Annotated in this window: 47 protein-coding genes and 1 pseudogene (2 of these 48 running past the window's edge); 28 read left to right on the forward strand and 20 right to left on the reverse strand. The window is 68.6% G+C overall.

All coding sequences use genetic code 11. The features are described 5' to 3' along the window. A protein-coding gene (locus tag K307_RS21565; protein WP_042882645.1) for an endo alpha-1,4 polygalactosaminidase crosses the window boundary here: on the forward strand, window positions 1-764 show its 3' portion. The gene continues 121 nt to the left of window position 1, outside the view; only the last 764 of its 885 coding nucleotides appear in the window; its start codon lies beyond the left edge, outside the window; its stop codon occupies window positions 762-764. Here K307_RS21565 and K307_RS21570 read toward each other — a convergent pair. Both K307_RS21570 and K307_RS21575 read right to left on the reverse strand, forming a co-directional pair. Next, entirely contained in the window at window positions 749-1,264 is a 516-nt protein-coding gene (locus K307_RS21570) for a M48 family metallopeptidase (protein WP_042882775.1), read from the reverse strand. The two genes, K307_RS21565 and K307_RS21570, sit on opposite strands and share 16 nt — an antisense overlap. 49 nt (window positions 1,265-1,313) lie before the next feature. Continuing rightward, on the reverse strand, window positions 1,314-1,538 hold the full coding sequence (locus K307_RS21575) for a hypothetical protein (RefSeq protein ID WP_010812270.1): 225 nt from the start codon (window positions 1,536-1,538) through the stop codon (window positions 1,314-1,316). A 139-nt stretch (window positions 1,539-1,677) separates the two neighbouring features. Here K307_RS21575 and ettA point away from each other — a divergent pair, with 139 nt between their 5' ends. Continuing rightward, on the forward strand, window positions 1,678-3,345 hold the full coding sequence (gene ettA / locus K307_RS21580) for an energy-dependent translational throttle protein EttA (RefSeq protein ID WP_042882646.1): 1,668 nt from the start codon (window positions 1,678-1,680) through the stop codon (window positions 3,343-3,345). A gap of 47 nt (window positions 3,346-3,392) precedes the next feature. Here the strand turns inward: ettA and K307_RS21585 are convergent, their stop codons facing one another. After that, window positions 3,393-4,547 carry a metallophosphoesterase gene (locus tag K307_RS21585; RefSeq protein ID WP_042882648.1) on the reverse strand — a complete coding sequence of 385 codons (1,155 nt, stop codon included), beginning with the start codon at window positions 4,545-4,547 and terminating at the stop codon, window positions 3,393-3,395. A 419-nt stretch (window positions 4,548-4,966) separates the two neighbouring features. On the opposite strand from K307_RS21585, the pseudogene K307_RS21590 reads away from it, so the two are divergent. From K307_RS21590 to K307_RS21605, 4 genes and pseudogenes are all read left to right on the forward strand, one after another. After that, window positions 4,967-7,362: pseudogene (locus K307_RS21590) on the forward strand (carbohydrate-binding family V/XII). Between the two features lie 210 nt (window positions 7,363-7,572). Beyond that, on the forward strand, window positions 7,573-8,808 hold the full coding sequence (locus K307_RS21595; RefSeq protein WP_042882649.1) for an efflux RND transporter periplasmic adaptor subunit: 1,236 nt from the start codon (window positions 7,573-7,575) through the stop codon (window positions 8,806-8,808). Next, complete coding sequence (locus K307_RS21600; RefSeq protein ID WP_042882650.1) at window positions 8,805-11,963, forward strand: efflux RND transporter permease subunit; 3,159 nt, start codon at window positions 8,805-8,807, stop codon at window positions 11,961-11,963. The genes K307_RS21595 and K307_RS21600 overlap by 4 nt, the downstream gene beginning before the upstream one ends. Then, window positions 11,960-13,408 carry an efflux transporter outer membrane subunit gene (locus tag K307_RS21605; protein ID WP_042882652.1) on the forward strand — a complete coding sequence of 483 codons (1,449 nt, stop codon included), beginning with the start codon at window positions 11,960-11,962 and terminating at the stop codon, window positions 13,406-13,408. The genes K307_RS21600 and K307_RS21605 overlap by 4 nt, the downstream gene beginning before the upstream one ends. Window positions 13,409-13,451: 43 nt before the next feature. Here K307_RS21605 and K307_RS21610 read toward each other — a convergent pair whose 3' ends face one another. From K307_RS21610 to K307_RS21620, 3 genes are all read right to left on the reverse strand, one after another. Beyond that, window positions 13,452-14,807 carry an MATE family efflux transporter gene (locus K307_RS21610; RefSeq protein ID WP_042882654.1) on the reverse strand — a complete coding sequence of 452 codons (1,356 nt, stop codon included), beginning with the start codon at window positions 14,805-14,807 and terminating at the stop codon, window positions 13,452-13,454. Then, entirely contained in the window at window positions 14,800-15,315 is a 516-nt protein-coding gene (locus tag K307_RS21615; RefSeq protein WP_042882655.1) for a winged helix-turn-helix transcriptional regulator, read from the reverse strand. Before K307_RS21615 ends, K307_RS21610 begins: the two co-directional genes overlap by 8 nt. 132 nt (window positions 15,316-15,447) lie before the next feature. Then, window positions 15,448-16,362, reverse strand: a complete 915-nt coding sequence (locus K307_RS21620; protein ID WP_042882657.1) for a LysR family transcriptional regulator — start codon at window positions 16,360-16,362, stop codon at window positions 15,448-15,450. A 65-nt stretch (window positions 16,363-16,427) separates the two neighbouring features. Between K307_RS21620 and K307_RS21625 the strand changes: the two genes are divergently transcribed. From K307_RS21625 to K307_RS21645, 5 genes are all read left to right on the forward strand, one after another. Next, complete coding sequence (locus K307_RS21625; RefSeq protein WP_329955920.1) at window positions 16,428-18,014, forward strand: acyl-CoA synthetase; 1,587 nt, start codon at window positions 16,428-16,430, stop codon at window positions 18,012-18,014. Window positions 18,015-18,065: 51 nt separating this feature from the next. After that, the gene (locus K307_RS21630) at window positions 18,066-19,061 is read left to right on the forward strand and encodes a Bug family tripartite tricarboxylate transporter substrate binding protein (RefSeq protein ID WP_042882662.1); all 996 of its coding nucleotides are present in this window, start codon (window positions 18,066-18,068) and stop codon (window positions 19,059-19,061) included. Window positions 19,062-19,316: 255 nt separating this feature from the next. Beyond that, window positions 19,317-20,816, forward strand: a complete 1,500-nt coding sequence (locus tag K307_RS21635) for a chloride channel protein (protein WP_042882664.1) — start codon at window positions 19,317-19,319, stop codon at window positions 20,814-20,816. 190 nt (window positions 20,817-21,006) lie between these two features. Then, window positions 21,007-21,264, forward strand: a complete 258-nt coding sequence (locus K307_RS21640) for a hypothetical protein (protein WP_051975087.1) — start codon at window positions 21,007-21,009, stop codon at window positions 21,262-21,264. A gap of 207 nt (window positions 21,265-21,471) precedes the next feature. Further along, window positions 21,472-22,203 (forward strand): hypothetical protein, encoded by a 732-nt coding sequence (locus tag K307_RS21645; protein WP_042882666.1) that lies wholly within the window; start codon window positions 21,472-21,474, stop codon window positions 22,201-22,203. A gap of 45 nt (window positions 22,204-22,248) precedes the next feature. Here the strand turns inward: K307_RS21645 and dapB are convergent, their stop codons facing one another. Next, a complete protein-coding gene (dapB, locus tag K307_RS21650) occupies window positions 22,249-23,058 on the reverse strand; it encodes a 4-hydroxy-tetrahydrodipicolinate reductase (RefSeq protein WP_042882667.1) in 810 nt (269 codons plus the stop codon). Window positions 23,059-23,104: 46 nt separating this feature from the next. Next, window positions 23,105-23,554 (reverse strand): Lrp/AsnC family transcriptional regulator, encoded by a 450-nt coding sequence (locus K307_RS21655; protein ID WP_042882668.1) that lies wholly within the window; start codon window positions 23,552-23,554, stop codon window positions 23,105-23,107. A gap of 129 nt (window positions 23,555-23,683) precedes the next feature. On the opposite strand from K307_RS21655, the gene K307_RS21660 reads away from it, so the two are divergent. The 3 genes from K307_RS21660 (at window position 23,684) to K307_RS21670 (ending at window position 26,719) form a co-directional block, all read left to right on the forward strand. Next, window positions 23,684-24,865, forward strand: coding sequence for a saccharopine dehydrogenase C-terminal domain-containing protein (locus K307_RS21660; protein ID WP_042882670.1), 1,182 nt, complete (start codon window positions 23,684-23,686; stop codon window positions 24,863-24,865). Continuing rightward, the gene (locus K307_RS21665; protein ID WP_042882671.1) at window positions 24,862-26,379 is read left to right on the forward strand and encodes an aldehyde dehydrogenase family protein; all 1,518 of its coding nucleotides are present in this window, start codon (window positions 24,862-24,864) and stop codon (window positions 26,377-26,379) included. Before K307_RS21660 ends, K307_RS21665 begins: the two co-directional genes overlap by 4 nt. 145 nt (window positions 26,380-26,524) lie before the next feature. Next, window positions 26,525-26,719: a hypothetical protein gene (locus tag K307_RS21670; protein ID WP_013958138.1), complete on the forward strand. Its 195-nt coding sequence runs from the start codon at window positions 26,525-26,527 to the stop codon at window positions 26,717-26,719. Between the two features lie 84 nt (window positions 26,720-26,803). On the opposite strand, the gene K307_RS21675 is transcribed toward K307_RS21670, so the two are convergent. The 6 genes from K307_RS21675 to hemA form a co-directional block, all read right to left on the reverse strand. Beyond that, a complete protein-coding gene (locus tag K307_RS21675; RefSeq protein ID WP_042882673.1) occupies window positions 26,804-27,430 on the reverse strand; it encodes a UbiX family flavin prenyltransferase in 627 nt (208 codons plus the stop codon). An 8-nt stretch (window positions 27,431-27,438) separates the two neighbouring features. Then, window positions 27,439-27,750 (reverse strand): Grx4 family monothiol glutaredoxin, encoded by a 312-nt coding sequence (gene grxD, locus K307_RS21680; protein ID WP_010809878.1) that lies wholly within the window; start codon window positions 27,748-27,750, stop codon window positions 27,439-27,441. A gap of 125 nt (window positions 27,751-27,875) precedes the next feature. Then, complete coding sequence (prmC, locus tag K307_RS21685; protein ID WP_042882678.1) at window positions 27,876-28,769, reverse strand: peptide chain release factor N(5)-glutamine methyltransferase; 894 nt, start codon at window positions 28,767-28,769, stop codon at window positions 27,876-27,878. Window positions 28,770-28,914: 145 nt separating this feature from the next. Then, window positions 28,915-29,241 (reverse strand): hypothetical protein, encoded by a 327-nt coding sequence (locus K307_RS21690; RefSeq protein ID WP_042882680.1) that lies wholly within the window; start codon window positions 29,239-29,241, stop codon window positions 28,915-28,917. A 182-nt stretch (window positions 29,242-29,423) separates the two neighbouring features. Next, a complete protein-coding gene (prfA, locus tag K307_RS21695) occupies window positions 29,424-30,506 on the reverse strand; it encodes a peptide chain release factor 1 (protein ID WP_042882682.1) in 1,083 nt (360 codons plus the stop codon). 99 nt (window positions 30,507-30,605) lie between these two features. Beyond that, window positions 30,606-31,910, reverse strand: coding sequence for a glutamyl-tRNA reductase (gene hemA / locus K307_RS21700; RefSeq protein WP_042882685.1), 1,305 nt, complete (start codon window positions 31,908-31,910; stop codon window positions 30,606-30,608). 168 nt (window positions 31,911-32,078) lie between these two features. Between hemA and K307_RS21705 the strand changes: the two genes are divergently transcribed. Next, window positions 32,079-32,324, forward strand: a complete 246-nt coding sequence (locus K307_RS21705; RefSeq protein ID WP_042882687.1) for a hypothetical protein — start codon at window positions 32,079-32,081, stop codon at window positions 32,322-32,324. A 49-nt stretch (window positions 32,325-32,373) separates the two neighbouring features. Here the strand turns inward: K307_RS21705 and K307_RS21710 are convergent, their stop codons facing one another. After that, a complete protein-coding gene (locus tag K307_RS21710) occupies window positions 32,374-33,165 on the reverse strand; it encodes a 5'-methylthioadenosine/adenosylhomocysteine nucleosidase (protein ID WP_042882689.1) in 792 nt (263 codons plus the stop codon). Between the two features lie 173 nt (window positions 33,166-33,338). Here K307_RS21710 and K307_RS21715 point away from each other — a divergent pair, with 173 nt between their 5' ends. After that, complete coding sequence (locus K307_RS21715) at window positions 33,339-33,788, forward strand: GDP-mannose mannosyl hydrolase (RefSeq protein ID WP_042882691.1); 450 nt, start codon at window positions 33,339-33,341, stop codon at window positions 33,786-33,788. Between the two features lie 103 nt (window positions 33,789-33,891). Here the strand turns inward: K307_RS21715 and galU are convergent, their stop codons facing one another. Beyond that, window positions 33,892-34,899, reverse strand: coding sequence for a UTP--glucose-1-phosphate uridylyltransferase GalU (gene galU, locus K307_RS21720; protein WP_080745151.1), 1,008 nt, complete (start codon window positions 34,897-34,899; stop codon window positions 33,892-33,894). Between the two features lie 488 nt (window positions 34,900-35,387). Between galU and K307_RS21725 the strand changes: the two genes are divergently transcribed. Beyond that, a complete protein-coding gene (locus K307_RS21725; RefSeq protein ID WP_042882692.1) occupies window positions 35,388-37,814 on the forward strand; it encodes a hypothetical protein in 2,427 nt (808 codons plus the stop codon). 13 nt (window positions 37,815-37,827) lie between these two features. Here K307_RS21725 and K307_RS21730 read toward each other — a convergent pair whose 3' ends face one another. The 4 genes from K307_RS21730 to K307_RS21745 all read right to left on the reverse strand — a co-directional run bounded on the left by K307_RS21730 (window position 37,828) and on the right by K307_RS21745 (window position 42,232). Continuing rightward, window positions 37,828-39,000 (reverse strand): acyltransferase family protein, encoded by a 1,173-nt coding sequence (locus K307_RS21730; RefSeq protein ID WP_042882693.1) that lies wholly within the window; start codon window positions 38,998-39,000, stop codon window positions 37,828-37,830. A gap of 10 nt (window positions 39,001-39,010) precedes the next feature. Continuing rightward, window positions 39,011-39,658, reverse strand: coding sequence for a colanic acid biosynthesis acetyltransferase (locus tag K307_RS21735; protein ID WP_042882695.1), 648 nt, complete (start codon window positions 39,656-39,658; stop codon window positions 39,011-39,013). Between the two features lie 206 nt (window positions 39,659-39,864). Beyond that, a complete protein-coding gene (locus K307_RS21740; RefSeq protein WP_042882697.1) occupies window positions 39,865-41,013 on the reverse strand; it encodes an acyltransferase family protein in 1,149 nt (382 codons plus the stop codon). 37 nt (window positions 41,014-41,050) lie between these two features. Continuing rightward, a complete protein-coding gene (locus tag K307_RS21745; protein WP_051975091.1) occupies window positions 41,051-42,232 on the reverse strand; it encodes a group 1 glycosyl transferase in 1,182 nt (393 codons plus the stop codon). 263 nt (window positions 42,233-42,495) lie between these two features. Between K307_RS21745 and K307_RS21750 the strand changes: the two genes are divergently transcribed. The 11 genes from K307_RS21750 to K307_RS21800 form a co-directional block, all read left to right on the forward strand. Beyond that, window positions 42,496-43,746: an oligosaccharide flippase family protein gene (locus tag K307_RS21750; RefSeq protein WP_051975092.1), complete on the forward strand. Its 1,251-nt coding sequence runs from the start codon at window positions 42,496-42,498 to the stop codon at window positions 43,744-43,746. 13 nt (window positions 43,747-43,759) lie between these two features. Further along, window positions 43,760-44,821: a glycosyltransferase family 4 protein gene (locus K307_RS21755; RefSeq protein WP_042882699.1), complete on the forward strand. Its 1,062-nt coding sequence runs from the start codon at window positions 43,760-43,762 to the stop codon at window positions 44,819-44,821. 503 nt (window positions 44,822-45,324) lie between these two features. Next, complete coding sequence (locus tag K307_RS21760; protein ID WP_042882701.1) at window positions 45,325-46,335, forward strand: GlxA family transcriptional regulator; 1,011 nt, start codon at window positions 45,325-45,327, stop codon at window positions 46,333-46,335. A 126-nt stretch (window positions 46,336-46,461) separates the two neighbouring features. Continuing rightward, window positions 46,462-48,027, forward strand: coding sequence for a mannose-1-phosphate guanylyltransferase/mannose-6-phosphate isomerase (locus K307_RS21765; protein WP_080745152.1), 1,566 nt, complete (start codon window positions 46,462-46,464; stop codon window positions 48,025-48,027). Between the two features lie 71 nt (window positions 48,028-48,098). Then, on the forward strand, window positions 48,099-49,478 hold the full coding sequence (locus K307_RS21770; RefSeq protein ID WP_042882703.1) for an undecaprenyl-phosphate glucose phosphotransferase: 1,380 nt from the start codon (window positions 48,099-48,101) through the stop codon (window positions 49,476-49,478). Window positions 49,479-49,525: 47 nt separating this feature from the next. After that, the gene (locus K307_RS21775) at window positions 49,526-51,760 is read left to right on the forward strand and encodes a polysaccharide biosynthesis tyrosine autokinase (RefSeq protein WP_042882705.1); all 2,235 of its coding nucleotides are present in this window, start codon (window positions 49,526-49,528) and stop codon (window positions 51,758-51,760) included. Window positions 51,761-51,834: 74 nt separating this feature from the next. Further along, complete coding sequence (gmd, locus tag K307_RS21780) at window positions 51,835-52,953, forward strand: GDP-mannose 4,6-dehydratase (protein WP_042882706.1); 1,119 nt, start codon at window positions 51,835-51,837, stop codon at window positions 52,951-52,953. Between the two features lie 15 nt (window positions 52,954-52,968). Further along, window positions 52,969-53,919, forward strand: coding sequence for a GDP-L-fucose synthase family protein (locus K307_RS21785; protein WP_042882707.1), 951 nt, complete (start codon window positions 52,969-52,971; stop codon window positions 53,917-53,919). Window positions 53,920-54,009: 90 nt separating this feature from the next. Beyond that, a complete protein-coding gene (locus tag K307_RS21790; RefSeq protein WP_042882708.1) occupies window positions 54,010-55,209 on the forward strand; it encodes a glycosyltransferase in 1,200 nt (399 codons plus the stop codon). Beyond that, complete coding sequence (locus tag K307_RS21795) at window positions 55,206-56,504, forward strand: glycosyltransferase WbuB (protein WP_042882709.1); 1,299 nt, start codon at window positions 55,206-55,208, stop codon at window positions 56,502-56,504. The genes K307_RS21790 and K307_RS21795 overlap by 4 nt, the downstream gene beginning before the upstream one ends. Window positions 56,505-56,641: 137 nt before the next feature. After that, on the forward strand, window positions 56,642-57,100 hold the 5' portion of the coding sequence (locus K307_RS21800; RefSeq protein ID WP_051975088.1) for an acyltransferase family protein. It continues 741 nt past the right edge of the window; only the first 459 of its 1,200 coding nucleotides appear in the window; its start codon is at window positions 56,642-56,644; its stop codon lies beyond the right edge, outside the window.

A 57,100-nucleotide genomic window follows, 5' to 3' on the forward strand; every position in this document is an offset into this window, starting at 1 on the left:
CACCAAAGTACGCCGTCACGGCAACCACCACCAGCGCCACCACGCGCTGGGCGCCAGCTATCACCGACACCTGGCAGATCCAGCTCACCGGCAGGCTCAATACCAGCTACGCGGTGGTCGCCTACGACATTGACCTGTTCGACACGCCGACGGCCACCATCGCCACGCTCAAGGCACAGGGCCGGCGCGTAATCTGCTACTTCTCCGCCGGCAGCGCCGAAGACTGGCGCCCGGACTACAGCCAGTTCACCGCCGCCGACATGGGCGCACCGCTGTCCGGCTGGGCGGGAGAGCGCTGGCTCGATACGCGCTCGGCCAACGTGCGCCAGATCATGCAGGCACGTATGGATCTGGCGGTAAGCAAAGGCTGCGATGCGGTCGATCCGGACAACGTCGACGCCTACACCAACAGCCCCGGCCTGCCGCTGACGGCCGAGACCCAGCTCGACTACAACCGCTTCCTGGCGACCGAGGCGCATGCGCGCGGGCTGGCGGTGGGGTTGAAGAACGATGTCGGACAGGTGCCGGTGCTGGCGGCGGAATTCGATTTCGCCATCAATGAGTCGTGCCACCAGTACCAGGAGTGCGATACCTATTCGGCCTTCACTGGCCAGGGCAAGGCGGTGTTCAACATCGAATACCGGTCCAAGTACAAGACCGTGGCCCAGCGCAATGCGCTGTGTACGGGGGCGAAGGCAGCGAACCTGCGCACTCTGGTCATGCCGGCATACCTGGATGGCAGCTATCGCTACGCCTGCGACTGAGGGTCATCGCGGGACGGCTTTTCCAGCTCGCGCCACGCCAGCCACAAGCGCGTGTCGAACTCCAGCTGGTGGTAGCGCGGCTCCATGTGTTCGCAGAGCCGGTAGAAGGCCTTGTCGTGCTCACTCTCCTTCAGGTGGGCGAGCTCGTGCACGACGATCATGCGCAGGAATTCCGGCGGCGCTTCCTTGAACAGCGAGGCCACGCGGATTTCCTTCTTGGCCTTGAGCTTGCCACCCTGCACGCGCGAGATCGCGGTATGCAGGCCCAGCGCGCGCTGGGCGGAATCGAGCCGTGGGTCGAAGCCGACCTTGTGCAGCGGCGGCGCGCTGCGCAGATATTCCTGCTTGATGTCGGTGGTGTACTCGTACAGTGCGCGGTCGGTCTGCACGGTGTGGCGGCCGGGGTAGCGGCGCGCAATATGGTCGCCCAGACGGCCGGCGGCGATCAGCTCGCGTACCTGGTCGAGCACGCCGGGCGGGTAGCCGCCCAGGAAGCGCATCGGGTCCTTGCCGGCGGGGCGCCAGGTTTCAGTCACTGCAGCGGCCTGCTCAGTGGTGGTGGTGATGGTGGTGCATCCAGCTGTTGTCCAGCGAGTTGACGAAGGACTCGACCGCGTCCTTGTCGCCGGTGGCGTGGCGCATCATCTCGCCGCACTTGCAGAAGCCCTGGTACGGCGTGATGTGCGAGCACGCGGACGTCTTCTGCAGGTACAGCGTGACTGGTTTGGTGCACTTCTTGCACTTGAACTTCAGGGTCAGGGCGGGTTTGCTCATGGCGATGGCTTGAAAAATCGGCGGAAAGTCGAACCTGCCATTGTACCGGCGGGGGCGGAATCCGGCCGGGCGCGGGTGAGCGTGCCATGTCCGCCTGCTACACTCCCGCCATTCCCGAACAACCTTCCAACACGCACCCATGGCACAGTACGTTTTCACCATGAACCGCGTGGGCAAGATCGTCCCGCCCAAGCGTCACATCCTGAAAGACATCTCGCTGTCGTTCTTCCCCGGCGCCAAGATCGGCGTGCTGGGCCTGAACGGCTCGGGCAAGTCCACGCTGCTCAAGATCATGGCCGGCCTCGACAAGGAAATCGAGGGCGAAGCCACGCCGATGCCGAACCTGAACATCGGCTACCTGCCGCAGGAACCGCATCTCAATCCCGAGCAGACCGTGCGCGAGTCGGTGGAAGAGGCGCTCGGCGGCGTGTTCGAGGCGCGCAAGAAGCTCGACGAGATCTATGCGGCCTATGCCGAGCCGGACGCGGACTTCGACGCGCTGGCCGCCGACCAGGCCAAGTACGAGGCGATCCTGGCTGCCAGCGACGGCAACAATGTCGAGCTGCAGCTGGAGATCGCCGCCGACGCGCTGCGCCTGCCGCCATGGGACGCAACGATCGCCAACCTGTCCGGCGGCGAAAAGCGCCGCGTGGCGCTGTGCCGCCTGCTGCTGTCGCGCCCCGACATGCTGCTGCTCGACGAACCGACCAACCACCTGGACGCCGAGTCGGTGGACTGGCTGGAGCAGTTCCTGACGCGCTTCCCCGGCACCGTGGTCGCCGTGACCCACGACCGCTACTTCCTCGACAACGCCGCCGAGTGGATCCTGGAGCTGGACCGCGGCCAGGGCATCCCCTGGAAGGGCAACTACAGCTCGTGGCTGGACCAGAAGGAGGCGCGCCTGAAGCAGGAAGAGGCCAGCGAATCGGCCCGCCAGAAGGCGCTGCACAAGGAACTGGAGTGGGTGCGCCAGAACCCCAAGGGTCGCCAGGCCAAGTCCAAGGCGCGCCTGGCGCGCTTTGACGAGCTGAACAGCCAGGAATACCAGAAGCGCAACGAAACCCAGGAAATCTTCATCCCGGTGGGTGAGCGCCTGGGCAATGAAGTGATCGAGTTCGACGGCGTGAGCAAGGGCTACGGCGACCGCCTGCTGATCGACAACCTCAGCTTCAAGGTGCCGCCTGGCGCCATCGTCGGCATCATCGGCCCGAACGGCGCCGGCAAGTCGACCTTCTTCCGCATGCTGACCGGCAAGGAACAGCCGGACAGCGGCGAGATCAAGATCGGGCCGACCGTGAAGATGGCGTTCGTCGACCAGAGCCGCGACGCGCTGGACGGCACCAAGACCGTGTTCGAGGAAATCTCGGGCGGCGCCGACATCCTGACGGTGGGCAGGTACGAGACCCCGTCGCGCGCCTACATCGGCCGCTTCAACTTCAAGGGCGGCGACCAGCAGAAGCAGGTCGGCACGCTTTCGGGCGGTGAACGCGGCCGCCTGCACATGGCCAAGACGCTGATTGCCGGCGGCAACGTGTTGCTGCTGGATGAGCCGTCGAACGACCTCGACGTGGAAACGCTGCGGGCGCTGGAAGATGCGCTGCTGGAGTTTGCCGGCTGCGTGATGGTGATCTCGCACGATCGCTGGTTCCTGGACCGGATCGCGACGCATATCCTGGCGTTCGAGGGGGACTCGCATGTTGAGTTCTTCCCGGGGAACTACCAGGAGTACGAAGCCGACAAGAAGCGCCGGCTGGGTGAGGAAGGGGCCAAGCCTAAGCGGATTCGGTATAAGCCGATTGCACGGTGATCGGTTACTGATCGCGAAAGAGAACCAGGCCTGCGGGCCTGGTTTTTTTATTCTTGAGGCGCCCGCACCAACCTCACCCGCGTAATCTCCGACGGCGCCCCAAATCGCTTCGGCGGCCCCCAATACCCCGTACCCCGGCTCACATAGATCCACAGAGACCCATGCCGCACCAGCCCCGCCGTGTACGGCTGCTGCATCGGCACAAACAAATTCCACGGCCAGAACTGGCCGCCGTGGGTATGGCCCGAGAGTTGCAAGTCGAAGCCCGCTTCTTCCGCCGCCGGCGCCGTGCGCGGCTGGTGCGCCAGCAGCACCCGCACCGCGGCCTGTGCCGGCGCTCCCGCGATGGCGCGGTGCGGGTCGCTGCGATGGCTTTCATGGAATCGCCCCGCTGAGTAGTCGGTCACGCCGGCCAGCACCAGAGGATAGCCATCGTGCTGCAGCACCACGTGCTCGTTCATCAGCACGCGCAGCCCCAGCCGGCGCAACTCTTCGATCCACGGGCCGGCGCCCGCGTAGTACTCATGGTTGCCGGTGACGAAATAGGCGCCGTGGCGCGCCTTTAGTCGTGCCAGCGGCGCGGTGTGCGCCGACAGTTCGCGCACGGTGCCGTCGACCAGGTCGCCGGTGATGGCCACCGCGTCGGCCTGCAGGCTGTTGACGCGGTCAACGATGCGGTCCAGGTACGGCCGCTTGATGGTGGGGCCAACGTGGATATCACTGATCTGCGCGATGGTGAAGCCGTGCAGCGCCTCGGGCAGGCCGGCCACTGGGACGTCGACCTCGACCACGCGCGCCAGCCGGCGCGCATTGATATAGCCCGCCAGCGTGACCAGCAGCGCCAGCAACGGCACCGCCACGGCGCTGCCCGCGGCCAGGCCGGGTGCCTGCCAGTTGAGCAGCTTGCCCGCCACCCACGCGGCGGCCAGCGCCACGTCGCGTGCCAGCGTCAGCACCAGCAGGGACGAGAAAAATCCCATTGCCAGCATGCCGATCCAGGAAATCCGGTCCGACCACGGCTGGCTGAAGCGCCGCGCCAGCAAGCCGGCCGGCAGCAGTGCGCAGGAGATTGCCAGCCACACCGCGGCCAGCGCCTTGGCAACAACCGGCACCGGCATCGCCGGCAGCAGCCGCAGGCCAATATAGGCGTGCAGCAGGGCCGTCACTAAGGCGGCGGTCAGGATCGTGGTGCGAGGGGGCATGAGGGAGGGGGCGGAACTGGAGTGGGTGAAAGATGAGGCCGCGGCAGGGCGCCTTCAAGGGCGAACGCGCGGCGTCGCACCGCCAGGAGAAGCAAGATGCACACCCGCCGCATCTGCACGGCGCGCAATGGCGCATTGTGGCTTGATGCGGCCGGCTTGCGGCGCGATTCTCTTTTTATCCGCAGCGCCTCATCCGGCAGCCATGGCGGGCTCCTGGCGAACGCACGGCGGAGCCGCAGCCCGCAGTGTGATCTGTCTTTCTTTGGACCGATCCTGAATCTTTTCAAATCCGATTGTTCGCCTGTCCAGCCTAATTTAGATTCGCACCATGGGCCGGGTGTTGTGCAGCATCGTGCCCGTGCAGGGCCTCGCCGCGGCTGGCGCTGCCGGCGCGGGGCCGCTTCTTCCCGGAGAAACCCATGTCCTTCCGCCTGAAGCAGACCGGCGCCCTGATCGCAGCGGCCTGGCTTGCGCTCTCACCCCTCGGCACGCAGGCCGCCACGCCGCCACAACCGGCCGCAGCGGCGCTCGCCTGGCCGCGCAACTTCGATGCCGCCAGCGAACACGTGGAGTTGTACCAGCCGCAGATCGAGACCTGGGAGGGCAACCAGATGTCGGGCCGCGCCGCGGTGGCGGTGGGGGCGAAGGACGGCTCGCCCACCTATGGCGTGGTGCATTTCACGGCCATGGCCGATATCGACAAGCCGTCGGGGCTGGTGCAGCTGACCAGGCTCACGATCGAAAGCGTGGAGGTGCCGACCCGGCCCGACGCCGCCGACCGCGTGCGCCAGGCGCTGGTGTCGCGCCTGCCCGCCAACGGGCTGACCGTGCCGCTGGACCAGCTGCAGGCCAGCTACGCGGTGTCGCGGCAACTGGCCAAGGCGGACCGGGTGGCGGTCAGGAACGATGCGCCGCAGATCCTCTTTGCCACCACGCCCACGCTGCTGGTGCTGATCGACGGCGACCCGGTATGGCGTACGGTGCCCGGCACGCAGTACGAACGCGCGCTCAACAGCCGCGCGCTGCTGTTGCGCGACCCCGGTGGCGAGCTGTACCTGCAGGCCGCCGGCTACTGGTACCGCTCCGAATCCGCGGGCGGCGCCTGGGAGGTGATGTCCAACGTGCCCCAGGCGTTGCAGTCCGCCGCGAGCAAGGCCGCCGCGGGGATGAAGCCCGACAGCCTGTTGCCGGCCGAAGGCAAGCGTCCATCCACCGCGCCGGCGATCGTATTCGCCACCCGGCCGACCGAGCTGGTCATCACGACTGGCGCGCCGCGCATGGCACCGGTGAGCGTGGTCGGCCTGCTGACGGTGTCCAATGCCGACCACGCCGTCTTTATCGACCCGGCCACCAACCAGTATTACTTGCTGGTCTCCGGCCGCTGGTTCCGCGCGCCGATGCTGACCGGGCCCTGGCAATACGTGCCCGGCAACGAGCTGCCCGCGGATTTTGCCAAGATACCGCCGACCGATCCCAAGGCCAACGTGCTGGTGTCGGTACCTGGCACCCTGCAGGCGCGCGAGGCGACGATCGCCGCCTGATCCCGCAGACGGCCACGGTATCGCGCAGCAAGGCCAGCCTGAGCGTGGCTTACGACGGCGCGCCGCGCTTCACGCCGATCACGGGCACCTCGCTCAGCTACGCCGCCAACACTGGCACGCCGGTGATCGAAGTCGACCGCAGCCACTACTACGCGGTCGCCAACGGCGTCTGGTTCACGGCATCGGCGCCGGTCGGGCCATGGCGCGTGGCGACCGAGGTGCCGCCGGCGATCTATACGATCCCGCCGACCTCGCCGGTGTACTACGTTACCTATGTGCGCATCTACGCAGTCACGCCCGAGACGGTGGTGGTCGGCTATACCCCCGGCTACATGGGCGTGGTGGTCAGCGCCGACGGCACCGTGGTGTACGGCACCGGCTATGTCTATCCGCCCTACGTGGGCACCGTCTACTACGGCTATCCGGTCACCTACGGCTATGGCGCGGGCTTTGGTATCGGCATGGCCGAAGGCTTTGCCTTCGGCTTCGCCGCGGGAGCGATCTGGGGTGCGCCCTCGCCATACTGGGGCCCGTACTGGTGGGGCGGCACATACAACTGGAACTACGTCAACGTGAACCAGGCGAACTTCTACGGACGCTGGGGCCAGGGCACGGTGACCCATGCGCAGGGCTGGAACGCGTGGACCGGCACGGAGTGGCGCGGCACGGCGGGCTCCGGCTACAACCCTGCCACCGGCGCCCGCTACCAGGGCAGCCGCGGCGCCGCTTTCAACCCGTACTCGGGCGACTACGCGGCGGGCCGGCAGGGCTCGTTCGCCAACCCCTCGACAGGGCGCGAAGGCGCCGCGCGCGGGGGCGTGGCCGGCAATCCCTACCCCGGCAACTACGCCGCCGGCCGCCAGGCTGCCGGCTACGACGCGCAGACCGGCCGCGTCGGCGCCGCCGAGGCCGGCATTGCCGGCAATACCCAGACCGGCCAGCACACCGCCGCCAGCCGCGGCTTTGTCGCCAACCCCGGCAAGGACAACGCCGTGGTGTGGAACAACGGCAACGTCTATGCCGGCCATGACGGCTCGGTCTACCAGCACACCGACAGCGGCTGGCAGAAGCACACGCCCGGCGGCTGGGAGCCGGTGCAGACCAACAACGAGGTTACCGGCCGCCTGGAGCAGCAGCGGCAGGCGCGCGAGCTCGGCCAGCAGCGCTTCAGCGGCGTCGCGCAGCATTGGCAGGGGCGGGGGTTTGGCGCGGGCGGCGGCTTGGGTGGCCGGGGCTTGCGCGGCGGCGGCGTCCATGGGGACTTTCGCCGTTGAGTACCACGCTACCCGGCGGGTGCTGAAATCACGGCCGGCTCGGCTCGAAAGGAGTTAACACGCGCTCGAAAAGATTGAATTGGCGCGCGCAAACGCCGGCCTTACGCTGCACAGAAGGTGCGAGCTCAGGATGTGCTGCGCCCATCGGGGAGGGCAGGTCCCGAAGTTACGCGCCGGCACGCAAACCAACCATGGCGGGAGGAGGTCCCCGTGAAAACTGTGTTCCACTGGCGCAGCACAATGTGCCTGGCGTGCCTGGTGATGTTGGCGGCCTGCAGCAAGGAAAAGCCGGCGGCGGTGGCGCCGCCCGCGCTCCAGGTCGGCGTGATGACGGTGGCGTTGCGCGATGTACCCATCGTCTACGACTTTGTCGGCCAGACCCAGAGCTCGCAGCAGGTGGAGATCCGCGCGCGGGTCAACGGCTTCCTCGACCGGCGGGTCTATACCGAAGGCGCGGTGGTCAAGACCGGCGAGACCATGTTCCTGATGGATCCGAAGCCGTTCGCCGCCGCGCTTGACGCGGCTAACGCCGAGCTGGCGCAGCAGCAGGCGCGGCTGAAGACTGCCAACGCCGACCTGGCCCGTGTCAGGCCGCTGGCCGAGCGCAACGCCCTGAGCCAGCGCGACCTTGATGACGCGACCGGCAAGCAGCAGGCCGCTGCCGCTGCCGTCGAGGCGGCCCGCGCGAACGTCACCAATGCCAGGCTGAATCTCGGCTACACCACCATCAAGTCGCCGGTCAATGGGGTGTCCAGTTTTGCCAAGAAGCAGGCGGGCAGCTACATCGATCCCTCCAACAGCCTGCTGACCTACGTCGCCAAGCTCGACCCGATGTGGGTCAACTTCAGCCTGTCAGAGAACGAGGTCCTGGCGGCCCGCTCCGAAACGGAATCCGGCGCGCTGAGATTCCCGGATAAGGGCGCGTTCGACGTTGTGATCGTGCTGGCCGACGGCAGCCAGTTCCCGCATCACGGCAAGATCACTTTTGCCGATGCCGCCTTCAACTCGGAGACGGGCACCTACATGATCCGTGCGGAAGTCTCCAACCCCGAGGGCACGCTGCGGCCAGGGCAGTTCGTGCGGGTCAAGCTGCACGGTGCCGAGCGCACGAAGGCCATTGCGGTGCCGCAGGATGCCATCATCCAGGGGCCGCGCGGGCAACTGGTCTGGGTGGTGGGCCAGGACAACAAGGCCCAGCAGCGCGTAGTAGAGGTCGGCCAGTGGACCGGTGACAACTGGGTGGTGCGCTCGGGCCTGAAGGCTGGCGAGCGCGTGGTCGTCAGCGGCGGGCTGCGGCTGACGCCCGACGCGCCGGTCAAGGCCACCGAGGTCGTGCCCGGACAGAAGCCCCCGGCAGGTGCGGCGCCCGCCAGCGCGCCGGGTGCGCCAGGCGCGTCATCCCCCGCCCAGGCCAAGGGCACGCAGAGCGCAGGGAGCAAGCCATGAAGCTTGCCCACTTCTTTATCGACCGACCCATCTTTGCGTCGGTCCTGTCCATCATCATCGTGGTGGGCGGCCTGGTTGCGCTGACCAAACTGCCGATTGCCCAGTTCCCGGACGTTACGCCGCCGTCGATCACGGTGACGACGCGATACCCCGGAGCCAGCGCGGAAGTGGTCGCGCAAAACGTCGCGGCGCCGATCGAGCAGCAGGTCAACGGCGCGGACCACATGATGTACATGAACTCGACGAGTTCCTCGACGGGTGACATGACCTTGACTGTGTATTTCGAGATCGGGACCGATCCGCAACTGGCGCAGGTGGACGTGCAGAACCGGGTCAACCTGGCGCTGCCGACCCTGCCTGAAGCGGTCACGGCCCAGGGCGTTTCCGTGCAGAAGCGCTCGTCCGCGTTCATGATGGTGATTGCCATCTTTTCGCCGGACAACAGCTACGACCAGACCTTTGTCGGCAACTACGCCAACATCTATGTGATGGATGCGCTCAAGCGCATTCCCGGCGCCAACCAGTCGGCAATCTTCGGCAATCCGGACTACGCGATGCGGATCTGGCTGCGGCCGGACCGGATGGCGTCGCTGGGCATTACCACGGAAGACGTCAAGAACGCTGTCAGCGCGCAGAACCAGCAGTTCTCGGCCGGCCGTATCGGACAGTCGCCGACCACGGGCACGGTCCTGCAGACATTCCCGATTGCGACCAAGGGCCAGATGACCGAGCCCGCCGAGTTCGAGAACATGATCCTGCGCGCGCAGTCGGGCGACGCCGCGCTGGTAAGGCTCAAGGACATCGGCAGGGCCGAGCTCGGCATCAAGGACTATTCGCTGCGCAGCCGCTACAAGGGCAAGACCGCCACGCTGCTGGCGGTCTACCAGCAGCCGGGCGCCAATGCGCTGGACGTGGCCAAGCAGGTGCGCAGCACGCTGGCGGAACTGAAGAAGTCGTTCCCGCCGGGGCTCGAATATGAGATCGCGCTCGATACCACCGAGTTCGTGCACGAATCGATCAACGAGGTGGTGCACACGCTGCGCGATGCGGTGATCCTCGTGATCCTGGTCGTCTACCTGTTCTTGCAGAGCCTGCGCGCAACGATCGTGCCGATCCTTGCCGTGCCGGTGTCCATCATCGGCGCCTTCGTCGGCATGAGCATGTTCGGCTTCTCGGTCAACATGCTGACCTTGTTCGGGATGGTGCTGGCCATCGGCATTGTGGTTGACGACGCGATCGTGGTGATCGAGAACGTCGAGCGCAACATGGTGGAGTTCAAGCTGCCGCCAAAGGAGGCGGCCAAGCGTGCCATGGACGAGGTGAGCGGCCCCGTGGTTGCCATCGTGCTGGTGCTGCTGGCGGTGTTTATCCCGGTGGCGTTCCTGTCCGGCATTACCGGCCAGCTCTACAAGCAGTTTGCCGTCACCATCGCGGTGTCGGTGGTGCTGTCCGGGGTGGTGGCACTGACCCTGTCGCCGGCGCTTGCGGCAATCCTGCTCAAGCCCGGCGAGCACAAGAAGAACCGCTTCTTCCAGTGGTTCAACAATTCGTTCGATCGCCTGATACAGGGGTACGACAAGTCGCTGCAGGTCGTGATCAGGCGGACGGTGATCTCCATCGTCATCATCCTTGTCATGATCGGGGTGAGCGTGCTGATGTTCGTGCGGATACCGTCGTCGTTCCTGCCGGTGGAGGACCAGGGCTATCTGTTCGGTGCCGTGGTGATGCCGGATGCGGCCAGCCTGGACCGCACCGGCAACCTCTCCTCCCGTGCCGAGACCTGGTACGCCAAGCAACCCGGCGTCAGCTCGGTGGCGTCCGTGGACGGGTACAGCCTGATCGATTCGCAGAATAAGGCGAATGCTTCCACCTTGTTTATCACGCTGAAGGGCTTCCATGAACGCAAGGAGGGCGAGAGCGCGGCGGACCTGATCGTCAGGGCGAAGAAGGAGTTTGCGAGCTACCAGGACGGTGTGACCATTCCGATCAACCCGCCCTCGATCCCGGGCCTGGGAACGACCGGTGGTTTTGAGTTCTGGCTCCAGAGCACGGCGGACGGCACCTACCAGCAACTGGAGGAGCGGGTGCATGCCTTTATCGCCAAGGCCCGGCAGCGGCCAGAGCTGACGGGGATCAATTCCACCATCAACACGCGCTCGCGCCAGTTGCTGGTGGAGGTGGATCGCGAACGCTCCGAAACCCAAGGCGTGCCCGTCGAGCAGGTCTATTCCGCGCTGCAGACCATGTTCGGTTCGCTCTTCGTCAGCCAGTTCCCGAAGAACAGCCGGCTGTTCCAGGTGATCCTGCAGGCCGAGGCCGACTACCGCTCGCGTCCGGAGGATCTCGACAAGGTCTACGTGCGCAACCGTAACGGCGAAATGGTGCCGATCAAGGCGGTGACGACATCCCGGTATGTCCCAGGCGCCGATATCATGACCCGCTTCAACAATTTCCCGGCCGCCAAGATCATGGGCGATGCCGCGCCGGGCTACAGCTCTGGCCAAGCGCTTGCGGCCATGGAGGACGTGGCGCGGGAAGTGCTTGGCCAGGGCTACAGTTTTGCCTGGAGCGGACAGGCGTACGAGGAGAAGACCGCCGGATCGACGGCAGCGATGGTCTTTGCCTTTGCCTTGCTGATGGTGTTCCTGATCCTCGCGGCGCAGTACGAAAAATGGTCGCTGCCGTTCGGTGTCCTGCTGGCGGTACCGTTCGCGCTGTTCGGTGCACTGGTTGCCATCCTGTTGCGCGGCATGCAGAACGATGTCTACTTCCAGATCGGGCTGACGGTGCTGATTGCGTTGGCAGCGAAGAATGCCATCCTGATCTTCGAGTTCGCGGTGGAAATCCGGCACAAGGAAGGCCTCAGTGCCTACGATGCCGCCTTGCATGCGGCCAAGCTGCGCCTGCGCCCGATCATCATGACCTCGCTCGCCTTTATCCTCGGCTGCGTGCCGCTGGCGATCGCAAGCGGCGCGTCGGCGGCCAGCCGACAGTCGCTGGGCACCGGCGTGATCGGCGGGATGCTCGGCGCCACGGTCATTGCGCTGTTCTTCATCCCGATGTTCTTCTGGGGGCTGGAGGTGATGTCCGAGCGCAAGCCGAAGCCCAAGGTCGGGGCCGCGCCCACCACGCCACCTGCCGGAGAACCGTCATGAGCGCGCGCCACCGGCTGGCCGGCGCCTGCCTGGCCGCGGCGCTGGGCGGCTGCGCCATCGGCCCCAACTACGAGCGCCCGGCCACGCCCGATCCCGCCCAGTACCGCATCGACGCTGGGGTGCTGGCCGTAGCGGCGGACAGCGCGTGGTGGGACAGTTTTGGCGATCCGGTGCTGAACGCCCTGGTGGAGACGGCGCTGCGCAACAGCTACGACGTGCGCATCGCGGCCGCCCGCATCGACGAGTTCCGCGGCCAGCTGATGGTGGTGCGCGCCGGTTTCTTTCCACAGCTCAACCTGACGGCGTCGGCCGCGCGCCAGCGCGCCGGCACCTTCAACGGCACGCCATTCGCGTCGCTCGACGGCCCGCGCAACACCTATCAGCTCCTGGCTAATGCCAGCTGGGAAATCGACCTGTGGGGCCGTATCCGCCGGCAGGCCGAGGCGGCCGAGGCCAGCCTGTGGAACGCCGAGTACGCGCGCCGTGGCGTGGTGCTGTCGCTGGCGGCCTCGGTGGTGCAGGGCTACGCCACCTTGCGCGGGCTTGATGCGCAGCTCGAGATCGCGCAGCAGACGCTGCAGGCGCGCGGGCAGGGGCTGGATATCTTCCGGCAACGCTATGAGGGCGGGGTGATCTCGCAGGTCGAGCTGTCGCAGGCAGAGAACGACTTCTACGTGACCGAGGCGACGATCCCGGCGTTGCGTAGCGGCATCGCGCAGACCGAGAATGCGCTGTCGGTGCTGCTGGGCCGCGAGCCCGGGCCGATCGAGCGCGGCAAGCCGGTCATCGAACTGCAGCCGCCGCCGGTCGGCGCCGACCTGCCGGCCGCGCTGCTGTCGCGCCGGCCCGACGTGTTGCAGGCCGAGCAAACCGCCATCGCCGCCAACGCGCAGCTTGGCGCCGCGCAGGCGCTGTACCTGCCGGCGGTCAACCTGAGCGGCCTGTTCGGCGCCATCGCCAGTTCGCCGGCGGGGCTGTGGCACAGCGCTTCGCAGGTATGGGGCTTCGGTGCCGGGCTGACCCAGCCGATCTTCCAGGGCGGCGCCATCCGCGGCCAGGTGCAGACCGCATCGGCGCAGCGCGAGCAGGCCATGCTGGCCTACCAGGGCACCGTGCTGGCGGCGCTGGCCGACGTCAACAGCGCCCTGTCCAGCGGCATCGAGACCCGCAACCGGTTGGTGAGCCTGCGCCTGCAGGAGAAGAGCCTGGTGGTGTATGCCGACCAGTCGAGTGCGCGCTACGAGGGCGGATATTCCAGCTACCTGGAGGTGACCACGGCGAAGGAGAAGCTGTTCGCCGCGCAGCTTTCAGCGGTGCAGGGGCAGGTGGATGTGCTGACCAGCACCGCGGCGCTGTACAAGTCGCTCGGCGGCGGCTGGCCGTCGGTGGTGCAGGATGTACGCGATGCGGGGATGCAGCGGGATGCGAAGGTGTTGGCGCGGTAGGGGAGCCCGCCGCCGGTCGCGGCTTGCGCCAATGCCGCAATGCTTATCGCGCCGACCACTCCCCCTGCCTGACCCCCATCGCCGTGACCACGCCATAGGCCGTGATCCCCAGCGCCACCCCCAGGAAATGCCCGTCCAGCCCCATGCCGAACACATTGGCCAGCATCCACCCGCCGCCAACGGCCAGCGCGATGCGGGACAGCCCGGCGGCCACCGGCCAACGCATGCGGCCGGCACCCATCGACGCAAAGTACAGCGCCATGCCGAGGCCGAAGCCACCGAAGGCCGGCCCCACCCATGACAGCGCGCGCGCGGCGATGTCGATCACTTCCGCATCGTTGGTGAAGAGGCTGGCAAAGCGCAACGGCGCCAGGCCCACCGCGGCACCGGCCGTGCCGGCAATGGCCAGCGCCAGGAATGCACCGACCCACGCCGTGCGGCGCGCGGTGTGCCAGTCGCCGGCACCCACGGCGCCGCCGACCAGCGCGGTCAGCGCCGAGCCCACGCCGAAGGCGAGCGGGATCATCAGGAATTCCAGCCGCGCCGAGATGCCATAGGCCGCCACCGCCGCAGTGCCGTGGTGGCGCAACTGCGCGGTGACCAGGATGGTGGTCAGGTTGCCGACCGCCGCCAGCGCGCACGCCACCAGGCCCACCGACAGGATGCGCGTAAACAGCTCCCACGACGGCCGCACCCGCAGCACCGGCACGAAGCCAGCGCCGCCGCGCGCCACCACGATCGCCATGGCCAGCGCCGCCGCCCACGACACCGTCGCCAGCGCCGCGCCGATACCGGCCAGCCCCATGCCGGCAGGCTCGGCCAGCAGCCACGACAGCGGCGGGAAGGCGATCCACATCAGCGTGAGCACGCGCGCGGCCAGCGCATGGCGCCCGCCGCCGCGCAGCACCGAGGCCAGCGTGTTGGCCAGCCAGGCCGGAATCGCGCCGGCGCCGAACAGCCAGATTGCATAGGTGGCGGCCGCGTCGGCGGCAGTGGTCCCGCCCACTGCCCCCAGCACGCCGCGCGGAAATCCCGCCAGCACTACGGCAAAGGTCAGTCCCGCGGTCACCGCGATCAGCAGCGCATGTACGACCAGCGACGACGCCTCTTCGCGCCGGTTGGCGCCCAGCGCGCGCGCGATCGCCGCGACCACGCCGCCGCCCATCGCGCCGGTCGACATCTGCTGCAGCAGCAGCGCAAAGGGCAGCACCACGGCCCAGCCGGCCAGCGCCGCCGTGCCCTGGCGCGCGGCCAGCCAGGTTTCGATCAGCTGGGCCACGGCCTGCAGCAGCGCGATCAGCGCGGTCGGGCCGGCCAGCTTGCCGATGCGGCGGGCGAGTTCGGAGGCCGGCACCGCCTCGGTCGGGACGGCGCCGGCAGGCAGGGCGCTATCACTCATGGCTGCCCTCCGCGCGGCTGTCGATCGTTTCGGCGTCGCCAAAGCGCCGCTGCAGGAAGCGGCCTGCCCCCGGGCCGGGCAGCACGCGCAGGTCGTCCAGCGTGATCTCGGTGCCATCCGCGCGCGCCAGCGCCGGCTCGGTGATTTCCTTGCCGGTGCGGCGGTCCTGCAGCAGCGTCAGCGGCCCCTTTTCATCGGTCATCCAGCGGTCGGCCCAGGCTTTGAGCGCGACATAGGCGGGGAAAAAGTCGCGTCCCTTGTCGGTCAGCTGGTAAATGTGGCGGCCGCCGCCCTCGGGTGTAACGCGCGCCAGCAGGCCGTGCGCGACCAGCGTCTTGAGGCGGGCGCTGAGGATGTTGGGGGCGATGCCCAGGTTGCGTTCGAATTCGTCGAAGCGCGTGCTGCCGTAGAAGGCCTCGCGCAGCACAAGGATGGCCCAGCGCTCGCCCAGCACCGCCATGGAGCGGGCGACGGGGCAGGGCATCGAAGTGAAATCTGTGGGGGGCATGGTCTTCGCCTCTGGCGTTGTCGGCTTGCTTTCAATTTGCAAGTTTTCTGGATCATAGCTTGCAATCTGAAAGTTTGCTTCGTGCCCGCGCAGAAGCCGTTCGTTCACCGGCCGGTGTGCCGGGGCAGGCGCTCAGGGTGCGGTGTCCTGAAACACCTCCAGCTTGCCCAGTTCCTCGCGCATGAACTCGATCAGGGCCCGCGTCGCCATCGACGGATGCAGGTTGGGCGTGGTGATGATGAAGAGCCGATTGCCCAGTCCCTCTGGGCGCCAGTCCGGCAGCACCGGCACAAGCCGGCCGGCGCGCACTTCCTTCCAGCCGATGTAGACCGGCAGCTGGCCGATGCCATGCCCTTCGCGCACGGCGCGCGCCAGGAACAGGAAGTGCTCGGACTGCAGCTTCGGCGTCACTGCCACGTCCACGCGCTGGCCGTCGCGGTACAGCGAGAGCGCGAATTGCCGCGGCGGATAGGGTTGGCAGAGGAAATGGCAGCCGGCCAGGTCACCCGGCTCCCGCACGGGTGGGATACCTTCCAGGTAGGCTGGCGATGCATACAGTTGCCAGCGGATATCGCAGATTTCGCGGGCGACATGGTCCAGCGGCGGTGCCGAGGTGACCTTGAACGCGACGTCGATCTCGGCGGCGATCAGGTCGGTGACACGGTTGGCGAAGAGCACCCGCAGCGTGATGCCCGGGTGCTTCTGCGCGAACTGCAACAGGAGCGGGGCGATATAGGCGTCGCCCAGCCCGGTGGGCACGCTCACGCGCACATGCCCGCGCAGGGTCTTCCCCAGGCTGTCGATTTCGGCCTGCGCCGACGCCACCTCCTGCAGGATGCGCACGCCGTGCTGGTACAGCGCCTGGCCGGGTTCGGTCAGTTCCAGCCGGCGCGTGGTCCGGCGCAGTAACTGGGCGCCGGCCTGGTGCTCCAGCTCGCGCAGCTGGCGGCTGACCTGCGAGCGCGTGACGCCGCGCCGCCGGCCCGCCTCGGCCAGGTTGCCGGCGTCGACGATGTCGACGAAGGCCTGGATCAGGTTGAGGTCCATCCGGGATTGCCTGAAGAATTGTCACTTATGGCGCAACATTGTGATTCCGATGCGCGTGATTGTCGATGCACGGCTGCACCGATACATTGGTTAGCTGTCGGCCGCGCGCGGACCGGCGCCTGATCCCGCAGAACGCACAGCAATACAGGAGACAACGGATGGCCACGGACCTCTGGTTTGAAGACATGCATCGCACCGGCGACGAGCAGGTGGCGCGCGGCGCGCAACTGGCCGGCGGCCTGCGCACGCTGGGCGTGCAGGAAGGCGACGTGGTCGCGGTACTGCTGCGCAACGATCCGGCCTATGCCGACGTGGTCCACGCCTGCCGCACCGCCGGCTGCTACTACTGTCCGATCAACTGGCACTTCACCACCGAGGAAGTGCGCTTCCTGCTGACCGACAGCGGCGCCAAGGTACTGCTGGTCCAGGCCGACCTGCTGCCCGCGGTGCGCGAGGCCGTGCCGGCCGGCATGACGGTGCTGGCCGTGGGCGGCGCCGCCGAAGGCGCCATCGAATACGAAAGCTGGCTGGCGCAACAGCCCGCCTACGACGGCCCGCGCGTGGCCCCGCGCGGCCATATGGCCTACACCTCCGGCACCACCGGCCGACCCAAGGGCGTGGTGCGCCAGCCGGTGCCACTCGACCAGCTGGAAAGCCAGCTTGCGCGCATGCGCTCGGTGGTGCGGCAGACCTACGGCCTGGAGCCGGGCTGCCGTGCGCTGATGTCGGCGCCGCTGTACCACAGCGCGCCGGGCTCGTTTATCCAGAACGCGTTGCAGATGGCCGAGCGGCTGGTGCTCACGCCACGCTTCGATGCCGAGCAGGTGCTGGCGCTGATCGCAAAACACCGCATCGACGTGATCTACCTGGTGCCGATCATGTACGTGCGCCTGCTCAAGCTGCCTGCCGAGGTTCGGGCGAAGTACGACCTGTCGTCGCTGCGCTTCGTCGCCTCCACCGGCTCGCCATGCTCCCCTGACGTCAAGCGCGCCATGCTCGAATGGCTCGGCCCGGTGATCCACGAAACCTACGCCTCCAGCGAAGCCGGCATGATCACCGTCGCCACCCCGGCCGATGCCGCCGAGCGCCCCGGCACCGCCGGCAAGCCCGTCGACGCCGCGCAGCTGCGCATCCTCGACGAGGACGGCCGCCAGTGCGCGCCGGGCGAGGTCGGCCTGGTCTACGTGCGCCAGCCCGCCTATCCCGACTTCAGCTACCGCAACAACGACGCCGCGCGCCGCGCCATCGACCGCGACGGCCTGGTGACGCTGGGCGACATGGGCTATGTCGATGCCGACGGCTACCTGTTTATCTGCGACCGCGCCTCCGACATGGTGATCTCCGGCGGCGTGAACATCTACCCCGCCGAGATCGAGCACGAACTGGTGCGCTATCCCGGCGTGGCCGACTGCGTGGTGTTCGGCATCCCCGACGACGAATACGGCGAGCGCCTGCTCGGCATGGTGCAGCCGATGCCCGGCGTGGAGATCCGCGAGGCCGAGGTGATCGACTGGCTGCGCCAGCGCCTGTCTGGCTTCAAGGTGCCGCGCCGCATCGTGATCGAGGCGCAGCTGCCGCGCGACGAGACCGGCAAGCTCGCCAAGCGCCGGTTGCGTGACCGATACTGGGAAGGCCGCCAGCGGCGGGTCTGAGCGCCGGCGCCCACGGGCCGCACGAAAAAGACAGTGACAGGAGGAGACGCGATGCACAGCAACAACACCGGACGGCGCGCATGGCTCGCCGCGATGGCAGCCGGCGCGGGGTGCGCGCTGGCCATGTGGGGCGTGGCGCAGGCCGCTTACCCCGACCGGCCGATCAAGCTGGTGGTGCCGTACACGCCCGGCGGCTCGACCGACCAGTTCGGACGCGCGCTGGCCGACGGCATGTCGCGCCAGCTCGGCCAGACCGTGGTGGTGGAAAACCGCCCCGGCGCCGCCACCATGATCGGCACCAACAGCGTGGCGCGCGCACCCGCCGATGGCTACACCATGGTGCTGGCCACCAACGGCAGCATGGTGCTCAACCCGATGCTGTACAAAAAGATCACCTACGACCCGCCCAAGGACTTCAAGATCTTCTCCATCGGCGCCGAGGTGCCGCTGGTGGTGGTGACCAACGCCCAGGTGCCGGCCAACAATATCCGCGAGTTCGCGGCCTATGCCAGGTCGGCGGGCGGCAAGCTCAACTATGCCTCGGTGGGCCTGGGCAACGCGCTGCAGCTGGCTACCGAGATGCTCAAGACCGAGCTGGGCATCAACGTCACGCACGTCCCCTACAACGGCAGCGCGCCGGCGCTGGCGGCGCTGCTGGCCAATGATGTGCAGCTGATGGTCGACGTGGTCAGCACCTCGCTGCCGCATGTCAAGGGTGGCAAGCTCAAGGCGCTGGCGGTGACGGGTCGCACGCGGCTGGATGTGCTGCCCAACGTGCCGACGGTGGCCGAGAGCGGCTATCCGAATTTCCAGGCTGCGACCTGGTTCGGCCTGGCGGTGCCGGCGCAGGCGCCGGCGGATGCGGTGGCCAGGCTGCAGGCTGCGGCTTCGCACGTGCTGAAGGATCCGCAGTTTCGCTCGACCTTCAACGCGCTGGGGCTGATCGTGCAGCAGCCGCGCTCGCAGGCGGAGATCGACCGTTATATCGAGGCGGATCGTGAGCACTGGGGCAAGGTGATCCGGGCCAACAACATCACGCTGGACTGAGCTGGACCACGTAACGCCACGACTCCGATCAGGCGCCGGCCCTCACCCCCTGCCCTCTCCCGCAAGCGTCGCAAGCGGGAGAGGGCAGGGGGTGAGGGCAGGCGAGTCCGGACCACCACGCGTCAACACGCTACCCAACATCCTGCCGTCGATCACCGGCCAGCACCCGCCAGACGCCGCCACGATGGGCGTATAGTTCGATGTCATCCCGGCACCGCCCAGGCGCCGCACCGGATGCCTACGTAACCCCCTGTCATGACCGAGCGCGAGCCCACCGATCCCAAAGATCCGAATTCCGCCGATCCCGGTTCCCCGGATCCCGCCAACCACCCGGATCCGCAGGCGCCCTCCGACGCCAGCCCCCCACCCCCCGATCCCCGCCTGCTTAACCAGCTCAGCCGCCGCGCCCGCGTGGCGGCTTCGCGCAAGTCGCGCCAGGCGGGCCGCATCTCGCGCACCACGCTGCGCTACACCGTGTTCATGTTCGGCGCCGGCTGCGTGGGCTTGTTTTCGCTGGTGTTTGCCTGGATCGCCGAAGTCGCGCTGCGCTGGAACCACCAGCTGACCCAGGCCACCCCGTGGCTGGCATTCGTGATGCTGCCGTTCGGGCTGGCCGCCTTGCGCTGGCTGACGATCCGCCTGGCGCCGCAGGCGCGCGGCAGCGGCATCCCGCAGGTGATCGCGGCGGTCACGTTGCCGCCCGCGGGCGCCGCACAGACCGTGCTGGTGTCGTTGCGGCAATCGATGTGGAAGGTGGTACTGACCGCGCTGGCGCTGCTGGCGGGCGCCTCGGTCGGGCGCGAAGGGCCGTCGGTGCAGGTGGGTGCGGCGGCGATGCTGGCCTGGGGCCGCTGGTGCCAGGAGAAGCTGCGCTTTCGCATCGGCTTCCATCCCAATGCGCTGATCGCCGCGGGCGCCGCCGGCGGGCTGGCGGCGGCCTTCAACACGCCGCTGGCGGGCGTGGTGTTCGCCATCGAGGAGCTGGGCCGCGGCACCGCGGTGCGCTGGGACCGGCTGGTGCTGTCCGGCGTGCTGACCGCCGGCTTCGTGTCGCTGGCACTGCTGGGCAACAACCCGTATTTCGTCGTCAAGGTGCCGATGCTGGTGTTGCGCGACGCGTGGGGCCCGGTGTTGCTGTGCGCGGTGATCAATGGCGTGCTGGGCGGGCTGTTCGCCAAGGCGCTGATCGGCGGCGTGCCCGGGTTGCTGCCCGCGCACCGGCGCGCGTGGCCGACGCAGCATCCGGTGTGGGTGGCGTTCAGCTGCGGGCTGGTGGTGGCGGTGATCGGCGTGGCCACCGCAGGTGCGACCTTCGGCACCGGCTACGAGCAGGCCTCGGCGCTGATCAACGGTGAATCGCATGCCACGCAGTGGTTCGGCATCGCCAAGCTGGTGGCGACCGTGGTGTCCTACTTTGCCGGTATCCCGGGCGGCATCTTCACGCCGGCGGTGGCCATCGGCGCCGGCATCGGCGAGAACGTCGCGCACTTCGCCACTGGTATGGCCGAGCCGCGCGTGCTGGCACTGGTGTCGATGGCGGCGTTCCTGGCCGCGGCAACACAGGCGCCCATCACTGCCAGCGTGATCGTGATGGAGATGACGCGCACGCAGGACCTGACGGTGTTCCTGCTGGCGGCGGCGCTGCTGGCGTCGTTTATCTCGCGGCAGTTCTCGCCGCACCCGTTCTACCATCGCGCCGGCCGCGCGTTCCGGCGCGAGGCGCTGATGCTGGTACGCAAGGCGCCGGCGGGCTGAGCGGAGTCGTCGCGGGGCAGCGTTGCGCCGGCGCGTCGGCGCATCGGTCCCATGGCGCGCCGCCCGGCTTTGCCCTACCATGGCGCCGCGCAATGCCCACAGTGAAACCGATCGGGCCGCGCGTGCACCGGCGGCACACACACCAATGACAGGACGCCGGCATCCATGGGCAATGTTCCGGGGAGCACAGATGGCTTCGCAACGTCCGGCCGGCAAGACCCGGCCTCCGAGCAAGGAAAGCACCGGCCTGCGCGATGTCGGCCCCGACACCGTCTGGCATACCCGCGGCCTGCAGACGCCTTCGCGCCTGCGCGCGCCGGTGCCGGGCGCCCGGCGCACGCCGCGCCGGCAGTTGCCGCCCAGCCGCGTGCCGCGCCTGCTGGCGTGGGGACTGGTGCTGGTGATGGTCGCTACCTTCGTCCAGGCCTTCCTGCGCATGCACGGCTGAGCGCCGCCGCAAGTGCCGGAGCCGCCGTGGCGATCGGTTAAGCTGACGGTCGCCCCGTATCGAACCGGGTGGTGGTGACTTTTCCGTCACCACCGTGTGCCGGTGTCGCCCCGCGCGACCGCAATTCGCCCGGAACATCCGGGCGGGGGCGTGCTCCAACCCGGAGCCTCTTACCTGGGCTTATCCAGGTCTATCCAGGAGTCCGATTTGAAATTCCCCGTTGCCGGGCTGGCGTTTGCCGGCCTGCTGGGCGCCACCACCACCGGCGCCATCGCCGCGCCTGCCGCCGCAGCCGCTGCCAAGCCTGCTTCTCCGCCATCGGCCCAGTCCACGGCCCAGTCCGGCACCAGCGCGCTGGCGCCGATGCTCGGCATGCTGGAAATCGGCAATCCGCTGCCGGCCTTGCCCGATTGCGCCGACAAGCGCTCGCCCGACGGCCGCGACGTCACCGGGTTTTGCGTCGAACTGAAGGGCGACGGCCTGATGCGCCAGGTCGGCGTGCCGCGCGACAAGCGCCCCGCCTTCATGGACGGCCCGCACGTGGTGGCCTTTGTCGACCGCAACGCGCTGGTCGGGCTGATCGTGCCGACCGCCGGCGCCAATTCGCAGCAGGCCGCGGCCGACAGCGTCACGGCGCTGTACGGCAAGCCGTTCCGCCAGGAACAGGTCGACATGCGCGACAAGGGCGGCAAGACCGTCAAGACGCTGCACGCGGGCTGGATGCAGAAGCCGCTGACCGTGGAGCTGTACGCGATGCCGGAAGACCCCAACACCGGCACCATCGAGATGCTGCTGCCGCAGGCGCGCGTGCTGATGGCGGACAAGGACGCCGAGATCGACAAGCAACTCAATCCGGCGCCGGCCTCGGCGCCCGCGGCCAAGGCCGCCAAGCCGGCGCCCAAGGCGCCCGCCAAGCCGGAAAAGCCTGGTAGCTGGTAAGACCGCGGCGGGCGGCAGCGCCGCCCGCGAGTCAATGCGTTTGCCTCAGAGCCCTTCCATCACTTTGTCCAGCCCCCGCACCACGCCGCGCACGGTGTGGACCTTGCGGATCGCCAGCAGCGCGCCGGCGACATAGGGCGTGGAGCCGTCGCCGGCCTCGTGCTTCAGGTGCAGGCGCTGCCCGTCGGCGCCGAAGATCACCTCCACGCCAAGCTGGTAGCCCGGCAGCCGCACCGCATGCACCTGCGTGCCAGCCATGGTGGCGCCGCGCGTTTCCTTCGGGCCGTTGACCTGGTCGACCGGCACCACCTGCGCGGCGGACTTGACCTGGCCGAGCCGGTAGGCCAGCTCGCGCACCGTGCCCGAGGGCACGTCGACCTTGCCGGCCTTGGCGTAGTCGATGATCTCCCAGTGCTCCAGGTGGCGTGCCGCCATCTCGGCAAACTTCTGCAGCAGCACCACCGTGATGGCGAAATTGCCGCAGGCGAGCACGCCGCGGTCGGCCTTGCGCGCGGCTGCGTCGATCGCGGCATAGTCTTCGTCGGTCAGCCCGGAGGTGCCCACCACCACGTGCGCACCGTGCGCCAGCGCCTGCAGGATGTTGTGCTTGGCGATGGCCGGCTTGGTGTATTCGACATAGACGTCATAGGGCGTCTCGCCCAGCGCCTCGATGCTGGCGGCGGCCACGCCCGGGGTATCGGCATGGCCGGTCAGCTGCGCCAGCGGCTGCCCGGCGGCGCCGCGCGACAGGCCGGCCACCAGCGTCATGTCGGCCGCGTGCGCCACGCCGCGCGCCAGTTCGCCGCCGGCCCAGCCGGTCACGCCGCCCACGGCGACACGGATCGGATTGTTCATGTTGTGTTCTCCGCAATGGCTTGATCGGGTAGGCAGCATACCGCTTTCAGCCGGCAGCGCGCCGGCGGTCGAGCTTGCGCGCCAGCACGATCGAGGTGGTGGTGTGGTTGACGCCGTCGAGCATGCCGATCTCGTCCAGCAGCCGGTCGAGCCGGTCATGCGTGTCGCAGCGGATCGCCACCAGGTAGTCGACCGGGCCGCTGACGGAATTGACCTCCTCGATCTCCGGCAGCCGCTGCAGCGCGCGCAGGATGGCAGGCGCGGCCTTGGGCTGCACCGACAGGCCGCAGTAGGCCAGGATCGCGTTGTCTTCCATCTTCTGACCCAGCCGCACGCCGTAGCCGGCGATCACCCCCGAGCGCTCCAGCCGCGCGATGCGCGCGACCACGGTGGTGCGGGCGATACCCAGGTGCCGGGCGAGGTTGGCGGCGCTTTCGCGCGCATTGGCCTGCAGTAGTGACAGCAGGTGGCGGTCGGTGGCGTCGAGTTCTGTCATTTCGTCGGTGGGGCCCGTCGTTTCGTTCGATTATGGCGGGTTTTCGTCGTTCTTGGGCCTTCATTCCGTCGCAGCGGCTATCCATACTCGTGTCAACAGGAGCAATCTTTCTTGTGGACGGGAGACACCATGCAACCCTCGAACCTGGGCCGGCAGGGCCCGCGCGACCTGCCCAAGGCGGCCCGCCCGCTGCACGTGACGGTGCTGGGCGCGGGCAAGATCGGCCGCACCATCGCGGCGATGCTGCATGACAGCGGCGACTACCGCGTCAGCGTGGTCGACCATGACGCGCGCCGGCTGGACGGCCTGCCGCGCGGCGTGCTGGCGCGCGCCGGCGACCCCACCGAGCCGGGCACCTGCGCCGCGCTGCTGGCCGGCGCCGATGCCGTGCTCAACGCGTTGCCGTTCCATGCCGCCATCAGCGTAGCTTCGGTCGCGGCGCGCCTGGGCGTGCATTACTTCGACCTGACCGAGGATGTGGCCGCCACCCAGGCCATCCGCTCGCTGGCGCAGGGCGTGCGCTCGGTGCTGATGCCGCAGTGCGGGCTGGCGCCCGGCTTTATCGGCGTGGTCGGGCACGACCTGGCGCAGCGCTTCCTGCGCGGCGGCGGCGGCTTGCTCGACCTGCAGATGCGTGTCGGCGCGCTGCCGCGCTACCCCAGCAACGCGCTCAAGTACAACCTGACCTGGAGCACCGAGGGACTGATCAACGAGTACTGCAACCCCTGCGAGGCCATCGTCGACGGCCGCCGCGTGGAGCTGCCGGCGCTGGAGGGGCTGGAGAGTTTCGCGCTGGACGGCATCGAATACGAGGCCTTTAATACATCAGGCGGCCTCGGCACGCTGCCCGAAACGCTGGCCGGGCGCGCGCGCAATGTCGATTACAAGTCCATCCGCTATCCCGGCCACTGCACGCTGATGAAGCTGCTGCTCAACGACCTGCGCCTGCGCGAACGCCGCGAATGGCTGCGCGATATCTTCGACCGCGCCATCCCGGTCACCGAGCAGGACGTGGTAATCGTGTTCGCCACTGCCACCGGCTATCCCGCCGGCGGCGAACGGGGGCGCGGGCCGCTGACGCAGGCTTCGTTCTCGGCGCGCATCGGCGGGGTGGACGGCAACGGCGGGCATGTCAACGCGATCCAGCTGACCACTGCCGCGGGCATCTGCACCGCGCTGGATATGGTGGCGACCGGTGCGCTGCCGCAGTCCGGCTTCGTCCGGCAGGAGCAGATGCCGCTCGACGCCTTCCTGGCCAACCGCTTCGGCCGCCACTACACGCAGCACCCGCTACAGGAGATGCATGTATGAAAGCGCAACAGTTCGCTGCCTGCTGGGATTCGATCGGCCTGCCGCGGCCCTGGCACGAGGGCACGCCGGCCGGCACCGTGACCGTGCGCTCGCCGGTGGACGGCGAGGCCATCGGCCATGTGCCTGCCTGCACGCCGGCGCAGGCCGATGCGCTGATCGCGCGGGCCCACGCGGCGCAGAGCACCTGGGCGCTGCTGCCCGCGCCGGCGCGCGGCGAGATCGTGCGGCGCTTCGGCGAGGTGCTGCGCGAACACAAGCAGGCGATGGGCCGGCTGGTGTCGCTCGAGACGGGCAAGATCCTGCAGGAAGGGCTGGGCGAGGTGCAGGAGATGATCGACATCTGCGACTTCGCGGTCGGGCTGTCGCGCCAGCTGCACGGGCTGACCATTGCCTCCGAGCGCCCGCAGCACGCGATGCGCGAGACCTGGCACCCCTACGGGCTGTGCGGGGTGATCTCGGCCTTCAACTTCCCGGTGGCGGTGTGGGCGTGGAATTCGGCGCTGGCGCTGGTGTGTGGCAACGGCGTGATCTGGAAGCCGTCGGAAAAGGCCACGCTGTGCGCGCTGGCTGCGCAGGGGCTGCTCGAGCGTGTGCTGGCGGCGGCGGCGCCGCAGCACACCGGCATCTCGCCGGTGCTGCCGGGCGGGCGAATGCTGGGCAATCATCTGGTGTCGCACCCGGCGGTGCGGCTGGTCAGCGCCACCGGCTCGACCCGCATGGGGCGCGAGGTCGGCATCGCTTGCGCCGGACAGTTCAAGCGCAGCATCCTGGAGCTGGGCGGCAATAACGCGGCCATCGTGGCACCGTCCGCCGACATTGAACTGGCCGTGCGCGCGATCACCTTCGCGGCGGCGGGCACGGCGGGCCAGCGGTGTACCACGCTGCGCCGCTGCTTTATCCATGCCGACCTGATGGACACCATGGCCAGCCGGCTGATCACCGTGTTCGACCGCCTGCCCATCGGCGACCCGCTCGAAGACGGCACGCTGCTCGGCCCGCTGATCGACAACGCCGCTGGCGAGGCCATGGCCAATGCGCTGGCCGCCTGCCGCGCGCAGGGCAATATCGTGACCGGTGGCGAACGGCTGCTGACCGACCGCTTTCCACACGCCTGCTACGTGCGCCCCGCGCTGGTGATGACCGACGAGCAGCACGACACCATGCTGACCGAGACCTTCGCGCCGATCCTGTACCTGATGCCGTACACCACCTTCGACGAAGCGATCGCGCTGAACAATGCCGCGGCGCACGGGCTATCGTCTTGCATCTTCACGGAATCGATGCGCGAGGCGGAACGGTTCATGTCATCCGCGGGCAGCGACTGCGGCATTGCCAACGTCAACATCGGCACCAGCGGGGCGGAGATCGGTGGCGCGTTCGGCGGCGAGAAGGCAACCGGCGGCGGGCGCGAGTCGGGGTCGGATGCGTGGAAGGGGTATATGCGCAGGGCGACCAATACGATCAACTATGGCGATTCGTTGCCGCTGGCGCAGGGAATAAGGTTCGAGATCTGAAGGCGTCCCGAAGTCGATCAGATGTTTCCGTAGGGAATGGTAACAAGCCTTACATGCCTTTGACGCCGTATTACGCGGCCAGCCCGTATAACGTCAGCAGGGGCAGGCACATGCCCGATTCGACCCCAAGGACGAAACCATGAGAATGCTGACGATTGGACTGGCCGCCGCGGCGGCGTCAGTCACCCTGTTGGGCGGCTGCGCCGTCTATCCCACCCCCGCCGGCCCTGCGGTAGGCCCGGCGCCTGTCTACGTCGCGCCCGCGCCAGTGGTCGTTGCGCCCCGGCCGTACTACTACGGCGGCTATGGCTACTATGGCCGCGGCTATCGTCACTGGTAATGACAGCGGTTAGCCGGAGAATGCTGCTGCGTAGAAAGAATTGAAGCAGGATTGAAGCAACGGCAGGGAGCCCGGCAGCAGCGTTCAGTTGCCGCCTGCCGCGTCACCGGGACGGCCATTCAGTCCGCCCCAGCTGGGCGCGAGCGTCTGGCCGATCTCGGGCAGGTCGACCAGGTCCAGCACGCGGCCGACCGTATGGTCGACCAGTTCGGCAATGCTTTGCGGCTTTTGATAGAAGCCCGGCACCGGCGGGAACACGATCCCGCCCATTTCCGTCACCGCCGTCATATTGCGCAGATGCGCGAGGTTCAGCGGCGTTTCCCTGACCATCAGCACCAGCTTGCGCCGCTCCTTGAGCGTGACGTCGGCAGCGCGCGTGATGAGGTTGTCGGAGAAGCCGTGCGCGATCGCGGCGAGCGTGCGCATCGAGCAGGGGGCCACCACCATGGCGTGCGCGCGGAACGAGCCGCTGGCGATGGTGGCGCCGATATCGCGCACGTTGTGCACGACACTGGCGAGCGCTTCCACCTCGGCACGGCTGATATCCAGCTCGTGCTGCAGGTTCATCACGCCCGCGGGCGAAATCAGCAGGTGCGTTTCCACCCCGGGCGCCGCGCGCAGCACCTGCAGCAGGCGCACGCCGTAGATGGCGCCGGTGGCGCCCGTGATGGCGACGATCAATCGCTGCGGCGTGCCGCCGGTCACGGGCATGACTGGGCTCAGCCCTTCAGCAGGGTCTGCAGCTCGCCGTTCTGGTACATCTCCATCATGATGTCCGAGCCGCCGATGAACTCGCCGTTCACATAGAGCTGCGGGATGGTGGGCCAGTTGGCGTATTCCTTGATGCCCTGGCGGATGCCTTCATCGTCCAGCACGTTGACCGTGGTCGGCGCGTCCACGCCGCAGGCCTTCAGGATCTGGATGGCGCGGCCCGAGAAGCCGCACATCGGGAACTGCGCGGTGCCCTTCATGAACAGGACCACCGGGTTGCCCTTGACGATCTGGTCGATCTTTTGCTGCACGTCGCTCATGGTTTGCTTTTCGGTTGGGCGGGACCGTTGCGCGGGCGCCGCCTGGGGAGAATGGGATCCGCGCGGCCAGCCGCACGGCGGAGATCTGTTTTGCCGGAGATTTTACCCGGAATCGCCGCCGCGCTTCAGGCGGGCTTGTTGGGACCTGAGGTCGGTGTTCGGGGCCAGCGCCCGCCGGTGCAGCGTTCCTGGCCGGCGAGGTCGCGCACGGTGGATACGTCGGTAAAACCGGCGGCTTCCAGCAGCTTGCGAGTGGCCCGCGCCTGGTCGAAGCCATGTTCCATCAGCAGCCAGCCGCCGGGCAACAGCCGCGCGCCGGCGCCGCCGACGATGGCGCGCAGGTCGGACAGGCCGTCTTCGTGGTCGGTCAGCGCGTCGATCGGCTCGAAGCGCAGGTCGCCCTCGGCCAAGTGTGGATCGCCCTCGGCGATATAGGGTGGGTTGCTGACGATCAGGTGAAAGCGCAGGCCCGGCGGCAGCGCCGCATACCAGTCCGACACCAGGAAGTGGATGCGGTCGGCGCCGAGTGCGCTGGCGTTGTCCTGCGCCACCATCAGCGCGCCGGGCGAGATATCGGTGGCCCAGACGTGCGCATCGCTGCGCTCGCGCGCCAGCGTAACGGCCAGGATGCCGGAGCCCGTACCCAGGTCCAGCACCTGCGGGTGCGGCACGTCGGCCAGCCGGGCCAGCGCGGCTTCGGCCGCGATCTCGGTGTCGGGCCGCGGGATCAGGACATCGGGCGTGACGCGGAACTTGCGGCCGAAGAATTCACGCTCGCCGATCAGGTAGGCCATCGGCTCGCCGGCCAGGCGCCGCGCCAGCAGCGTGGCAAAGGCGTCGCGCTGGGGCAGGCTGAGCATGTCGGTGTCGCGAGTGATCAGCTGGGTGCGGTTCAGCCCGGTGACGTGCGTCAGCAGCATGCGCGCTTCCAGCGCCGGCAGGCCGGCCATGGCGGCCAGGGTCTGGGCTTCGCGCAGCGTCGGCGTCGCCGGCAGTGCGGCGGTGTTGGGGGAGGACATCTGGGGGGTAGGGGACGGTTCTGTTGCCGGCCACAAAAAACCCCACCGGCGCAAGGCCTGGCGGGGCTTTGTGGCGGGACTTCCGGCTTGGCGCCAAGTGTACCGCCAGATTGGCGGCGGTGGCCCGAAGCCCCCGCCGGGACGATTACTTATTGACCGCGTCCTTGGCCTTGTCGGCGCCGGCGTTGACAGCGTTCTTGGCGGCCTGCTTGGCATGTTCCATGGCGCTGCCGGCCTCTTCCTTGGCCTTTTCCGCAGCAACCGAAGCGCTCGAAGCGGCATCGCTGGCAGCGGCCTTGGCGGCGTCTGCGGCACTGCCGGCTGCGGCGGCGGCGTCGCTGGCCGCTTTCTTCGCAGACTCAGCCGCGCTTTGCATGGCGCTGTCGGCGCTGGAGGCGGCCGGGGCTTCTTCCTTCTTGCTGCAAGCGGCCATCGCCGCGGTGATCATCAACAGTGCGAGCAGCTTTTTCATGATTTCTTCCTTGGGTATGTTTTCGGGAGAGAGATACACCCGGCACCTTCTCCGTATGCCGGTCGAAATCGATTATAGACAGGGCCTTTTACGCTGCTAGTGCTGTTTCAAGCATTTACAAGAAATACAACTGTATCGGCGACTTTACGCGCGGTTGATGGCGGAACGGTTACGCGGGTGAGTTAAGCGTCCTCTCCGAGTGCCGCCAGCTGGTCGGCCTGGTGCTCCGCCGACAGCGCCGACAGCAGCTCGTCCATGTCGCCGTCCATGATCATGTCGATCTTGTACAGCGTCAGGTTGATGCGGTGGTCGGTCACGCGCCCCTGGGGGAAGTTGTAGGTGCGGATGCGGTCGCTGCGGTCGCCCGAGCCGATCAGGTTGCGCCTGGTGCTGGCCTCCTTGGCCTGCGCGGCGCGCGTCTGCATGTCCTTGATGCGTGCGGCCAGCACCTTCATTGCCTTGTCCTTGTTGCGGTGCTGGCTGCGGTCGTCCTGGCACTCGACCACGATGCCGGTCGGCAGGTGGGTCAGGCGCACAGCGGAATCGGTCTTGTTGACGTGCTGGCCGCCCGCGCCCGAGGCACGGAAGGTGTCGATGCGCAGGTCCGCCGGGTTGATCTCGACCTCGCCGACTTCATCGGCTTCCGGCATCACCGCGACGGTGCAGGCCGAGGTGTGGATGCGGCCCTGTGCCTCGGTAGCCGGCACGCGCTGCACGCGGTGGCCGCCGGACTCGAACTTGAGCCTGGAAAACGCCGCATCGCCGGCGATCCGCACGATCACCTCCTTGTAGCCGCCCAGGTCCGACTCGGACTCGCTCATGACCTCCACCTGCCAGCGCTGGCGTTCGGCGAAACGCGTGTACATCCGCAGCAGATCGGCGGCGAACAGCGCGCTTTCCTCGCCGCCGGTGCCGGCGCGGATTTCCAGCAGCAGGTTGCGGTCGTCGTTGGGATCCTTGGGCAGCAGCAGGCGCTGCAGGCTGGCTTCGAGCGTTTCCAGCCGCGCGCGCGCGCTGGCGATCTCGTCGGCGGCAAAGTCCTTCATCTCCGGATCGTCCAATAGCGCCTGCGCGGTGGCCAGGTCGTCCTGCGCCTGGCGGTACTCGCCGTATTGCTCGGCCACCGGCGACAGTTCGGCATGCTCGCGGCTGAGCTTGCGGTACTGGTCGATCCTGGCGGTGGCGTCTTCGCGCGCGAGCAGGGCGTTGACTTCGTCGAGTCGCTCGGCCAGTTGGTCGAGCTTGGCAAGCATGCTGGCTTTCATCGGGTGCGGGGGAAAGAGGTGGGCCGGAGGGCCGGGGCTGCCCGCGGACGGGCGGCGGCATGCCGGCGCGGCAGGGCGCGCGGCGCAAGAGCAGAGCGGCTAGCGCTCGGAGTGGCTGCTGTGGCGGAACAGGCCCGGCACCAGGCGCAGCAGCGCCTCGCGGTCCTCGCCCTGGGTGTGGTTCAGCGCGTGGGTGGGGCCGTGCAGGAACTTGCGGGTCAGCGCGCCGGACAGCGCTTCGAGCACCGCTTCAGGATCGTCGCCACGCGCGAGCATGCGGCGCGCGCGTTCCAGCTCGGCCTGGCGGATGGCCTCGCCGCTGGTCTGCAGTTCGCGGATGACGGGCACCACGCTGCGGGTTTCCAGCCAGTGCATGAAGTTCTGCACGCGGCTTTCGATAATGGCCTCGGCCTGCGCGACCGCGGCCTGGCGCAGGGCATTGCCCTCGCGCACGATCGCGCCGAGATCGTCGACGGTGTACAGGAAGACGTCGTCCAGGCGTGCGACTTCGGCCTCGACGTCGCGCGGCACGGCCAGGTCGACCATCATGATCGGGCGGTGCTTGCGGCGCTTGACCGCGCGCTCCACCGCGCCCAGGCCGATGATCGGCAGCGAGCTGGCGGTGCAGGACACTACGATATCGAATTCATGCAGGCGCTCGCCCAGGTCCGTCAGGCGGATCGCCTGCGCGGTCAGGCCCTGGCCGGAGAGCTGCTCGGCCAGCTTCTCGCCGCGCTCGACGGTGCGGTTGGCCACCACGATCTGGCGCGGCTGCTGGGCGGCAAAGTGGGTCGCGCACAACTCGATCATCTCGCCCGCGCCGATAAACAGCACCCGCTGGGTCGAGACGCTTTCAAAGATCCGCTGCGCCAGCCGCACCGCGGCCGCGGCCATCGACACGGAATGCGCGCCAATCTCGGTCTGACCGCGCACTTCCTTGGCCACTGCGAAGGTGCGCTGGAACAGCTGGTTCAGGTACGTGCCCAGCGAGCCGGCCTCGCCGGCGGTGCGCACGGCGTCCTTGAGCTGGCCCAGGATCTGGGTTTCGCCCAGCACCATCGAATCCAGGCCGCTGGCCACGCGGAAGGCATGGCGCACGGCTTCCGACTGCGGCAGCGCGTACAGGTGCGGCGCCAGTTCGCCGGCGGGCACGTTGTGATGCTGCGACAGCCACCGCAGCGTGTGCTCGAAACCATCCGTGCCCGGCGTCAGGACGTCGGTCGCGCAATAGATCTCGGTGCGGTTGCAGGTGGAGAGGATGGCGGCTTCGGTGCCGCTGCGCCCCGACAGGTGGGAGCGCAGTGCGCCGAGCGCGGGTTTGATCTGCTCGAGCGGAAACGCCACCCGCTCGCGCAGCGAGACAGGTGCCGTCGTGTGATTGATGCCGATCGCGAGCAGTTGCATTGGTTGGGGACAGGTGCGGTCCGAAGCGTGGCCGGACCGGATGCCATTATACCGCCGGCATCGCTATTTGCAGGCGTAGCGCCGCAAGGCGGGGCAGCGGCCGCCGATTGCAGTATCGTTACGCCGCAGCCCCTTGTGGCTGTGATCCGTACAACACTGGAGAAGGGGATGCTGGGCACCTTGATCGTGGGTTTGCTGGTTGGGCTGGCGGCGCGCCGACTGCATCCGGCGGGGCGCGTGGTGACGCTGCCGGCCGCGCTGGTGCTGGGCGCGGCGGGTGCGGCGGCCGCTTTCTACGGCGGCCGGGCGCTGCATCTGTTTGTCGACGGGCAGCTCAGCAGCTGGCTGGCGGTGATCGCCGGCGCGGCGCTGCTGGTGGGGTTCTGGGGCACGGTCCGGCCGCGCGGGCGGTAAAAACAGAACTGATTTCCCGGTCGGGAATCTGCACGCGGGTTGATCCCGGTCAGACGGCGCCCGCCGTCTGCTCTTTCGCCCTTGCGGCCAGCAGGCGCCAAAGCACGCCACTGGAATAGTGGCTTGCCACATCCTTCAGGAATGCCGCGAAGTCCACATGCGCGCTGTCGTCGGCGCGGTCCGAGATGGTCCGCATCACGGCATACGGCACGCCGTACTCGTGGCAAACCTGCGCCACCGCGGCGCCTTCCATCTCCACCGCCAGCAGGCCGGGCAGGCGCTCGCGCAGTTCCGCGACCGCGGCCGGTGAGCCGATGAACTGGTCGCCGCTGGCGATCATCCCCCGGTGCAATGCCGGCGACGCCACCCCGAAGCGCTCCAGCACATCGCGTGGTACCTCGGTCGGCAGGTCCAGCCGCAGGAAGTCCGATGCGGAGGCTTGCAGTTCGGCGGTCAGCGCCGGGTCGGCCGGGAACTCGGCGCGGTCCAGCAGCGGCACTTCATGGCGGCCGAAGAACGGTCGCGCGTCCAGGTCGTGCTGGATGGTGCGGTCGGCGATGACGATGTCGCCAACGTTCGTTTCAGCGCCGATGCCGCCGGCCAGCCCGGTAAAGACGATCTGGGTCGCGCCGAACTCGCGGATCAGCGTGACCGTGGTTGCCGACGCCGCCACCTTGCCCATGCGCGCCAGTACCAGCACGCACGGCTGGCCGTACAGGTGGCCGGCGTAGTAGTCGCGCATGCCGATGGTGTGCACCGTGGCGCGGCTGTCGTCATGGCGCATGGCGGCCACCAGGCCATCGACTTCATCGTGGATGGCGGCAAGGATTCCGAGGGTCATGGCAGTGAGGGTAGCGGCAAAGCCGATAGCTTAGCGTTGCGCGACGCCCGCGTTGCGTAAATCGTAGCGGGCGGCCACGGGATTTTGGCGTTTGCCGCCTGAACGACGCTGACGGCGAGGCCGCCCCGGTGCCTTACACTTTGCCGATGACGAAATCCACTGACGCGACAGCCATGCTGAGCAGAGACGACTTTCTTGCGGTGGTGCGCGGCGCGCCGCTGGTGGCGATCGACCTGGTGGTCGCCGAGCCGGGTGGCCGCATCCTGCTGGGCCGCCGCAGGAACCGGCCGGCGCAGGGCAACTGGTTCGTGCCGGGCGGGCGCGTCCGCAAGGACGAGCGCCTGGACGACGCCTTCCGGCGCGTGGCTGCGGACGAGCTCGGGCTCGATCTCCGGCGGCGCGAGGCCCGCATGCTGGGCGTGTACGAGCACTTCTACCCGGACAACTTCACCGGTGCGCCGGATATTGGCACGCACTATGTGGTGCTGGCCTATGCGGTGCGGGTGGCGGGCATGGAGTTGGCCGCGCCGGCGGACCAGCACAGCGAGTACCGCTGGATGCCGCCGGCCGAGATCCTCGGCTGCGACGACGTGCACGAGAACACGCGGGCGTACTTCCGCTAGCCACGGTATCCGGCGGCGCCGCCAAAAAAAATGAGCCCGCACAAGGCGGGCTCAAGTGCCCCGCACGCCGCGGCAGCCGGCGGGGGTCCGGCTGCCGGGCACACTAGGCATCCGCCGCGGCCAGCGATTCAATGACCGTCGGGGACTCGGACTCCCTGGCGCCTGCGGATTCGGAGTCGGGCTGCAGCTCGGCGATGCCACCGGCCGCCGTCGGCAGCGTGGCCAGGCGGCCCGGCACGCCGAGCGCGTGCTCGGTGCGCAGGTAATGCTTGAAGGGCTCGGCCACCTCGGCGTGGCGCAGCGCGAATTCGACCGTCGCCATCAGGTAGCCCAGCTTGCTGCCACAGTCGAAGCGTCGCCCGTGGAAGCGGTAGGCCAGTACCTGCTCTTCGGCGAGCAGCGCCTGGATCCCGTCGGTCAGCTGCAGCTCGCCGCCGGCGCCGGGCTTGAGTGCCTGCAGGTGGTCCAGGATGCGCGGTGTGAACACATAGCGGCCCACCACGCCCAGCCGCGAAGGCGCCGCCTGCGGCGCCGGCTTCTCGACGATGCCGGACATCTTCACTACGCGGTCGTCCCAGGGCTTGCCGGCGATCACGCCATATGCGCGCGAATCCTCCGGCGCGATCTCTTCTACCCCAACCACCGAGCTGTGGTAGTGGTCGAACACCCGGATCATCTGGCTGAGCACCGGGGTGGGCGCATCGAGCAGGTCGTCGGCCAGGATGACCGCAAACGGTTCGTCGCCCACCAGCTTGCTGGCGCAGCGCACGGCGTGGCCCAGGCCCAGCGGTTCGGCCTGGCGCACATAGAAGCAGTCGACATGCGAGGGCTTGATGTTGCGTACCACGTCCAGCAACTGCTGCTTGCCGCGCGCCATCAGCTCGGCTTCGATCTCGCAGGATTTGTCGAAGTGGTCTTCGATGGCGCGCTTGCTGCGGCCGGTGACAAAGATCAGCTCGGTAATGCCGGCCGCTATCGCCTCTTCCACCGCGTACTGGATCAGGGGCTTGTCGACCACGGGCAGCATCTCTTTCGGGCTGGCTTTGGTGGCCGGCAGGAATCGCGTGCCGAGACCGGCAACCGGGAACACGGCTTTCTTGACCTTGAACATGACGTTGTCCTGTTATCTGGTTGGGACGCTGGCGACCGTCCCTGCAGCGCCCCCGGGGCGTGCAGCGCAGCCGGTATCTGCAGCCTATGGCGTGCGACGCGTGGCGTTCTGCCAACAGTTCGCCTTAATCAGCCAGCGGCCGGCCAGCGTGCACCTGGCATAGGCTTGCGCTGCGCGCCACACGCGGCGCTCTCGTCGGCTGGAGGTAGGGTTTTGGCCGATCAATCCGGCATGCCCTAACTAAGCTTCCGGAACCGGCCGGACAGTGCCGGACCTGCGGCCGTGCACGCTGCCGGTCAGCGCCTGCGCTCCCATCACCTGTCCGGCCGGACCCGGCATATCTCGCCGGGCGCCACGGCGGTAGTCCGGCCCATCCGCGGCTTGCGCCATGCACGGCGGGCCCTGCCGCCGGCGCCTCCGGCCCGGGCCGGGCGCGTGACACTGCGCCTCGCCTCGCCCCCAACTCTGGGACCAACCATGGAGAAGCCATGACGATCTGTACCAGCCCCAAGGCAAGCGCGGCGGCGCTGCCGCGCCTGCGCACCGTTTTCGCGAGCCTGTGCCTGTGGTGTTCGCTGCTGTTTGCCTTGTCCGGCTGTGGCAGCGGAAGCGGCGGCGGCGCCGATGGCGGCGGGAACGCAAGCCTGGCCGTGGAGGCCGCGGACGCCTGGACCCTGTGCGCGACCGAAAACAAGACCTGTGTGTTCAGCGGCACCCACCAGGTCAAGTACGGTACCGAGACCCAGTACGTGATCAAGACCTTCACCGGCGGTACGTCCTGCGACAACGGCGTGTTCGGCGACCCTGCGCCCGGCGCGGCCAAGAGCTGCTGGTACGACGCCGGCACGGCTTCTGCGGCGGTCGACAACAGTTGGGTCGCATGCGGCAGCGAGAATGGCTTCTGCACCTTCACCGGTACGCGCGTGGTGAAGTACGGCACCTCGACGCAGTACGTCACCAAGACCTTTTCCGACGGCGTGGCCTGCAACAACGGCGTGTTCGGCGACCCTGCGCCGGGTGCCGCCAAGGGCTGCTGGTATGCGAGCGCCGCGACCGAGCCGTTCGCGCCAACACCCAGCCCCGGCAGCCCCACCCGCGCCGTGCTCAGTTGCAACAAGCCCGGCGCAGGCGTGGCGGCGGGTGGCGCCGGCGATGCCATCGAGGCTGACTTCGTCGGTGGCGACGGCACCCGCATGGCGGCTGCGGGTGCGGCTTTCCAGTTGCGCTTTACGACCCGCACCGGCGCTGACGACATCGTGAACTGGCAGATCGCCGATGCCTGGGGCACCGTGCGGGCGCAGGGCAGTTTTCCTGCCGCGGCCGGTGCGCGCACCACCACGCTTGACTGCATGTCAGCGCTGGCCGGCTATTTCGCCATCTCGGCCAGCCTCGGTTCGGGGCAGGGCGCGCTGCGCAGCCGCGGCACGCGGCCGGACGGCATCGCCACCTTCGGCGTGCTGCCGGATGTGACGCCGGTGCTGCCGGTGGCAACCTTTGCACGGCAGGACCTGCATCGCTTCGGCGGTCAGGGCGCGGCGTACCTGCTGCCCGGCCAAGCCTGCTGCACCGGCGACGGTTATCGGCCGCTCTACACCGCGCTGGGCCTGAGCTGGGTCAACGACAACCGCAACTGGTACAAGACGGAGCCCAACGGGCCCAACACCTTCTCGGCGCAGGCCGATAACCTGGCACCGTTCTTCAAGCCGGGCGACCTGATGCGGCTGATCCAGCTCGACGGCATCCCGGCCTGGGCCAGTCCCACCGGGGTGGCCACCCATAGCTATGCGCCCAAATCGCTGGCGGACTACCAGAACTACATGGGCCGCGTCGGCCAGGAGTCAGACCGGATCCGCAAGCAATACTTCCCGGCGCAGTCGGCCAACTACTACCAGGTGACCTGGGAGCCCGACTACACTGGCGGGCTGCCGTGGCTGGACACCGACGCCAACCTTGTCGCGATGTACCGCGCCACCTGGCAGGGCATCCACGGCACCGATCCGGCGGCAGTGGTGATGGGCGTCACCAACGCGATGGTGCGCGAGAACACCCGCTGGCTGAACCGCTTGGTGCCGCAAGGACTGGGGCCCTCCCTCGACGGCGTCACCGTGCATGGCTACTACGACATCGGCACCTCGCCGTCGCACCCGCCCGAACGGCTGGTGGGCGACAGCGACGCGGCGGTCGCCGCCAATGCGCTGCCGGCCGCAATGCGCGAGCTGCGCCACGCCGTTGCCAGCCAGCTCAAGCGCGGTGCGAAGCTGTTCGTCACCGAGACCGGCATCAGCTACGACCTCGGCACCGCATACGGCCCGGCCTACCCGACGCCCAACGTGTTGTACGGGCACGGCTCGGTGGTGGCGCGCACCCACCTGATCCTGCTCGGCGAAGGCGCAGACGTGACCTTCGTGTTCTATGCCAGCGACACGCCCGATTCGACCGGTCAGGCCGGCTATGGCGTGTTCTTCGACCTGGACAACGCACGCGGTGGCTACGGGCCCGAGCGAATCAGCCCCAAGCCCGCGGCCATGGCGGTGGCGGCAATGACGCGCCTGATCGACGGCACCAATACGCTCGGCCCGCTCACCGGCCTGCCCGCGGGCGCCTATGGCTACGCCTTCCAGCGCCTGAACGGCGGCAAGGTGGTGACCGCGCTGTGGGCGCACAGCAATGCCAGCTGGAACGCGGCGGCAGGCTTCAGCACGACCTATGGCATCCCCTACACCCTGCAGGTCGACGCGCCCGGCACCAGCGGACAGGTGTCGGTCCTCGACATGATGGGCAACGCGATCTCGGTGCCCTATGCCAACGGCGCGGTCAACCTGCAGCTCACCGGGACGCCGCTCTACGTCGTGTCCGCCAATGCGGCCGTGATCCAGTCGCGCGTGACGGCGCCCGAAGGCTACGTGCCGCAGTAGCGGCATCAGACGCTCAGGCCGTCGGCCGCTTGTTGGGTAGTGCGGCCGAGCCGTCACCGGTGCCGCCCGCGGCGGCACCGGCGCGGGGCTGGCGCGGCGGGAACAGCGCGTCGCGCAGCCGCAGGAAGGGGAACTCGATCGCACGCGTGGTCAGGAAGCCGACCGCGATCGCCAGGCCGAACTGCAGCGCCAGCCCCGCGGCCCACACCAGCGGCACCGGCACGCCGAGGGCCATCGCCTTGCGGATGAAGAGTTCGCCTGGAGCCAGCGCCAGCGAGTGCCACAGGTAAATGCCGTACGAGTAGACGCCGGTCCATGCCACGGCGCGATAAAGCCAGGCATTGCGCAGTCCGGCCGAGTATTCCAGCACCAGCACGATCAGCGCGACGAAGCCAATCGCCTGGATCGTGTAGCCCACGCTCTCTTCGAGCGCGAGCGCTTTCTGCAGCCACCCCAGCCACACCACCAGGCCCAGCACCAGCGCGCCCAGCAGCACCTTGTTGCGGGCCAGGCGCCGGTACAGCTCTGGCTGCATCCAGTAGACCGTGGCCAGCATCACGCCGATCAGCAGGCTGTCGATACGGTATTGCGTGTAGGCCGACGCCGCCTCCAGGTCGCCCGCCGCCACCGCCGCGCAACGTGCCGCCAGCACCGCCGCGCACAGCGCGCCCAGCGTCCACAGGATCGTGCGCGCGCTGACATGCCAGCGGCTCATCACCAACAGCAGCGCGGGCAGCAGCAGGTAGAAGTGTTCCTCCACTGCCAGGCTCCAGGTCTGAGCGATCGACGAACCCAGGTAGTTCTGCAGGTGGCTCAGGTTCTGGTACAGGAAGGTGCTGGTGGGGTGGCGCCCCACCAGCACGTGGAACAGGATCAGGGCGTAGTAGGCCGGCCAGATCTTGAAGATGCGCCGGATGATGAAGCGTCCGGCGTCGATATGGCCAGTTTGCGCGTACTGACGCAGCAGCAGGCCGCCGACCAGGAAACCGCTCAGCGTGAAGAACAGGTTCACGCCTTCGCGGCCGTATTGCTTGAACGGGTACTCGATCGCGGCGAGCAGCGGGTAGCCGGTGGTGACGGTGTGGAAATGCATCCCCATCACCATGATGATCGCCAGCCCGCGCACGAAGTCCAGTTCGATCGAGCGGCCGCGCTCGGCGCTGATCGTGTGTGCCAGGTCTTGCATGAGAGTCTCCTCAGGGCACCTTGGGTGCGCTATGGCCGGGGCCGGTGCCGTCGAACCGGTTGCGGATAAAGCGGCAGGGATTGCCGCCGTAGATGCCTTCGGGCGCCAGCGAGCGGTGCACCACCGACATCGGCGTGACCACCGCGGAGCGCCCGATGGTGACGCCCTTCTGCACGATGCAGCGCGAGGTCACCCACGCGCCGTCCTCGATCACGATCGGCGCCACCATCAGGTCCATGTTGGTATCGACCGCATGCGAGCCGGTGGTGAGGAAGCTGCCCTGCGAAATGCAGACGTGCGAGCCGATACGGATCGGCGCCTGGTTGTACAGCCAGACGTCGACGCCGAACCAGCAGGCGTCGCCCACTTCCAGGTTCCAGGGGTATTTGACGCGGATCGGATGCATCAGCCGGCAGCCGCGGCCAATGCGTGCGCCGAACAGGCGCAGCAGCGACACGCGCAGCGCGGAAGACGGCACCAGCTTGTTGTTGACGATGGTGGCCTCGAGCAGGAACCACAGCGCCTCGACCAGCAGGCCGCGCCGGCGCACGTAGTTGCCCTTGCCGGCGCGGTCCAGCGCGATCACGCAGTCAGTGCCGGCAGCGGGGCGCGTGAAGCCGGCGCCTTCCGGTTGGTGGGCCAGTGCTTCGCCTTCCATGATCGACCTCCCCTTCGTTTGCCGCCGGATCGAGGTGTCCGGCGTGCGGCTGTCTCGGTGCCGAGTGTTGGTTGTGTTCCCGTTGGAAAAATTATCGAACGCCAGCCGCATCGCAACGCGGCCCCGCGCGCATTTGGCCCGCGCGGAATAGGTTTTGGCGGCCACGCACTAGCGTGTTTCGTGTTGTGGCGTGGCGACGGGCGCCACTAGGGCAGCGGGCCGTGCAGGCCCTGCGCCGACGCTGGCGCGGTGCTGGCGCGGCGGTCAGGGAAGATCGCGTCGCGCAGCCGCAGGAACGGGAACTCGACCGCGCGCGTGGTCACGTAGCCGGCGCAGATGGCGATGGCGAACTGCAGCACCACCGCCAGCGCCCAGGTGGCCATCGGTGGCACGCCGTGGGCGAGCGCGGCGCTGATGAAGATCTTGCCTGGCTCGCGGGCCACCGTGTGCCACAGGTAGATGCCGTAGGAGTAGAGCCCCACCCATGCCACCCAGCGGTAGGGCAGTGTGTCGCGCAGCCGGCCTGAATGCTCGAGCACCAGCATGATCAGCGCGCTGAAGCCGATCGACTGGATGGTGAAGCCGATGCTCTCCTCGACCGTGATCTCGTCCTGCAGGAACACCAGCCACACCAGCAGCGTGGCCACCGCGAGCATCAGCCACGCGCGTCGCGTCGCCAGCTTGCGGTAGTGCCCCGGCAGCAGCCAGTACAGGATTGCCAGCATCACGCCGAACAGCAGGCTGTCGACGCGGTAGTGGGTGTAGACATAGGCAGCCTGGATCTCGCCTGACGCCACTGCCGCACTGCGCGCGACCAGCACCGCCAGGCAGGTGGTGCAGAGCAGGCACAGCAGCACGCGCGGTCCCAGGCGCAGGCGCGCGGCCAGCAGCAGCGCCGGCGGCAGCAGCAGGTAGAAATGCTCTTCCACCGCCAGGCTCCAGGTCTGGGCGATCGAAGAGCCCAGGTAGTTTTGCAGGTGGGTCAGGTTCTGCACCAGGAAGGAATCGCGCGGGTGGCGGCCGACAATGGCATGGAACAGAATCAGCGCGTAGTAAGCGGGCCAGATCTTGAACATGCGGCGGATGATGAAGCGGCGCGCATCGATCGTGCCGCGCTCGGCCAGCTCGCGCATCAGCAGGCCCCCGACAAGGAAGCCACTCAGCGTGAAGAACAGCGTCACGCCTTCGCGGCCGAAGTTCTTCAGCGGATATTCGAGCAGCCAGACCAGGGTGCTACCGGTGTTGACGGTATGGAAGTGGATCCCCATCACGGCGATGATGGCCAGCCCGCGGATGAAGTCGAGCTCGCGCAGCCGGGCAGGCGCCGGCGCCCCGGCTTGGTGTGGAAGTGGCATCGGTAGTGTCTCCGGTCGGTGCGGCCGGCGCGGCGGGTCATGCCGCGGCCCGGCGCAGCGTCATCTTGAATTCGGTGACCGTGTGGCGCGCCAGCAGCTGCGCGCGCGAGTCGGCGCCCGCGGCTGCTGCCGTGGCGGCGGGCGGCGCCTGCGCCAGTTGGTCCAGCGCGCGGCCGATAGCGGCTGCCGAGAGGTCGTCCATCACCGGGCCCAGATCGCGGCCGCGGCAGAACCAGCCGATCAGGCCGTCGGCGGTCGCCAGCACCGGCTTGCCGAAGCGGTAAGCCTGCACCAGCACCCCGCTCATGCCGTAGTGGCTCTTGTAGCCGAGCCACACCGCGTCGCAGGCGGAGAACAGGTCGGCCTCCTGCGCCTCGGGAATGAACCGGTCCAGCAGCAGCGGCGCCGGCGACAGGCTGGCGGCGGCTTCGCCAAGCCATGCGCGGGTCTCGTCGTCCTGCACGCCGGCTACCACCACCCGCGGGGCGCCGGGGCGGGCGGCCAGCGCGGCCACCAGTTCGCGGATGCCCTTGCGCGCCGTGATGGCGCCGTAGACCAGCAGCACCGGGCCGTCGTCCAGTGCCAGCCGCGCGCGCGCCGCCGCCTGGGTGGCAGGCGTCATGTCCGGGCTCGGGTCGGCCAGGTAGGCCAGTGTGGCACCGGCCCGGTTGCCATACCACCCGGGCAGCGTGGGGTCGATCGACAGCATCGTCTTCAGCCCCGGCGCCGACAGCGCGCGCCGGAACAGCAGCGCCTTGAGCGCATTGGTCAGCGGATGGCGAGGGGCCCGTACGCCCACGCGGTGGTGGTGGAAGCCGGCCCGCATCGTGATGCCCACCCACGGCGTCGCGCCCAATGGCGAGCCCAGCAGCGGCAATGCCCACAGGAAGTAGTCGGCGTAGGGCACCAGTACCTGCTCGCAGCGCTGCGCGGCGGCAGCCTGGCGGAACAGGTGGCGGAAGATGCGCCAGTAGCGCACGTAGGCGATGCGGCCCGCGCCCCGGCCCGCGTCGGCCGGCAGCGGCATGGCTATCAGTGTGCAGCCGGGCGAGCTGCCGGCCTGCAGCGCCTGCGCGAGCGGATGGGCAAGGTTGGCCTGGTCGGTCACCACCACGCAGCGCCGGCCGGCCTCGGCAAAGGCCTGCAGCGCCCATTCCACGTAGCGCCAGCGGTGGCCGGTGAAATCGGGCTCGATGATGAAGAGGCAGGAGTCGGACATCGTCATTCCCTGGGTGCCGGCCGGTGTTATCGCAACACTAGCAGCGCGCATACGTCGGCAGACGCCAATATCCAGCGGCCGGCTGACGGATTAAGGCGGTTGGTGTGGCGCCGCGCCGCGTTGGCCGAAATCAGCTATGCGATGGCGGGACGCTGCGGCCGCGCCGCGTTCTAGTTAAGTCCGTTGCGTGTCGTTGCCGCCTGCCGCCACCGGAAGGGCTGGTGAGGCCGCAGGAGCCGGACGGCAGCAAGGACGGGAATCCCATGATCAAGACGCTGAAGTTCCTGGCGGTGCAGTCGCGCAGACGGCCGCCCGCCAGCTCGGCCGTATGGGTGCTGGCGCAGCAGGCGGCAGTGCGCGGCATGGTGGCGGTCAAGTTCCTGGTGGTCGGGCGATTGCTCGGGCCCGAGGCGCTCGGCGTGGCCGGGGTCGCGCTGCTGGCGGTGGCGATCGCCGAGGCGCTCAGCGACACCGGCCTGCCGCAGGCCGTGATCCAGGGCCTGCGCGCGCCGGCACTGGCCGAGCTCGGCGCGATCTGGTCGGCCCTGGCCTGCCGCGGCGCGCTGGTGGCATTGCTGCTGCTGGCGCTGGCGCCGCTGCTCGAAGCGCAGTTCCACCTGGCCGGGGCGCTGCCGCTGCTGCAGCTTGCCGCCGTGCTGCCGCTGCTGCGCGGGGTGGCTTCCCCCGCCTACTATGTCGTCACGCGCGAGCGCGGCTTCAGCCGGGTAGCCGCGCTGGAGATTGCCGCGGCCCTTGCCGACTGCACGCTCAGCGTGGTGTGCGCGCTGGCCGGCGCGGGCGCCTACAGCGTCGTGATCGGCCTGCTTGGCGCCGAAGCGCTGAAGACCGCGCTGACCTGGGCCACGATGCGTCCACGCCCGCCGCTGCGCCTGCGCTGGACCGGCATCGGGCACTACGTCGGCTTCAGCCGCTGGATCTGGGCGGCCAGCGTAATCAACCTGCTGCTCAACCAGTTCGACAAGGTCATGGTCGGCAAGCTGCTGGGCCCGGCGCAACTGGGCGCCTACCAGATGTCTTCCAAGCTTGCGCAGATGCTGCTGGCCGATGCCGGCATCGCCATGTCGCAGTACCTGTTCCCCACCTTTGCCGCCCGCCACCGGCAGCAGGACGGCTCCGCGCCACGCCTGCTGCGCCGCTTGCTGGGGCTGGCTGCGCTGGCACTGGTACTGGCGGTGGTGGCGCTCAACCTGGTGGCCGAGCCGCTGTTCCTGCTGCTGCTCGGATCGACGTGGCTCGAGGCCGTGCCGCTGTTCCGTGTATTCGCGCTCAACATGGCGATCGGCGCACTGATCGCCTTGCTGGTGGCCTATCTGCGCGCCATCGGCGAGCCGCACGTGACGACCCATGCCTCGCTGGTGCAGGCCGGCGTGTTGCTGGCGTGCGTGGCGCCGGCCACGCACTGGTGGGGCGCCATCGGCATTGCCTGGTCCATGACCGTCGGGCTCGCCAGCGCGATGGCATGGATGCTGGTCCGGGTCTTCAGGAGCAAGTAATCAGGAGAAAGTCATGCGCATACTCCATCTGGTACTGACGCCGCGCATGTCGGGCGCGGAAATTCTGGTGCGCGACCTCGCGCTGTACCAGCAGGGCTGCGGCGAGGCGGTGGCAGTGGCCGCGCTGATGCCCGCGCACGCCGACTTCACGCCGCTGCGGGCCCAGCTTGCCGCGGCCGGCGTGGCATGCAGCTTCCCGAAGCAAGCCCAGCGCCCGCTGGCGCGGCTCTGGTACCTGCATGGCGTGATGCGTCGCTGGCGGCCCGACATCGTTTTCGCGCACGCGACCATTCCCGCGTTCTATGCCCGCGCGCTGCCCTCGCGCGTGCCGGTGGTGTATGTCATGCATTCCGCGGTCAATGACTTCGAGCGCGACCTGTTCCGCTGGGCCGAACGGCTGCTGTCGCGGCGCGCCCGCGCGGTGGTGGGCGTGGCGCAGAGCAATGTGCGCGACTACCTGGCTGCGGTGGGGCCGCATCCGCGCCTGACCGTGATTCCCAACGGCGTCGACACCAGCCGCTTCGCGATGCCGCCAGCCGCCCCGTCCGGTGCTGCGCCGTTGCTGCTGCAGATCGGGCGCTATGACGCGGTCAAGAACCAGTTGCGCACCGTACGCGCGTTCCACGCCATGCTGCGGCAGGCGCCGCAGGCCCGGATGGCTTTGTACGGCGTGATAGAGGACCCGGTGTACTACGCCAGGGTGCGGGCGCTGGTGGCCGAGCTCGGGCTCGGCGGCATGGTCAGCATCAACGGTCCCTGCGACAACGTGCCGGCGCTGCTCGCCCAGGCTTCGGTGTTTGCGATGCCGTCCGCCTCGGAGGCACACAGCATTGCCTTCCTGGAAGCGCTGGCCAGCGGCATCCCGGTGGTGGCCAGCGACATCCCCGCGTTTGCGTTCGCCGGCGGCCATGATTGCGTGCAACTGGTCGATTGCGCAGATATCGATGCCTATGCGCAGGCGTTGGTACGCGCGCTGGGGCAACCACGAGCGCGGCGGCCACTGGAGGGACTGACGTTGCGCGATACGGCCCGGCGCTATGAGGCGATTGCGAGAGAGGTGCTCGGGGTGGCTTGAGAGGCAGGTCCGGACATTGACGCAGTCAGCCCGCCGACGACGAGCCGGCACCACGTGGCGCATTCCCGCCGACAAAGCTGGGCGCACCAAAATCACTCCACTTCCTCAATTTGGGGCACGTCGCCAGGACTGTTGCATTTGCGTCAAATTCCAAGCGCGTTTTCCCTCACTTGGTGAATTAAGAATGCACCAGATCACGTAGTAGTGTGATTTATATCACGTTCGAATTGGTGCGTTTTTGTTGCAATGCAGCGTAAGGACTATATTGCTTTTAATGGCGCGACATAGCTGATTTTGCGAATGAGGGAGTCGCGTATTGCATGGAAAAACATGTTTTGTAACAGCAGGTTGCGGAATATGCGAGAAGGCGGTCGATGCCTTCCGCCAAGACATCGCCGGTATCGGACAGTCCGGGAATAACCGAAACGGCAATGTATATGATGCAATGCAATACAAACGGTTTCGCGCCAGAAAGAAACCAATGAAGGTGTTGGGGGAAAATCATGCCGTACGCCCAGATCGAGCCGCCCGCTGCCAGTGTCTTTTCCAGTGCATTGTCCATAAACGCTTTACGCTGCACCTCGCGGCGAATCGGAATCCTGCTTTACGACGGATTTTCCCTGCTCGGCGCCGGCCTGGTTGCCGAACTGTTCCAGACCGCCAACGAGATCACGGCGCCCAGCGGTGGCGGGCGCATCACCTATGACGTGCGCTTCCTGTCGGTCGAAGGTGGCAGCGTGACCTGTTCGGCCGCGGTGCGGGTATGGACCGACAGCCTCGACCCGCGCCGTCCCGCCGGCCTCGACATGCTGTTTATCGCCGGCGGTGAGGGCGCCCGTTCCGCAGCCAGCGACACGCGCCTGCTGTGCTGGCTGCGTGCCGCTTGCTCCACCACCGACAGCGTGCGGCCGATCGCGGAGGGGCGTGCGGTGCTGGTGGCCGCGGGCGTGATGAAGCCAGCCGAGGCGCCACGCCGCCCGCACCTGTCGGCGGTGCCGGCGGGCGATGACGCCGAGCTGCGCTTCGAGTCGATGAAGGGGGCGCTGGCGGTGATCCGCCGTGACCTGGGCGTCGACGTGGCGCGCGCGGTGGTGGAGCGCGTGCTGCCCGCCTGGAGCGACCAGCTGCTGCCACGGCTGGGCGACGCCGGCCTGACCAGCCCCGCCGACAAGATCCGCGCCGCCGCGCGCTGGCTGCAGCAGAACTGCGAGCACGATATCTCGATCGCCGACGCCGCCGAGGTTGCGACCATGAGCGAACGCAACTTCCTGCGTCGCTTCAAGCTTGAGATGGGCGTCACGCCTTCCGACTTCCTGCTGCGCGCGCGCCTGGAGACGGCCTGCGGCTTCCTGGCCGAGACCGAGCTGCCGGTCGACAAGGTGGCGCGCCGCTCCGGCATGGGCAATGGTGACCGCCTGGCCAAGATTTTCCGCAAGCGGCTGTCGGTCTCACCGACGGAATTCCGCCAGCGCCACAGGGAACAGCGGGAACACCGGGCCGCCACCGACGGCTGAGGCGCGCCCGCGCGCATCCATCACCCCCGATTTGCTGTTTGAAAAGCTCCGCGAGGCACCGCGGCGGGCGCAACTCGCCCGCGCGAGGCCGCGCGCGCCTGGTTGCCGAGTTTGGAGGGCTTTGCCATGTTGAACACGACGCAAGCGGTGTCGAATCCGGAGGGCGCGGCGGTGCCGGCCGAGCAGGAAGCGGCTGCACAGGGCGACAGGCCTGCGCCCGATGATGGCGTTCCGCCATTGGCGCAGCGGCTGCGGCTCGCGCCGGTGGTGCTGGCCGGCGGTGCCGGTACGCGGCTGTGGCCGCTGTCGCGCGAGCACTATCCCAAGCAACTGATCGATCTGGTCGGCACCGACTCGCTGCTGCAGGCCACGCTGCGCCGGCTGTCGGATTTCGGCGCGGAGCGCGAGGTGGTGCCGGAAGCCATCATCGCCTGCGGCGAGGAGCACCGCTTCACCACCGCCGAGCAACTGAGCAAGAGCGGCATCCCGGCCCGCCTGGTGGTCGAGCCCGCGCGGCGCAACACGGCGCCCGCGCTGACCATCGCCGCCTGGCTGGCGCAAGGCAAGGGCGAAGACGTGATCCTGGTGGTGATGCCGGCCGACCACGCCATCCTGGATGGCCCTGCCTTCCACCGCGCCATCGCCATCGCCGCCGGGCATGCCGAGCGCGGCGCGATGGTAGCGCTGGGCGTGCCGCCCACGCGCCCTGAGACCGGCTACGGCTATATCAGGCTGGGCCAGGGACATGCCGACGGCGCGCATGATATCGCGCGGTTTGTCGAGAAGCCGGCCATCGAGATCGCCGCGCAGTATGTGCAGAGCGGCCACTACTGGTGGAACAGCGGCATCTTCGTGGTGCGCGCGACGGTCTGGCTGCGCGCGTTGCAGGCGCTGCAGCCCGCGATCTACGAGGCGTGCATGGCCGCGGTGATCGGCGGCAAGCTGCAGCCGCCGTATTTCCGCCCCGACGGCGAACCGTTCCTGCAGTGCCCGTCCGATTCGATCGACTACGCGGTGATGGAACGGCTCGACCAGCCTGGCGCGCCTTGCCAGGGCGTGGTCGTGCCGCTCACGGCGGGCTGGTCTGACCTCGGCTCGTGGGACGCGGTGTGGGACGCGACCGAGAAGGACGGCGACGGCAATGCCGCGCGCGGCCGGGTGATGTTCGAAGGCGCCAGCGCCAGCTATGCCTACTCGGACGGCCGGCTGGTGGCCTGCGTGGGCACCAGCAACATCGTGGTGGTAGAGACCGCCGACGCCGTGCTGGTGGCCGACCGCGCGCACGTTCAGGACGTCAAGGGCCTGGTCGAGCGGATCAAGGCGCAGCACGCGCCCGAGGCCGAGGACCATCGCAAGGTGCGGCGCCCCTGGGGCTTCTATGACTCGATCGACCACGGCGAGCGCTTCCAGGTCAAGCGCATCGTGGTGGCGCCCGGCGCACGCCTGTCGCTGCAACTGCATCACCACCGCGCCGAGCACTGGGTGGTCGTCAGCGGCACCGCGCGGGTCACGCGCGGCGAGGAGACCTTCCTGCTGGGCGAGAACCAGTCCACCTATATCCCGCTGGGCGTGGCGCACCGGCTGGAGAACCCCGGGAAGCTGCCGCTGGAGATCATCGAGATCCAGTCCGGCGGCTATCTCGGCGAAGACGACATCGTGCGCATGGACGACAACTACGGGCGCTGTGCCTGAACAGTGGTGGCCCGGGGCGGTGGGGCCGCAGTGCAGTAAGCAGTTTTGGCGGACGGGCAGGAGGACGGGATATGGTCAAGCTCGAAGGAATGCTGGCGCGCATGCTCGACGTGGCGCTGGTGCTGGCCGGTGCACTGCTGGCCGCGCAGTTTCGGTTCGATGCGATCGAGCAGGGTGCCCTGTTCGAGCTGTTCATCGCGTTGTCGGCGGCGTTCACGCTGGCGCTGTTCCCGGCCTTTGGCATCTATGAGTCGTGGCGCGGCCGTTCCAAGCTCGGCCTGGCGGGGCAGGTGGCGCTGGCATGGCTGCTGGTGCAGCTGTTCGGCGTGATGGTGATGTTCTCGGTGCACCGGCTGGACATGGTGTCGCGGCTGTGGTTCGCCTACTGGACGGCCAGCACCGGCGCGCTGATGATCCTGTCGCGGCTGCTCGCGCACATGGTGCTGGGCCATATGCGCAGCGCCGGCATGAACCTGCACCAGGTAGCGGTGGTCGGCAGCGGCGCACACTGCAACGCCGTGATCCGGCGCGTGGCGGAGTCGCCGGCGTCAGGCTTTCGCGTGGTGGCGGCGTTCAACGTAGCGCCGGCGGCCGGCGGCCTCAACGTGCGCGTGCCGACCTTCGAGGACCGCGCCGCCTTCGCCCATTACGTTCGCACGCAGAAAATCCACGAGCTGTGGCTGGCGCTGCCGCTGTCGCAGGAGCGCACGATCCTTGAATTCGTGGCGGCATTCCGCGACGAGCTGATCAACATCCGCTTTATGCCGGACCTGCGCACGGTGGCGCTGTTCGACGGCGGCATGATCGACCTGATCGGCATGCACGCGATCAACCTGGCGGCGTCGCCGTTGTCGCCGAGCGCACTGGCGCAGAAGGACATCTTCGACCGGCTCTTCGCTGCGCTGGCGCTGATCGGGCTGGCGCCGCTGCTGGCGGCCATCGCCATCGCGGTCAAGCTGTCGTCGCGCGGCCCGGTGCTGTTCTCGCAGCTGCGCAAGGGCGCGGACGGGCGCGTCTTCCGCATCTACAAGTTCCGCTCGATGCGCGTGCACACCGAGCAGGCCGGCCAGCTCACCCAGGCCAGGCGCGGCGACTCGCGCGTGACACGGGTCGGCGCCTTCCTGCGCCGCACCAGCCTGGACGAGCTGCCGCAGTTCTTCAACGTGCTGCGCGGCGACATGTCGGTGGTGGGCCCGCGCCCGCATGCGCTCGAGCACGACGACCACTACGGCAAGCTGGTGTCGGGTTACATCCAGCGCTATCGCATCAAGCCCGGCATCACCGGCTGGGCGCAGGTGAACGGCTACCGTGGCGAGACCGATCGCATCGAGAAGATGGAGGGCCGCATCGCCTACGACCTGTACTACCTGGTGAACTGGTCCTTCGCGCTGGACATGCGGATCATCGCTGCCACCGTGTTCAAGGGCCTGTTCCACAGCAACGCGTACTGAACCGAGGCATTCGCCCGCGACGCGGGCGGCAAGGGAGGCGTGACACCATGTCAAACCTGCTAGAGACCCAATACGTCGAGCCACCGGCGGCGCCGGAACTGCGGCTGTCCGACTACCTCGTCACGCTGCTGGAGAACTGGCGCATGATCGCCGCCATCACGCTGCTGGCTCTGGTGGGCGGCTCGATCTACGCGATGACCGCCAAGCCGGTCTATCGCGCCGATGCGCTGATTCAGGTCGAGGACAGCAAGGGCGACGCCAACGCCAACAACCAGAATTCGCTGCAGTCGCTGTCGTCGATCTTTGATTCCAAGTCGTCCACCGCGGCCGAGATCGAACTGATCCGCTCGCGCCTGGTGGTCGAGGACGCGGTGCGCACGCTGCACCTGGATATCGCCGCGCGGCCGCGCTACCTGCCGGTGATCGGCGGCTGGCTGGCGGCGCGCCACAGCGGCAAGACGCCGGCCCCGCCACGCTTCGGGCTGCCGCAGTACGCGTGGGGCGGCGAGTCGATCACGATGTCGCTGTTCGAGACGCCGGCCAGGTACTACAAGAAGCCGTTCGTGCTGACCGTCGAGGGCGAGCGCACCTACAGCCTGCGCGATCCCGACGGCGCGCTGGTGCTGAACGGCCGCGTCGGCGAGGAAACCGGAGGCGCCAGCACGCTTGGGCCGGTGCGCGTTCGCATCGACCACCTGACGGGGCGGCCGGGCACGCAGTTCGAGCTCACGCGGGCTTCCACCCTGGCCACGGTGGAGTCGGTGCAGCGCGCCCTGGCGGTCGGCGAGACCGCGCTGCAGTCCGGCATCATCCGCGCCAGCCTGGAGGGCCCGGACAGCAAGCTGACTGCCGAGATCGTCAACACCATCGCGCGCCAGTTCGTGCAGCAGGACATCGGCCGGCGCTCGGCCGAGGCGGAGCACACGCTGGCCTTCCTGGAGCAGCAGCTGCCGGTACTGCGCAAGGAACTGGACCGGGCCGAGGAGCGCTACAACTCCTTCCGCAACAAGCTGGGCACCGTCAACCTGGGCGAGGAAAGCCGCCTGCTGCTGCAGCAGATCGTCGACAACAAGAACCGGCTGCTGACCATGGAGACGCAGCTGGCCGAGTACAACACGCGCTACACCGAGTCCAATCCTGCGGTGGTGTCGCTGAAGGCGCAGATCGCCACGCTGACCGCCCAGCAGAACGCGCTGCGCCGTAGCATCTCGCTACTGCCGGATACCGAGCAGACCGCGCTGCGGCTGATGCGCGACGTGCGCGTCGATACCGAGCTCTATACCAGCCTGCTCAACAATGCGCAGCAGCTGCGCGTGGTCAAGGCAGGGCAGGTCGGCAGCGTGCGCGTGGTGGATTTCGCGGCACCGGCCGACGAGCCGGTGCGGCCGCAGCGCGCCATGCTCGTGCTGATCAGCGCCGGCCTGGGCATGCTGGCGGCGATGGTGCTGGCGCTGCTGAAGAAGGCACTGTACGGCGGCGTGGAGCATCCCGAGGACATCGAGCGGCTGATTGGCGTGCCGGTGTGCGCGGTGGTGCCGCGCAGCCGCATGCAGCTGCGCCTGCAGCGCGAGCTCAGCCGCGGGCGCAACGACCGCGGCGTGCCGCGCCTGCTGGCCGCGCGCGCACCGGACGACATCGCGGTGGAAGGCGTGCGCAGCCTGCGCACCACGCTGCAGTATGCGCTGCGAGACGCCACCAACAACGTGGTGATGCTGACCGGCTCGCGCCAGGACGCCGGCAAGTCCTTCCTGTCGGTCAACCTGGCCGCGCTGGTGGCGGCCGGGCAGCGGCGCGTGCTGATGATCGACGGCGACATGCGCCGCGGCGAGGTGCACGCCCATTTCGGCCTGCGCCACCAGCCAGGCCTGGCCGATGCGCTGATGGGCGAGGACTTCGACGCCGTGGTGGTGCGCGAGGTGTTGCCGGGCCTCGACGTCATGCCGCGCGGCACCGTGCCGCCCGACCCCGCCGAACTGCTGATGAGCGAGCGCTTCCGCATGATGCTCGAGCACCTCTCGCACCGCTACGACATGGTGATCATCGACACCCCGCCGGTGCTGGAAGTCACCGACGCCACGCTGCTGGGCCGGCACGCCGGCACCACGCTGCTGGTGGTGCGACACGGCCGCCATCCGGCCGGCGAGATCGGCGAGACCGTGCGCCGGCTCGGCAACGGCGGCGTGGCGCTGCGCGGCGTGCTGCTGACCGACGTGCCCAAGCCGCCGCTGCGGCTGGGCGCCGGCTATTCGGGCTACTACACCAGCGTAGAGGGCATCAAGTGAGCCGGTGACGGCCGCAGCGCCGCTGCGATCAGAACAAGCATCCAGGGCAATCCAACACGGCAGGGAGAACGGGAATGAAACGCAAGGTCGCACTGATCACTGGCATCACCGGGCAGGATGGCTCCTACCTCGCCGAGATGCTGCTCGACAAAGGCTACGAGGTGCATGGCATCAAGCGCCGCACGTCGCTGTTCAACACCGACCGCATCGACCACCTCTACCGCGAGCGGCACGAGCAGGACCTGCGCTTTTTCCTCCACTACGGCGACCTGACCGACGCCACCAGCGTGCTGCGCGTGATCCAGCGCGTGGAGCCGGACGAGATCTACAACCTGGCCGCGCAGAGCCACGTGGCGGTGTCGTTCGAGGAGCCGGAGTACACCGCCAATGCCGACGGGCTGGGTGCGCTGCGCATCCTCGAGGCGATCCGCATCCTTGGCATGGAGCGCAAGACGCGCTTCTACCAGGCCTCGACCTCGGAGTTGTACGGCCTGGTGCAGGAGGTGCCGCAGAAGGAGACCACGCCGTTCTATCCGCGCAGCCCGTATGCGGTGGCCAAGCTCTACGCCTACTGGATCACCGTCAACTACCGCGAGGCCTACGGCATCTATGCCTGCAACGGCATCCTGTTCAACCACGAATCGCCGGTGCGCGGCGAGACCTTCGTCACGCGCAAGATCACCCGCGCCATCGCGCGCATCGCGGTGGGGCTGCAGGACGAGCTCTACCTGGGCAACCTGTCGTCGCTGCGCGACTGGGGCCACGCGCGCGACTACGTGGAGATGCAGTGGCTGATGCTGCAGCAGGAGCAACCCGAGGACTTCGTCATCGCCACCGGCGAGCAGTACAGCGTGCGCGAGTTCGTGCAGTACGCCGCCGCCGAGCTGGGCGTGACCATCTGCTTCGAGGGCACCGGCGTCGACGAAGTCGGCATCGTCGAGCGGGTCCACGGCAAGGAAACGCGGCTCGCGCCGGGCAAGGTGATCGTGCGCGTCGACCCCGCCTATTTCCGCCCGACCGAGGTCGAGACGCTGCTGGGCGACCCCACCAAGGCGCGCGAGAGACTGGGCTGGAAGCCGACCACGCCGTTCTCGTCGCTGGTCAGGGAGATGGTGCGCGCCGACTTCCAGATCGCGCGGCGCGACGCGCTGGTCACGCTGGCCGGCTTCAAGGCGCTGGAACACCACGAATAAAGGGCGGCAGGCACCATGGACAAAGAGACAAGGATCTACGTCGCGGGCCACCGCGGCATGGTGGGCTCGGCGCTGGTGCGCCGGCTGCGCGCAGCGGGCTACGAGCGCTTGCTTACCCCAGCGCGCGCCGAACTGGACCTCACCGACCAGGCCGCCGTGCGGCGCTTCTTTTCGCAGCAAGCGGTGGGCGTGGTGCTGCTGGCGGCGGCGCGCGTGGGTGGCATCGTGGCCAACGCGTCGCGGCCGGCCTCGTTCCTGTACGAGAACCTGGCGATCGAGACCAACGTGATCCAGGCTGCGTTCGAAGCCGGCGTGCAACGGCTGGTGTTCTTCGGCTCCTCGTGCATCTACCCGCGCGACTGTGCGCAGCCGATCCGCGAGAGCTACCTGCTGGGCGGGCCGCTGGAGCCGACCAATGAGGCCTACGCGATCGCGAAGATCGCCGGCCTGAAGCTGTGCGAGGCCTATAACCGGCAGTACGGCACGCGCTACGTCTCGCTGATGCCGACCAACCTGTACGGGCCCAACGACAACTACGACCCGACCAACAGCCACGTGCTGCCGGCATTGATCCGCAAGGCGCACGACGCTGTCGGCGACCGGGCCGACACGCTGATGGTGTGGGGCACCGGCGCCCCGCGGCGCGAGTTCCTGCACGTCGACGACCTGGCCGGGGCCACGCTGTTCCTGCTGCAGCAGGACCCCGACGGCGGCGTGTTCAACGTTGGCACGGGCAAGGACATCCCCATCCGCGCGCTGGCCGCCATGGTGTGCCGGATCGCGGGCTTTCGCGGCGAGCTGGTGTTCGACACCACGAAGCCGGACGGCACGCCGCGCAAGCTGCTCGACGTGTCGCGCCTGGCCGGAATGGGGTGGCAGCCAACGATCGGGCTGGAGGCGGGCCTTACCCGCACCTATCGCGAATTCGCCACAGCGCGGCATAGCCGGAACAGCGCCGTGGCGTGAGAGGGCCCCGCGCCTGCGCGGCATCAGGGCGGCAGGGGCAAAAAGGGAAAAGGGCAATAGCGGCAGTACGCAACCAGGGGGGTAGTCGTTATGTCAGGCTCAGTCACCATCTTCCACAACGTCGTCTGGTCGCGCCACAAGGGCCAGGTTTTTTCGGCGCTGCACCGGCTGCACGGGCAGGGGCCGATCGCCTACCACATCGTGCAGATCGCCGAGACCGAGCACATGAGGCTGGGCTTCTCGGGCGTCGACTACAGCGCGCACCAATACCCGATGCGGCAACTGTTCAGGGGCTGCTACGAGGACGTGCCGCGCTGGAAGCGGACGCTGCGGCTGGTGGCCGAGGTGCTGCGCTCCGACAGCGAGCTTGTGGTGCTGCCGGGCTACCACCTGCCCGAGTACTGGGCGATGCTGCTGGCCTGCATCGCGACCGGCAAGCAACGCGCCGTGTTCTGCGATTCCACCGGACGCGACCGCCCGCGGCGGCTGCTTACCTCGCTGCCCAAGCGGTTGTTCTTCGCGCTGTGCCAGGGCTACTTCGGCTTCGGCGAGCGCAGCCAGGAATATCTGATGTCGCTTGGCGCCCGGCGCGAGCGCATTTTCATCCCATGCCAGGCGGCTGCGCTGGGCGACGGCTATACCCCCGAGCAGGCCCTGGCCCGGCGGCTGCTGGCGCGGGCGCCACAGGCGGTGGTGTTTCTCTATGTCGGACGGCTGTCTGCCGAGAAAGGGCTCGACTGCCTGCTCGACGCCTTCGCCGGCCTGCTGCCATCGATGCCCGATGCCACGCTGCGGCTGGCCGGCTCCGGCCCGATGGCTGACAGCCTGAGCGAGCGCATCGGCGCGCTCGGGCTGGCGCACGCGGTGACTTTGCTGGGCAGCGTCAGCGATTCGGCGCTGGAAGCCGAGTATGCGCGCGCCACTTGCCTGGTGCTGCCAAGCTACAGCGAGCCATGGGGCCTTGTGGTCAACGAGGCGCTGGCGCATGGCTGCCCCGCGGTGGTCAGCGACAACTGCGGCTGCGTGCCCGAGCTGGTGCAGGAGGGCGAGACCGGCCTGGTGGTGCCCGCGCGCGACGTGGCCGCGCTGCAGGCTGCGCTGGGCAGGGCTGTGCAGGTGTTCGCCAATACCCGCGCCACCGCTCAGCGCTGCATCGACCTGATCCGCCGCTTCGACCCCGCGGCGGCAGCCGCCCATATCGACCGCGGCTGCACCCGGCTGCTGCGCGGCAAGGCTGCGCCCGCGCGCCCCGGCGTGGCCGAGGCCGAGGCGCCACGGAGCACCCAATGAAAATCCTGATCTGTGGGCAGAACTATGCGCCCGAACTGACCGGCACCGGCAAGTACACCGCCGAGATGGCCGAGGCCCTGGCCGCGGCCGGGCATGAGGTGCGGGCGGTGTGTGGCCCGCCGTACTACCCGGCCTGGCGGGTCGAGGAAGGCTACTCGGCGTGGCGCTACCGGCGCGAGCAGCGCGGCGGCGTGCGCGTGCACCGGGTGCCGCTGTGGGTGCCGCGGCGCCCGGGCGGGCTGAACCGCCTGCTGCACCTTGGCAGCTTCGCACTGGCGGCGCTGCCGGCACTGCTGGCCCAGGCATGGTGGCGCCCGGACGTGGTGATGGTGGTCGCGCCCGGCTTGATGAGCGCACCCGGCGGCTGGCTGCTGTCCAGGCTGACCGGCGCGCTCGCCTGGCTGCACCTGCAGGACTACGAGGTCGACGCCGCCTTCGAACTCGGGCTGCTGCGCGGCGCCCGTGCGCGCCGCGCCGCGCTGGCGGTGGAGCGCGCGCTGCTGCGCGGCTTCGACGTGGTGTCGACCATCTCGGAGAAGATGACGCAGGCCGCCGCGCGCAAGGGCGTGCCGGGCGCGCGCATCGTGCTGCTGCCGAACTGGGTCGATGCCGACGCCATCCACCCGCTGGATCGCCCCAGCGCGTATCGCGAGTCGCTGGGCATTGCCCCGCACCAGAAGGTGGTGCTGTACGCCGGCAACATGGGCGCCAAGCAGGGGCTGGATGTGCTGATGTGCGCCGCCGCGGCGCTGGCGGGCCAGCCCGACATCGTGTTCGTGTTCTGCGGCAACGGCCCGGCCCGCCAAGACCTCGAACTCCACTGCGCCGGCCTCGAGAATTGCCGCTTTATCGAGCTGCAGCCGACGGACCGGCTCAACGAACTGCTGAACCTGGCAGACATCCACGTGCTGCCGCAGCGCGGCGGGGCGGCCGACCTGGTGATGCCGTCCAAGCTGACCGGCATGCTGGCCAGCGGCCGTGCCATCGTCGCCATGGCCGAGGGCGGGACCGAGCTGTTCGCCGCGCTGAGCGGGCGTGGCGTGGCCGTGCCGCCCGAGGACGCCGAGGCGCTGGCCCATGCGATCCGCCGGCTCGCTGCCGATCCCGCGCAGCGCGCCGCGCTGGGCGCCGCGGCGCGCCTCTATGCGGTCAGCACGCTGTCGGCGCCGGTGGTGCTGGGCCGGCTGGAGGCACGGCTGCGCGTGCTGCGCGCAGGCGGCGCTGCCGCCGAAGCCGAACCGGCACCACGTGCTGAACTCACCGGTAGCGGGCTGCGCGCCGAGGAAGCGGAGTAAGCCATGCCCAAGCTACGTCCGCGCGCCGAGCGCCGCCGCCATCGCTGTCCGGGCGGATGCGAACCCTACCTGCCGTGGCCCCGCTGCCAGCGCCGTGCGCCGCCGGGGTGCCTGTTGTCCTGCAGAGGAGAGATGACATGCCAGCCATCGAGCCGGCCGCGCCGCGTACGTTCCGCGTAGTCCACAGCCCGGTGCACGGCGGCAACCTTCCTGCGCTGACCAGCATCCGCTTCCTGGCGGCGCTGACGGTGGTGCTGTGCCACTACGCCCAGATCGGCCTGCTGGCCGTACCGGACTGGTTCGTCACCGCGGCCGACGGCGGCCGCCCGGCGGTGTCGCTGTTCTTCGTGTTGTCGGGCTTCGTGCTGGCCTACAACTATCGCGACAGCCTTGCCAGCGGCGGCGTACGGGCCTTCTACGCGGCTCGCGTCGCGCGCATCTGGCCGGTGCTGCTGCTGTCGCTGCTGCCGGCGCTGGCGGTGACCGCGTGGCTGCTGCGCAGCGGCGACGCCGTGCTGCTGCGCGAATGGTACGGGCTGGCCCGGCCTGACGTGGCGCTGCTGGCGGCGAGCCTGCTGTGCCAGTTGCTGGCGCTG

This window comes from Cupriavidus necator A5-1 (assembly GCF_000744095.1).
Lineage (GTDB): Bacteria > Pseudomonadota > Gammaproteobacteria > Burkholderiales > Burkholderiaceae > Cupriavidus > Cupriavidus necator_A.

Excerpts from the sequence above, each read along its gene's own strand:
- K307_RS21570 (WP_042882775.1), bottom strand. The coding sequence starts at position 1,264 with ATGCGCTTCCTGGGCGGCTACCCGCCCGGCGTGCTCGACCAGGTACGC.
- K307_RS21575 (WP_010812270.1), bottom strand. The coding sequence starts at position 1,538 with ATGAGCAAACCCGCCCTGACCCTGAAGTTCAAGTGCAAGAAGTGCACC.
- ettA (WP_042882646.1), top strand. The coding sequence starts at position 1,678 with ATGGCACAGTACGTTTTCACCATGAACCGCGTGGGCAAGATCGTCCCG.
- K307_RS21585 (WP_042882648.1), bottom strand. The coding sequence starts at position 4,547 with ATGCCCCCTCGCACCACGATCCTGACCGCCGCCTTAGTGACGGCCCTG.
- K307_RS21600 (WP_042882650.1), top strand. The coding sequence starts at position 8,805 with ATGAAGCTTGCCCACTTCTTTATCGACCGACCCATCTTTGCGTCGGTC.
- K307_RS21605 (WP_042882652.1), top strand. The coding sequence starts at position 11,960 with ATGAGCGCGCGCCACCGGCTGGCCGGCGCCTGCCTGGCCGCGGCGCTG.
- K307_RS21610 (WP_042882654.1), bottom strand. The coding sequence starts at position 14,807 with ATGAGTGATAGCGCCCTGCCTGCCGGCGCCGTCCCGACCGAGGCGGTG.
- K307_RS21615 (WP_042882655.1), bottom strand. The coding sequence starts at position 15,315 with ATGCCCCCCACAGATTTCACTTCGATGCCCTGCCCCGTCGCCCGCTCC.
- K307_RS21620 (WP_042882657.1), bottom strand. The coding sequence starts at position 16,362 with ATGGACCTCAACCTGATCCAGGCCTTCGTCGACATCGTCGACGCCGGC.
- K307_RS21625 (WP_329955920.1), top strand. The coding sequence starts at position 16,428 with ATGCACGGCTGCACCGATACATTGGTTAGCTGTCGGCCGCGCGCGGAC.
- K307_RS21630 (WP_042882662.1), top strand. The coding sequence starts at position 18,066 with ATGCACAGCAACAACACCGGACGGCGCGCATGGCTCGCCGCGATGGCA.
- K307_RS21635 (WP_042882664.1), top strand. The coding sequence starts at position 19,317 with ATGACCGAGCGCGAGCCCACCGATCCCAAAGATCCGAATTCCGCCGAT.
- K307_RS21640 (WP_051975087.1), top strand. The coding sequence starts at position 21,007 with ATGGCTTCGCAACGTCCGGCCGGCAAGACCCGGCCTCCGAGCAAGGAA.
- dapB (WP_042882667.1), bottom strand. The coding sequence starts at position 23,058 with ATGAACAATCCGATCCGTGTCGCCGTGGGCGGCGTGACCGGCTGGGCC.
- K307_RS21655 (WP_042882668.1), bottom strand. The coding sequence starts at position 23,554 with ATGACAGAACTCGACGCCACCGACCGCCACCTGCTGTCACTACTGCAG.
- K307_RS21660 (WP_042882670.1), top strand. The coding sequence starts at position 23,684 with ATGCAACCCTCGAACCTGGGCCGGCAGGGCCCGCGCGACCTGCCCAAG.
- K307_RS21665 (WP_042882671.1), top strand. The coding sequence starts at position 24,862 with ATGAAAGCGCAACAGTTCGCTGCCTGCTGGGATTCGATCGGCCTGCCG.
- K307_RS21670 (WP_013958138.1), top strand. The coding sequence starts at position 26,525 with ATGCTGACGATTGGACTGGCCGCCGCGGCGGCGTCAGTCACCCTGTTG.
- K307_RS21675 (WP_042882673.1), bottom strand. The coding sequence starts at position 27,430 with ATGCCCGTGACCGGCGGCACGCCGCAGCGATTGATCGTCGCCATCACG.
- grxD (WP_010809878.1), bottom strand. The coding sequence starts at position 27,750 with ATGAGCGACGTGCAGCAAAAGATCGACCAGATCGTCAAGGGCAACCCG.
- prmC (WP_042882678.1), bottom strand. The coding sequence starts at position 28,769 with ATGTCCTCCCCCAACACCGCCGCACTGCCGGCGACGCCGACGCTGCGC.
- K307_RS21690 (WP_042882680.1), bottom strand. The coding sequence starts at position 29,241 with ATGAAAAAGCTGCTCGCACTGTTGATGATCACCGCGGCGATGGCCGCT.
- prfA (WP_042882682.1), bottom strand. The coding sequence starts at position 30,506 with ATGAAAGCCAGCATGCTTGCCAAGCTCGACCAACTGGCCGAGCGACTC.
- hemA (WP_042882685.1), bottom strand. The coding sequence starts at position 31,910 with ATGCAACTGCTCGCGATCGGCATCAATCACACGACGGCACCTGTCTCG.
- K307_RS21705 (WP_042882687.1), top strand. The coding sequence starts at position 32,079 with ATGCTGGGCACCTTGATCGTGGGTTTGCTGGTTGGGCTGGCGGCGCGC.
- K307_RS21710 (WP_042882689.1), bottom strand. The coding sequence starts at position 33,165 with ATGACCCTCGGAATCCTTGCCGCCATCCACGATGAAGTCGATGGCCTG.
- K307_RS21715 (WP_042882691.1), top strand. The coding sequence starts at position 33,339 with ATGCTGAGCAGAGACGACTTTCTTGCGGTGGTGCGCGGCGCGCCGCTG.
- galU (WP_080745151.1), bottom strand. The coding sequence starts at position 34,899 with ATGTTCAAGGTCAAGAAAGCCGTGTTCCCGGTTGCCGGTCTCGGCACG.
- K307_RS21725 (WP_042882692.1), top strand. The coding sequence starts at position 35,388 with ATGACGATCTGTACCAGCCCCAAGGCAAGCGCGGCGGCGCTGCCGCGC.
- K307_RS21730 (WP_042882693.1), bottom strand. The coding sequence starts at position 39,000 with ATGCAAGACCTGGCACACACGATCAGCGCCGAGCGCGGCCGCTCGATC.
- K307_RS21735 (WP_042882695.1), bottom strand. The coding sequence starts at position 39,658 with ATGGAAGGCGAAGCACTGGCCCACCAACCGGAAGGCGCCGGCTTCACG.
- K307_RS21740 (WP_042882697.1), bottom strand. The coding sequence starts at position 41,013 with ATGCCACTTCCACACCAAGCCGGGGCGCCGGCGCCTGCCCGGCTGCGC.
- K307_RS21745 (WP_051975091.1), bottom strand. The coding sequence starts at position 42,232 with ATGTCCGACTCCTGCCTCTTCATCATCGAGCCCGATTTCACCGGCCAC.
- K307_RS21750 (WP_051975092.1), top strand. The coding sequence starts at position 42,496 with ATGATCAAGACGCTGAAGTTCCTGGCGGTGCAGTCGCGCAGACGGCCG.
- K307_RS21755 (WP_042882699.1), top strand. The coding sequence starts at position 43,760 with ATGCGCATACTCCATCTGGTACTGACGCCGCGCATGTCGGGCGCGGAA.
- K307_RS21760 (WP_042882701.1), top strand. The coding sequence starts at position 45,325 with ATGCCGTACGCCCAGATCGAGCCGCCCGCTGCCAGTGTCTTTTCCAGT.
- K307_RS21765 (WP_080745152.1), top strand. The coding sequence starts at position 46,462 with ATGTTGAACACGACGCAAGCGGTGTCGAATCCGGAGGGCGCGGCGGTG.
- K307_RS21770 (WP_042882703.1), top strand. The coding sequence starts at position 48,099 with ATGGTCAAGCTCGAAGGAATGCTGGCGCGCATGCTCGACGTGGCGCTG.
- K307_RS21775 (WP_042882705.1), top strand. The coding sequence starts at position 49,526 with ATGTCAAACCTGCTAGAGACCCAATACGTCGAGCCACCGGCGGCGCCG.
- gmd (WP_042882706.1), top strand. The coding sequence starts at position 51,835 with ATGAAACGCAAGGTCGCACTGATCACTGGCATCACCGGGCAGGATGGC.
- K307_RS21785 (WP_042882707.1), top strand. The coding sequence starts at position 52,969 with ATGGACAAAGAGACAAGGATCTACGTCGCGGGCCACCGCGGCATGGTG.
- K307_RS21790 (WP_042882708.1), top strand. The coding sequence starts at position 54,010 with ATGTCAGGCTCAGTCACCATCTTCCACAACGTCGTCTGGTCGCGCCAC.
- K307_RS21795 (WP_042882709.1), top strand. The coding sequence starts at position 55,206 with ATGAAAATCCTGATCTGTGGGCAGAACTATGCGCCCGAACTGACCGGC.